Raw genomic sequence first — 57,671 nt, 5'->3', positions numbered from 1 at the left:
TCGCTGGTGGTGGATCAACCGATTGTGGAGTTTGAGAAATGAGCCAGCGTCCGTTCAAGGTGCTGAGCATCCAGCAAATTGCCATCGGTGGCCCCGACAAGACCCGCTTGCAAAAGCTGTGGGTGGACATGTTGGGGCTGGAAGTCACCGGCACGTTCAAGAGCGAACGCGAGAACGTGGACGAGGACATCTGCGCGATGGGCACGGGCCCGTTCAAGGTCGAGGTGGACTTGATGCAGCCGCTGGATCCGGACAAAAAACCCGCTGTCCACGCCACGCCGCTCAACCACGTGGGGCTGTGGATCGACGACCTGCCGCAGGCCGTGGAGTGGCTCACCGCCCAAGGGGTGCGCTTTGCGCCGGGCGGTATCCGTAAGGGCGCAGCGGGTTTTGACATCTGCTTTTTGCACCCCAAGGCCAGCGACGAGTTTCCGATCGCCGGTGAGGGCGTGTTGATTGAGTTGGTGCAGGCACCGCCCGAGGTGGTGCAGGCATTTGCTACATTGGCGGGATGAGTTCCAGCCCCGTCAGTTCCAACGCCGAATGGCAACGCCGCACGCTGGCCAGCGTGTGGCACCCGTGTACCCAGATGCAGCGTGCCGAGGTGGTGCCGCCCTTGCCGATTGCCCGCGCCAGTGGCCCGTGGCTGTTCGACCAAGACGGACAACGCTACTTCGATGCCAACAGCAGCTGGTGGGTCAACCTGTTTGGCCACGCCGATGAGCGCATCAACACCGCGCTCAAGGCGCAGTTGGACACGCTGCCGCACGTGATGCTGGCCGGGTGTACCCACGCCCCGGCGGTGGAATTGGCCGAACGCCTGTCGGCACGTACAGGTGGCGTGCTGGGGCACGCTTTTTACGCCAGTGATGGCGCTTCGGCGGTGGAAATTGCGCTGAAGATGAGTTTCCATTACTGGCGCAACGTGGGGCAGGGCGACAAGCGCGGGTTTGTCTGCCTGCGTCAGGGCTACCACGGCGAGACGCTGGGCGCATTGGCCGTGACCGACGTGGCCGTGTTCCGCGATGCTTACGACCCGCTGTTGATGCGGTCGCACCAGGTTGCCAGCCCCGATGCACGCCAAGCCCAGCCCGGCGAGGATGCTGCCGCCGTAGCGCAACGCGCTGCTGCCGAGCTGGAGGCTGTGTTGCAACAGCGCCAAGGCCAGATCGCCGCCGTCATCATTGAGCCGCTGGTGCAGTGCGCGGCGGGCATGGCCATGCACGATGCGTCTTACGTCCGGCAAGTGCGTGCGCTGTGCGACCGTTACCAGGTGCATTTGATTGCCGATGAGATTGCGGTCGGTTGTGGTCGCACCGGCACCTTTTTTGCCTGCGAGCAGGCAGGCATCTGGCCCGATTTTGTGTGCCTGTCCAAGGGCATCACGGGCGGTTATTTGCCGTTGTCGCTGGTGTTGACGCGCGATGCGGTGTACCGCGCTTTCCTCTCCGACGATGTGGCGCGCGGTTTTCTGCATTCCCACTCCTACACCGGCAACGCGCTGGCATGCCGGGCGGCGCTGGCCGTCTTGGATCGTTTTGAGCAAGACGACGTGCTGGCGCACAACGCCCAGCAAGCCTTGACGTTGGACGCTGCATTGCAGCCCCTGCACAAAGACCCACGCATCGAACACTGGCGGCGTTGTGGCATGATTTGGGCCTTCGATGTGCGGCCCGAACACGCCCAAGGGCGTTTTGCCGAACGTTTCCACCAGATTGCACGGCGGTACGAGTTGCTGATCCGCCCCATAGGCCGCACCGTGTACCTGATGCCCCCTTACCTGTTGAATGAAGCCCTGTCGCAGTGGCTGGCACAGCGCCTGATGGCGGTGCTGGACGAGGCGACGGCTTGTCTCGATGCTGATTCGCCATCTCCACCGCCAACTGCTTGAACTGGACGCTGCCGGGTTGCGCCGCCGACCCCGCACGGTAGCCAGTCCCTGCGCGCCGCAGGTCACGCAGGCATCAGGCCAGGCGTTGCTGGCCTTTTGCAGCAACGACTATTTGGGTTTGGCCCACCATCCCACGTTGGTCGCGGCTTCGAGCGAGGGCGCGCAACGCTGGGGGGTGGGCAGTGGGGCCTCGCACCTGGTCAGTGGCCATACCCAAGCCCATGCCGAGTTGGAGGATGATCTGGCGCGCTGGTTCGCACCGCACATTCCGGGCGCGCGCGCACTGGTGCTGGGCAGCGGTTACGCCGCCAATTTGGCACTGATGACCGCTTTGGCCGATGGCCAGACCACGATTTTTTCCGACAAGCTCAACCACGCATCTTTGATCGACGGCAGCTTGTTGGCACCGGCGGCCAAGCGGTTGCGCTACCCACATGGCGCGCTGGATGTGCTGGAGCGCCAATTGCGCGCCTGTGACACGCCCATCAAGCTCATCGTTACCGATGCGGTGTTCAGCATGGACGGGGATGTGGCCGATGTGCCCGCCTTGCTGGCGCTGGCCGAGGCCCACGACGCTTGGCTGGTGCTGGACGACGCGCACGGCCTCGGGGTGCTGGGCGCGCACGGCCACGGCACCCTGGAGCATTTCGGCTTGTGCAGCGAGCGCCTGATTGTGATGGGCACGCTGGGCAAGGCCGCAGGGGTGGCCGGGGCCTTTGTGGCCGCTCACCCCACCATCATTGCGTGGCTGGTGCAGCGCGCCCGCAGCTACATCTATACCACCGCCATGCCCGCCGTGCAGGCCCACACGCTGCGCGCCAGTCTGGCCCTGATCGAAAGCCCGGAGGGCGATGTGCGGCGCGCCCACCTGCGCAATCTGCTGGCCCAATGGCGGGCTGGGGTGCAACCTGTGCTGGCCCAGCGGCCCGATTGGTCACTGCCGGATTCGTACACCGCCATCCAGCCGCTGGTGGTGGGGGGCAACGAGACCGCTTTGCGCCTGTCGGCTGCGTTGGAGGCGCAAGGGCTGTGGGTGCCCGCCATCCGTCCGCCCACCGTGCCGGTGGGCACAGCGCGTTTGCGCATCACCTTCAGCGCCGCGCACAGCATGGCCGATGTGGCGCAGTTGCTGCACGCTTTGGCCGATGTGGCACAACATCTGGAGCCCGCATGAGCGGTATCAACGGTATTTTTGTGACCGGCACCGACACCGAAGTCGGCAAAACCCACATCAGCGCGGGCTTGTTGCACTGGCTGTGCCAGCGCGGTGTACGGGCCGCAGGCTACAAGCCAGTGGCGGCGGGCATGGAACCCAACGCCGAGGGGGTCTGGATCAACGAGGACGTGGCATTGTTGCAGCGCCACAGCCCGGTGCCGGTGTCGATGGCGCAGGTGGGGCCGTGCCAGTTGCGTACCGCCTGTGCTCCGCACATTGCCGCTGCGCTGGAGCAGCGTCCCATCGACCGCGCCGCTTTGCTCCAAGGAGCGCAGGCCTTGGCCGCTCAGGCCGATGTGCTGGTGGTGGAAGGAGCCGGCGGCCTGTGCATTCCGCTGGGGCCGGACTGGGACAGCGCCGATCTGATGGCTGATCTTGCCTTGCCGGTGGTGCTGGTGGTCGGGTTGCGCCTGGGGTGCTTGAACCACGCCATCTTGACCGCTGAAGCTGTGGCCGCGCGCGGTTTGCGTCTGGTGGGCTGGGTGGGCAACACCATAGATCCGGCCATGCCGCATCTGTCCGACAATGTGCGCACCCTGACGCACGAACTGCAACGCCGCCACCAGGTACCGTGCTGGGGCATTGTGCCGCACCTGAGCCCGCCCGATGCCGCCAGCATCGCCCGATTTTTCCAGGCCGATGTGTTGCAAGCCCATTTTGGGCCACTGCACGCGCAGGCCGTTTCCTCCGTCTGAACTTCAAGACACCATGACCACTGTCGCTTCTGTTCCCCTGAGTTCCCTGCGCCGCCCGGTGCCCGCTGCGGCAGCGCCCGATGCCCGCTGGAGCGTGGCCGATGTGGCCGCCTTGTTCGAGCTGCCGTTCATGGATTTGCTGTTCCGCGCCCAGCAGGTACACCGTGAGCATTTCAACCCCAACGAGGTGCAGCTCTCCACCCTGTTGTCCATCAAGACTGGCGGTTGCGCCGAAGACTGCGGCTACTGCCCGCAATCGTCGCACTTTGACGCGGGCGTGGAAGCCAGCAAACTGATGCCGTTGGACGAAGTGTTGCAAGCCGCCCAAGCCGCCAAAGACCAGGGTGCCACACGCTTTTGCATGGGCGCGGCGTGGCGCAGCCCCAAGGAGCGCGACATGGAGCGCGTGACCGAAATGGTGCAAGGTGTGCGCGCCTTGGGCCTGGAAACCTGCATGACGCTGGGCATGCTCGATGCCGACCAGGCGCACCAGCTCAAAGACGCTGGGTTGAATTACTACAACCACAACCTTGACAGCGCCCCCGACTTTTACGGCAGCATCATCAGCACCCGCAGCTACCAAGACCGTCTTGATACCCTGAACAATGTGCGCGATGCGGGCATCAACGTCTGCTGCGGCGGCATTGTGGGCTTGGGTGAAACACGGGAACAGCGTGCCGGTCTGATCGCGCAGTTGGCCAACTTGGATCCGTACCCCGAATCGGTGCCAATCAACAACCTGGTGGCCGTGCCCGGCACCCCGCTGGAAAACGCCGAACCTATCGACCCGTTCGAGTTCGTGCGCACCATTGCGGTGGCGCGCATCACCATGCCCACCACCATGGTGCGCCTGTCGGCGGGCCGTGAGCAGATGGACGACGCGCTGCAGGCTTTGTGCTTTGCCGCCGGTGCCAACTCCATCTTCTATGGCGACCGCCTGTTGACCACCACCAACCCGCAGGCCGAACGCGACCGCCGCCTGTTCGAGCGCCTGGGCCTGCACACCCAGGGCGAGCGCCCGGCGGTGCGTGCCGATGCGCCGTCGTCGTGCTGCACCCCGCGCCATGACGCCTGAGTTCCTGGACGACCCTTACCCCACCTACCGCACCTGGCGCGAGGCGGGGCCCATCCACTGGCGCGACGACTTTTTTGGCGGCGCGTGGGTGCTGACCCGCCACGCCGACGTGGAGGCTGCGTTGCGCGATCCGCGTCTGTCGGCCCAGCGCACGGGCGGCTGGGTGATGGACACCACCGACAACGCCGAGGAACGCCGCACATTGGCCCCGCTGCAACGCCTGTTTGCGCGCGCCATGCTGTTCCGCGATCCGCCCGACCACCAGCGGCTGCGCCAAGTGCTGCAACCGGCGTTTCGGCCTGAGCGGCTGGCCGCGTTGCAGCCCGAAGTGGCGCTGATGGTGGAACGCCTGATCGATGCGGTGCCGATTGAGGGCGAATTCGACTTCATGGCCCACATGGCCCGCGCTTTGCCCGCGCAGGTGGTGGCGCGGTTGATGGGGCTGGATGCCGATTTGCAGGACGATTTTTTGCTGTGGTGCGAAGATTTGGCCGCTTTCATCGGCGCGGCCCAGCCCACGCTGGAGCAAGCCCGCACCGCCCAGCGCAGCCTGCTGGACATGGCCGCGTACTTTGAGCGTGACCTGTTGCCCCGCCGTTTGCGCGAGCCTGCCGACGACTGGGTAACGCTGCTGGCGCAAGCCCAAGCCGATGGCCGCATTGAAGCCGGGGCGGAGCTGGTGGCCCAATGCGCCATGTTGCTGTTTGCCGGTTACGAGACCACGCGCAACCTGCTGGGCAACGGCATGTTGAGCTTGCTCAAGCACCCCGACCAGTGGCAGCGTCTGTGCGAGCAACCCGATCTGGCCGCTCCAGCGGTGCGCGAACTGTTGCGCTTTGACAGCCCGGTGCAATGGACGGGGCGGCGTGCGGCCACTGACGTGGAACTGGCGGGCCAGCCGGTGCGTCGGGGTCAACTGGTGCTGGCGCTGATCGGATCGGCCAACCGCGACCCTGAGCGCCACCCCGACCCGGACACGCTGGACATCACGCGCAGCAACGTGGGCGCGCTGTCGTTTGGCAGTGGCCCGCACGTGTGCATTGGTGCTGCGTTGACCCAGTTGGAGGCCCAAGCGGTGTTCAAGGCGTTGGCCCAGCGTTGCGCCCATTGGCAACTGGCGGCTGCGCCACAGCGCAACGGCAACCCTGTGTACCGGGGGCTGCACGCTTTGCGCTTACGCGCTTGAGCTGGGGCTTGCCGTTGTGGCGGCTTGCCGTTGCTGGCGTGAACGCGCCAGCGCGGCTTCAATCAGCACGCGTTTCTTGTCCAGCACCACCGGGTCGGTGATCTTGGAGTGCTCGGCCAGATGGGCCAGTTTGTCTTCGGCCTTGCGTTCTTGGCGCGCTTGGTGTTCCACCGCTTCGCGTTGCAGACGCTGTTGTCGCCACGTGTAGCGTGCGCGGGCGGTGTCGGCTTGTTGCATCGACCACGCTTCCCAGCCGGTTTGGGTGCCGCTCGCGTTCTCCAGCTGGATGCAATCGACCGGGCACACCGGAATGCACAGTTCGCAGCCGGTGCAATACGGCTCGATGACGGTGTGCATGCGTTTGTGGGTGCCCACAATCGCGTCGGTGGGGCAGGCTTTGATGCACAGGGTGCAACCGATGCACCAATCCTCATCAATGACGGCCAGTGTGCGCGGCGCTTCTTGCCCGTGTTCGGGGTTGAGGGCTTGCAGGGGTTGGCCCGTCAGCGCGGCCAGCTTGCGCACGCCTTGCGCACCGCCCGGTGGGCACTGGTTGATGGCGGCCTCGCCGTGGGCGATGGCCTGCGCGTAGGCCGCGCAGTCCGGGTAGCCGCAGCGGGTGCATTGGGTTTGCGGCAGCGCAGCGTTGAGCTGCGCCGCCAGTCCGGTGAGGGAGGAAGCCTCCGGCACAGCACCTGCCATGGGCTTCAGCGGCGGCCCGGGCGACCGGCGTAGCCCTTGCCGCTGGCCGCCGTGCGGCGTGCCGGGGCGGTGCCAGCGGCAGGCTTGGCCGGTGCCGCCGCAGCAGCGAGTGCCGCGGCCGTGGCCTCAGCGGCTTGTGGTGCTGTGGCTTGCGCTTCGGTGCTGGCGCCGCTGGCTTCTTGCGTTACCGCAGCCGTTTCGGCCACAGTTTCTGCCTCAGCGGCTGCTGTCGGGCTGGTGACGGCGGCCTCCGGTTCTGCGGCGGCCACGCTTTCCGGTGCTGCTGTGGTCTCTTGTGCGGCCAGCGGGGCCGGGGCAATCACGGCTTCCGTCATCGCTTCGGCCACGGCCGGGGTGGCGACGGGTGTGGTGACAGCGGCTGCAGTCGGCTGGGCGGTGCCGTTGTGGCTCCAGATGAAGGCCTTGACCGCCGGGTACACCATCTCGCGCCAGCGGCGGCCGCTGAAGATGCCGTAGTGGCCCGCGCCTTCGGCCTTGTAGTGCTGGCGGCGCGCCTCGGGGATGCCGGTGCACATGTCGTGTGCGGCGGCGGTCTGGCCTGCGCCCGAGATGTCGTCCAGTTCCCCTTCCACCGTCAGCAGCGCGGTGGTGGTGATGTCGGCCGGACGCACGCGCTCCAGCTCGCCGTCGGGGCTGCGCACGTCCCAGGTGCCCTTGACCAGCTTGAACTCCTGGAACACGGTCTGGATGGTCTCCAGGTAGTAGTGCGCGTCCATGTCCAGCACCGCGTTGTACTCGTCGTAGAACTGGCGGTGGCTGTCGGCGCTTTCGTTGTCGCCCTTGATGAGGTCGCGAAAGTAGTCGTAGTGGCTGTTGGCGTGGCGGTCGGGGTTCATGGCCACAAAGCCCGCGTATTGCAAGAAGCCGGGGTACACGCGGCGGCCCGCACCGGGGAAGTTGCTCGGCACGCGGTAGATCACGTTGTTCTCGAGCCACTCGAAGCTGCGGTGTACCGCCAGCGTGTTGACGGCGGTGGGCGAGCGGCTGGCGTCGATCGGGCCGCCCATCATGGTCATGGACAGCGGGGTTTTCTCGCCGCGCGTGGCCATCAGCGACACGGCGGCCATCACCGGCACGGTGGGTTGGCACACGCTGATGACATGGCAGTTGCCGTAACGTTCTTGCAGGTAGCGCACGAAGTCCTGCACGTAGTTGACGTAGTCGTCGAGGTGGAAGTCGCCCTCGGACTGCGGCACCAGGCGCGCGTTGCGCCAGTCGGTGATGTAAACCTTGTGGTCGCGCAGCATGGTGCGCACGGTGTCGCGCAGCAGCGTGGCGTAGTGGCCCGACAGCGGTGCTACGATCAGCACCACGGGCTGGCCCTTGAGCTGGGTCAGGGTGGCCGGGTCATCGGTGAAGCGCTTGAAGCGGCGCAGCTCGCAGAACGGCTTGTTGATCTCGACGCGCTCGTAGATGGCCACGTCCACGCCGTTCACCGTCACGGTGCGGATGTCGAAGGCGGGTTTTTCGTAATCCTTGCCCAGGCGGTGCAGCAGGTCGTAGCCGGCGGCAATGCGTTGCGCCCAGGGGTTCTGGCCCAGCGGCGACAGCGGGTTGCTGTACAGCTTGGAGACGGCTTGCGCCAGGTCAGAGAACGGCTCCATCAACGAGCGTTGGGTTTCGTAGATCTGGTAGAGCATGTTTTTCTCTCATTCAATATTATGTTGCAGTGCAGCAATATAGCAGGTTTGGCGCGCCGACACCGTATTTCCAGTCGATGTCGGGCCATAAAAAAAGCCGGACGAGCCGGCTTTTGGACATCAGCTGCGGTGCAGCCAATGGCGTCACAGCACGGCGGCGATGGCCTTGCAGACGTAGTCGATGTTCTTGCTGTTGAGCGCGGCCACGCACATGCGGCCGGTGTCGGTGCCGTACACGCCAAATTCGCTGCGCAGGCGCACCATCTGATCCTTGGTCAGGCCCGAGTAGCTGAACATGCCGATCTGGGTGGTGATGAAGGACATGTCGCGCGCCACGCCAGCGGCCTTGAGGCCATCCACCAGCTTCTGGCGCATTTCCTTGATGCGCACGCGCATGCCGCCCAGTTCCTGCTCCCACAGGGCGCGCAGTTCTGGGTTGCTCAGCACAGCGGCCACCACAGCACCACCGTGGGTGGGCGGGTTGGAGTAGTTGGTGCGGATGACGATCTTGAGCTGGCTCAGCACGCGGGCGGCTTCTTCTTTGTTGTCGCACAGCACGCTCAGGGCACCCACGCGCTCGCCGTACAGGCTGAAGCTCTTGGAGAAGCTGGTGGACACAAAGAAGGTCAGGCCAGCGGCCACGAACTTGCCGATCACGGCACCGTCTTCGGCAATGCCAAAGCCAAAGCCCTGGTAGGCCATGTCGAGGAACGGGGTCAGGCCCTTGGCCTGGATCACGGCGATCACCTGATCCCACTGTGCGGGGGTCAAGTCGTAGCCGGTCGGGTTGTGGCAGCAGGCGTGCAGCACGATGATGGTGCCCGCTTCGGCGGCGTTGAGGCTGGCCAGCATGCCTTCAAAGTTGACACCGCGTTTTTCAGCGTCGTAGTAGGCGTAGGTGTCCACTTCAAAACCAGCGTTGGCAAACAGCGCGCGGTGGTTTTCCCAGCTCGGGTCGGAGATCAGCACCTTGGCGTTGGGGCTGAGTTTCTTCAGGAAGTCGGCACCAATTTTGAGGCCACCGGTGCCGCCAATGGCTTGCACGGTGGCCACACGGCCACTCTGCACCGGCTCGCTGTCGGCACCGAACACCAGCGCCTTGACACCGTTGTCGTAGGCCGCAATGCCGTCGATGGGCAGGTAGCCGCGTGCGGTGGGCTTTTCCATCAGCGTGGCTTCGGCTTGCTGCACGCATTGCAGCAGCGGCAGCTTGCCGTTGTCGTCGTAGTACACGCCCACGCCCAGGTTGACCTTGTTGGGGTTGGTGTCGGCGGCAAATTGCTCGTTCAGGCCCAGAATCGGGTCGCGGGGGGCCATTTCAACGGCGGAAAACAGAGACATGGAGGTACCTGTGAGTGTGTGAAAGAAGCGGGGTTGCAATTTTAACGGTGCAGCGCGGTGTCAGGCACCGGCCACGGGCAGGATGCGCGCCAGCAGCGCACCTTGGTACTGTTCGGGCAGCGGGATACGCACCTTGAGCGGGCTGCCTGGTGCCACGGTGACGGCTTCGCCATCGAGTTTTTGCATCTGTTCCAGCGTGATGATTTGGTTGCCGCTGGGGTGGATGACTTGAAGCTGGTCGCCAACCGAGAACTTGTTTTTGACTTCCACCTCTGCCCAGCCGTCTTGGATGGCGTGTACGTCGCCCACGTAGTGGCTGTGGCCCACCAATGAATGGCCGGTTTCGTAGTTTTGGTAGTCCTGGCTGGGGCGGCGTTCCAGAAAGCCACTGGTGTAGCCTCGGTTGGCCAGCCCTTCCAGCTCGGTGATGAGCCGGGGGTTGAACGGGCGGCCCGCTACTGCGTCGTCAATGGCCTGGCGGTAGATTTGCGCCGTGCGCGCCACGTAGTACAGGCTCTTGGTGCGGCCCTCGATCTTGAGCGAATCGACACCAATTTCGGCCAGACGTTGCACGTGCTCAATGGCGCGCAAGTCTTTGCTGTTCATGATGTAGGTGCCGTGCTCGTCTTCCATGATGGGCATGAGCTGCCCCGGTCGGCCCGCTTCTTCGATCAGGTACACCTGATCGGCCTTAGGGTGGCGCTGGCCGCCGCCGCAGGCGGCAAAGGATTGTTCGGCTTCCTCTTGCGCCTGGTTGAAGTTGAAGCCTTGCTCCATTGCCACAGGAATGGCTTCGCCGGTGTTGGGGTCGGTGGCGGTGGGTTGGGTTTTGTAGTCCCAACGGCAGGCGTTGGTGCAGGTGCCTTGGTTGGGGTCGCGGCGGTTGAAGTAGCCGCTCAACAGGCAGCGCCCCGAGTACGCAATGCACAGCGCCCCGTGGACGAACACTTCCAGCTCCATGTCGGGGCATTCTTGGCGGATTTTCTCGATTTCGTCCAGGCTCAGTTCGCGGCTCAAAATGATGCGGGTCACGCCCACCTTTTGCCAGAACTTGACCGCTGCCCAGTTGACGGTGTTGGCCTGCACCGAGAGGTGGATGGCCACTTCGGGGTATTTCTCGCGCACCATCATGATGAGGCCGGGGTCGGCCATGATGAGCGCGTCGGGCTTCATGGCGATGACGGGTTCGATGTCGCGCAGGTAGGTGCGCACCTTGTCGTTGTGCGGCAGCAGGTTGCTCGTGACGAAGAATTTTTTGCCCCGCGCGTGGGCTTCGTTGATGCCGATTTCAATCTGTTCGAGCCGGAATTCGTTGTTGCGGGCGCGCAAGGAGTAGCGGGGCTGGCCGGCGTAAATCGCATCGGCACCAAAGTCGTAAGCGGCGCGCATTTTGTCCAGCGAGCCAGCGGGTAACAGCAGTTCAGGGGCTTTGAGGGTCGTCATGCGCCGATTGTCCGGCAAGTGGGCCAAACGGTGGCAGTGCGGGGGCAAATCTTCAGGCTGGTGCGTAGCGCAGCAGCATCTGGTACAGCTTTTCCGGGTGGATGGGTTTGCTCAGGTGCTCGTTCATGCCCAAGGCTTTGCAGCGTTCGGCTTCTTCCACCATGGCGTGTGCGGTCAGGGCGACGATGGGCAGTTGCTCAAACTGCGGTTGGGTGCGCAGGCGCTGGGTGGCGGTGTAGCCGTCCATCACGGGCATTTGCATGTCCATCAGCACCAGGTGGTAGTGGTCGGGCGCGTGGGCGTGCAGTTTGTCCAACGCCTGCTGGCCGTCGGCGGCCACATCGACCTGTATTTTTTTGGCTTCCAGCAGTTTGCGTGCCAGCAGTTGGTTGACCATGTTGTCCTCCACCAGCAGCACGCGCATGCCGGCCAGCCGGGCGGTGTCGTCGGACGTGGGGGATGCGGCAGGCGTGGGTACCGGGGTCGGCTGGCGGTTTTTGAAGATGGAGCGGATGTGCTCGGGCAGCACGGGTTTGGTCAATACGCGCTGCACGCCCAAGCCCTCGGCCATGTGTTGCAGGCCGGCCATGTCGTGCGCCGACACAATCACCACCGACGTGGCCGCCAGTTGCGGCAAGCGGCGGATGTCGCGCACAAACGCCTCGCCATCGGTGCCGGGCATCACCCAGTCCACAAACAGCAGGTCAAAGCGCGCACCACTGTGCAGGGTTTGCAGCGCCGCTTGGGCCGATGTGACCCATTGCACCTGCAATCCCATGCTGCCCAGCATGCCCGCCAGCACGCGGGCCGCGTCTTCGTTGTCGTCCACCACCAAGCAAGTGGACGAGGCCACAGGCTGCGGCAGGCCTGGCGCGCCGCTGTGGGTGCCGGCGCTGGGGGGGCACTGGCTCAAAGTCCAGCTCGAACGTGAAGCGTGTGCCTTTGCCCACTTCGCTGTGGACATCGATGTGGCCGCCCATCATGCCCACCAGCCGTTTGGTGATGGCCAGGCCCAGCCCGGTGCCGCCAAAGCGGCGTGTGGTGGAGCCATCGGCTTGCGTAAACTCTTGGAACAGTCCGGCCATTTGTTCGGCGCTCATGCCGATGCCGGAATCCTCGACCGTAAAGGCGATGCCCACGGGGTTTGCGCCGGGTGTGGTGGTGCTGCGCACCGACACCACCACGCCCCCCGTGGTGGTGAACTTGACGGCGTTGCTCAACAGGTTGATGAGGATTTGTTCCAGCCGCAGGCCGTCGCCCAAAAACACCGCTTGTTCGTTGACCAATTGGGCATCGGGCATGTCCAACAGCAGCTCCAGCCCTTTGTCGGCGGCTTGCTTGCGCACCATCACCAGCGAGTTGGACAGCACGTCTTCCAGCCGGAACGGCACGCGCTCCAGCTCCAGTTTGCCCGCCTCAATCTTGGAGAAGTCCAGAATGTCGTTGATGATGCGCAGCAGCGAGTTGCCCGCCGAGTGGATGCGTTTGACGTATTCGCACTGTTCCTCGTTGAGCGGGGTTTGCAGCGCGAGGTAGCTCATGCCAATGATGGCGTTCATGGGCGTGCGGATTTCGTGGCTCATGTTGGCCAAAAACATGCTCTTGGCGTTGTTGGCTTCCACCAGCGAGGTGTGGGCCTTGCGCAAGTCCTCAATGCCCGCGTTGATGCCGGATTGCAGTTCGCGCAAACTGCCCAAGTAGGTGCCGCTCATCCGTGCCGAAAAATCCCCTTGTGCCACGTCGGTCACGGCTTGATTGGCATCGTCCAACGCAGCACGCAGGCTGCACAACAGGTTGTTGAAGCTGTGTTGCAGCTCGCCAATTTCGTCGGCTTGTCCCACTTCCACCGGCACATCAAAGCGTTGCAAGCTGGTGGCCAGCCGGATGCTGGTCAGCATGGATTGCAGCGGCACCATGATGAGCCGTTTCACGTCCCACAAAATGATGGCCGCCATCAGCAGTATCAGGCAGGCGCTGCCCAGCATCATGAGCCAGATTTTGGCTTCGTACTTGGCAATCACGGCGTTGGTGGGCCCGGCATCCACCAGCAAAATGTTTTTACCAATGGTGGTGCCGCTCTCGTCGTGGATATCGCGCACGGTGACCAGCCGCTGCCCCAGCAGCACGGGTTGCGAGAGTTGGGCGATGGTGTTCCAGTGTTGGCGCACAAAGGCCACGTCGGCGGCCTCGAACCATTCGGCGTGTGCCAGCAGTTGGCCATCCTGAATGCGGGGGTTGCGCTGGAAGACGGCGGGCAACGCACCTTGTGTGCGCGCGCGCAGCCGCGCTTCGTCAATCACCATCACCCAGCCCACCGATTGCCGCTGGAGGTCTTGCACCACCGAGCGCACGCCTTGCGTGACCGAGATCAAACCCAGCAATTGGCCTTGGTGCAGCACGGGTGCAAAGCCCACAATGCCCGCGCCCGCGTTGCCCACCCCAAAGTGGGCGTGGGCGGTGCGCGTTTGGGCCACAATGGGGCCCAGCGGGTGGGGCGCTTTGGCCCCAAAAAAAGCAGGGTCCCAAGAGCGGGCCACGATCTCAAAATCGGCGTTGATGACTTGGGCGCGCACGTGTTTGTACGACGTGACTTCGGCAAAATCTTTTTGCAAATCTGTGACGACTTCCAACAGCGGCGCGCGGTTGCGCGTGAGCAAACCTTGTTGAATCCGACGGTCGCGTGCCAGTGCGGTGCTGGTGGCCACCACCGCAGATTCTTTGGTGGCCAACTGTTGGTCTAGGCTCTTGAACGCGGCGCTGGCGGCCTGTTCGGTGGCGTTTTGGGCTTCGAGCCGAATCACCACCAGGTACACGCCCAAGGCAATCAGCCCCACGCAGCCCAGCGCAACAAAGGTGGCACGAAGAAAAAGGGTTCTAAAAAGACTGCGGTGTTGCTGTGGCATGTCGGGTCGCCAGATTTTTCTGTTCTAAATCACCGAATCTGGCATTCTATGCCACCACTTGGCCGTTTTCGCGCACAAAAAAGCCCACTTGAACCAAGTGGGCTGAAGAAATGGCGGTTTTTTGTGGTGCCGGAAAGAGGAATCGAACCCCCGACCTTCTCATTACGAATGAGCTGCTCTACCGACTGAGCTATTCCGGCACGCATTCAGCGTGGTGCTGAAAACAGCCCTTGATTATACCGAGGTTTTGTCGGCTTCCAGGTGGTAGGCGGTGACGCGCTCGACCTCGTTCTTGGAGCCCAGCACCACGCTGACGCGCTGGTGCAGTTCGGTGGGCGCGATGTCGAGGATGCGTTGGCGGCCATTGGTGGCTGCGCCGCCCGCTTGTTCCACCAGCCAGCCCATCGGGTTGGCTTCGTACATCAGGCGCAGTTTGCCGGGCTTGTGGGGTTCGCGCTTGTCCCACGGGTACATGAAGATGCCACCGCGCATGAGGATGCGATGCACGTCGGCCACCATGCTGGCGATCCAGCGCATGTTGAAGTCCTTGCCGCGCACGCCTTCTTTGCCTTGCAGGCATTCGTCCACGTAGCGCTTGACCGGGGTATCCCAGTGGCGCATGTTGCTCATGTTGATGGCAAATTCCTTGGTGTCGGCCGGGATTTGCACGTTTTCTTGCGTCAGCAGCCACACACCTTGTTCGCGGTCGAGCGTGAACATGACCACACCGCGCCCCACGGTCAGGGCCAGCGTGGTTTGCGGGCCGTAGATGCAGTAGCCCGCCGCCACTTGTTGCGCGCCCGGTTGCAGGAAGTCCTGCTCGCTGACGGGTTCGATGACGTTGGGGTCGTCGTTGGGCTTTTTGAGCACGCTGAAGATGGTGCCAATGCTGACGTTGACATCGATGTTGCTGGAGCCGTCCAGCGGATCGAACAGCAGCAGGTATTCGCCTTGCGGGTAGCGGTGGGGGATGGGGTGGATGGTGTCCATTTCCTCGCTGGCCATGGCGGCGAGGTGGCCACCCCATTCGTTGGCATCGATCAGCACCTCGTTGGCGATGATGTCGAGTTTTTTCTGGACTTCGCCTTGCACGTTTTCGGTGTCGGCGCTGCCCAGCACTTCGCCCAGTGCGCCTTTGTTGACGCTGATAGCGATGTGTTGGCAAGCGCGGGCCACGGTTTCGAGCAGCAGGCGCAGTTCGGCGGGCAGGGCACCTTGGGTGCGCTGCTGTTCGATCAGGTAACGGGTCAGGGTAATGGACATGGTGGTCTGTCTCAATAAAGGGTCAGTCGGCCAGCGCGCGCGTCACGACTTCGCGCACGTCGTTGCTCAGGTCGGGTTGGGCGGCCACGTGTTCAATGGCAGCACACGCGGCGCTGCGGTACGGCTCGGCCAGTTGCCGCCAGCGGTCCAGCGCGCGCGCCAGACGGGCGGCCACTTGGGGGTTGAAGGCGTTGATGGCCAGCACGTGGTCGCGCCAGAAGGTGTAACCGGCCCCGTCGGCGCGGTGGAATGCGCCGGGGTTGGCGTTGCAGTAGCTGAAGATCAAGCTGCGTGCGCGGTTGGGGTTTTTGATGTGGAAGTCGGGGTGCGTCAGCAGTTGCTGCACCATGGGCAGGATATGGCCGCCGTGGTCGGGTGCGCCGGCTTGCAGCGCAAACCATTTGTCCAGCACGAGTTCTTCGCGCTGGAAGCGGGCGTGGAAGCGTTCCAGTGCCGCAGTGGCCAGTTCGTGTCCGCTGCTCACCAGCGCGCTCAACGACTGGAAGCGGTCGGTCATGTTGCCCGCGTCTTTGACGCGTTGGTAGGCTTTGCCGGGCCAGACCGGATCGCCGCTGTGGCGTGCCGCCAGACACAGCATGTGCAAGGCCAGCCCCACCAGCGCGCGGCGGCCACTGGAGACGGGATCGGGCCGGTAAGCGCCGTTGTCGTGGTGGCTCTCGAAGGTGTGTGCCCAGTCGGTCTGCAAGGCGGTGGCCAGTTGCAGGCGCATGGCTTCGCGCACGGCGTGGATGCGTTGCGGATCGACCATGTCGAGTTGTTCGGCGATGTAGGTCTCGCTGGGCAGGGTCAGCACCAGTTCCTTGAACGCGGCATCGAGTTGCGGTGCTTGCAGCACAGCGCGCATGGCATCCATGTAGGCGCTGTCCAGCGGTTCGGTCGGCACGTCGCCGTCGGCTTGGATGGCGGCCAGTGCCAGACGCAGGGCCAGGCGTTGTCCGGCTTCCCAACGGTTGAAGGCATCGCTGTCGTGGGCCAGCAGGGTCAGCAGTTCGGCATCGGTGTAGGCGTGTTGCAGGACGACCGGGGCGCTGAAGCCGCGCAGGATCGAGGGCACCGGCGCGCTGGGCACGTGTTCAAACACCACGCTGGCGCTGGTGTCGCTGAGTACCACGGTGCGGGCAGTGCCGGGGATGTCTTGGCCTTGTGCGTCCAGCAGGCCCACGGCCACGGGGATGACAAATGGGGCCTTGACCGGCTGGCCGGGGCTGGGTGGGCAGCTTTGGCTCAAAGTCAGGGTGTAGGTCTGTGCGTCGGCATCGTACTCGCCTTGGCTGTGCAGGCGTGGGGTGCCGGCTTGGCTGTACCAGTGTTTGAACTGGGGCAGCAGCAGCGCGAGGTGGCTGTCGGGGTTGGCATCGGCAATGGCTTGGGCAAAGTCGTCGCAGGTCACGGCCTGGCCGTCGTGGCGCTCAAAGTACAGCCGCATGCCACGCGCAAAACCGTCGCGGCCGACCAGGGTTTGCATCATGCGCACCACTTCGGCGCCTTTTTCGTACACCGTGAGGGTGTAGAAGTTGTTGATTTCCTGGTACTGGTCGGGGCGAATGGGGTGGGCCATTGGGCCCGCGTCTTCGGCAAACTGGGCGGTGCGCAGCAACCGCACGTCCTCGATGCGCTTGACGGCGCGTGCCGATGCGCTGGCCACCATGTCCATGCTGAATTCCTGGTCGCGGAACACGGTCAGGCCTTCTTTCAGGCTCAATTGGAACCAGTCGCGGCAGGTGACGCGGTTGCCCGTCCAGTTGTGGAAGTACTCGTGTCCGACCACGCTTTCGACGTTGGCGTAGTCCACGTCGGTGGCGGTGGCGGGGTTGGCCAGCACGAACTTGGTGTTGAAGATGTTGAGGCCTTTGTTTTCCATCGCGCCCATGTTGAAGTCGCTGGTGGCGACGATCATGAAGCGTTCCAGGTCCAGCGGCAGGCCAAAGCGGGCTTCGTCCCACGCAATCGAGGCCATGAGCGAGTTCATGGCGTGTTCGGTCTTGTCCAGATCACCGGCGCGCACGTAGATTTGCAGCGTATGTTCCTGGCCGTTGCGGGCGATGATTTTTTGTTCGCGGCGCACCAGTTGGCCCGCCACCAGCGCAAACAGGTAGCAGGGTTTCTTGTGCGGATCGACCCACTTGGCGTAGTGGCGTGGGCCGTTGGGGCCGTCTTCGAGCGCACCTTCTTCCACCAAGTTGCCATTGGAGAGCAGCACCGGGTAGGTGGCTTTGTCGGCCCGCAGCGTCACGGTGTAGCTGGCCATCACGTCGGGGCGATCCAGAAAGTAGGTGATGCGGCGGAAACCTTCGGCTTCGCATTGCGTGAAGAAGGTGCCTTGGCTCACGTACAGGCCCATCAGTTGGGTGTTGCTGGCCGGGGCGCAGGTGGTGAAGATTTCAAGGTCGAACGGCTCGGTGCCTTCGGGCAGGTTTTCCAGCACCAGTTGCTGGCCGTCCAGCTTGAAGCTGGTGCCTGCGCCGTTGACCAGCACGCGGGCCAAATTCAGGTCTTCGCCGTCCAGGCGCAGGGCTTGCGCGGGCACGTCGGGGTTGCGGCGCACGCGCATCTGGTTGAGCACGCGGGTTTTGGCCGGATCGAGATCGAACGTGAGGGCCACCGAGTCGATCAGGAAAGCGGGCGCGGCGTAGTCTTCGCGCCGGATGAGGGTGGGCGCGCCTTCATGCAGAGAGTTCATCATGGGAAGGTGTCCGTTCAGGGGTGGAAGGTCGGAGCAGAGGAGGGGGCGGCCAGGTCAGCGCCGTGCTGGCCTGGGCCGCCCGCAGGCGGCGCAGCGGGTGCGTCAGACGCCCTGCTTGAGCGAGGCTTCGATGAAGGCGTCCAGGTCGCCGTCGAGCACTTTTTGCGTGGCGGAAATTTCAACGCCAGTGCGCAAGTCCTTGATGCGGCTGTTGTCCAGCACGTAGGAGCGGATCTGGTGGCCCCAGCCGACGTCGGTCTTGGTGTCTTCGAGCTTTTGCTGCTCTTCCATGCGCTTGCGCATTTCATGGTCGTACAGGCGCGAGCGCAGGCGCTGCCAGGCCAGGTCGCGGTTGCTGTGCTGGCTGCGGCTGTCCTGGCACTGCACCACGATATTGGTCGGGATGTGCGTCAGGCGCACGGCGGAGTCGGTCTTGTTGATGTGCTGACCACCGGCACCGCTGGCGCGGTAGGTGTCCACCCGCACGTCGGCGGGGTTGATGTTGATCTCGACCGAATCGTCGATTTCGGGGTACACGAACACCGACGCAAACGAGGTGTGGCGCCCGCCCGAGGAGTCGAACGGCGACTTGCGCACCAGACGGTGCACGCCGGTCTCGGTGCGCAGCAGGCCAAAGGCGTACTCGCCCTCGATCTTGATGGTGGCGCTCTTGATGCCGGCGGTGTCGCCGTCGGTCAGGTCTTCCACTGTGGCGGTGAAGCCCTTGCGTTCGGCGTAGCGCGTGTACTGGCGCAGCAGCATGCTGGCCCAGTCGCAGGCCTCGGTGCCACCCGCGCCGGCCTGGATGTCCAGGAAGCAGTTGAGCGGGTCGGCGGGCTGGTTGAACATGCGGCGGAATTCGAGCTTTTCCACGTCGGCGGCCAGGTTGTCGCCTTCGCCTTCAATGGTGAGCAGGCCGGCGTCGTCGCCGTCTTCCTTGCTCATCTCGAACAGCTCGGTGTTGTCGGCCAGTTCGCTGCTGAGGCGGTCGAGCACCAGCACCACGTCTTCCAGCAGCTTCTTTTCCTTGCCCAGGTCTTGTGCGCGTTTGGGGTTGTCCCAGACGGTGGGGTCTTCCAATGCCGCGTTGACTTCGCTCAGTTTGAGGGCTTTGGCATCGTAGTCAAAGATACCTCCGTAACTCGGCCACCCGCGCGGTCAGGTCGGTCAGGCGGTTGGAGATGGCGTTGAGGCGTTCGGCTTCCATGTTCTTGAATCTTTCGGTGTAGGTTGTCAGGCAGATGTCGGAATTCTGAGGGGGGATTTTCGCATGTTGCGCTGGAATTGCCTCAGCGTGAGTGTTCGGCCTCCCAGCCCTTGCAGGCCAGCCCGACCATGCGCGGAATCAGGTAGCGGCCAGCTTCGTAGTACGACACCATGCGCCGCGTGATGCCCAGGGCAGCGGCGGCGTCGCTCAGTGACAGGCCGTTGCGTTTGCGCCAGCGTGTGAATTCGCTCACGGGGGTGGCATCGCCCGCTTGTTCACGCGCCATGCGCCACAGGGTGTCGGTACCGATTTCGATGCCGCTGGGCCACAGCAGCGACCACCCGTCCTCACCCACTTGCACGGCGGCAAAGGTGGGGGCGTTGTCCAGCGGTTCCAGCCCGGCCAGATCGGCCATGAGGGCCGACAAGTCCACCTGGTCGGTTTTGCCGTTGATCCAGGTGATGGCCACGATCTGATCAACCGTGTGGGCTACCGCGCTGATGTTGGGGTCTTTCACGGCTGCAGGTGGGCCTCGATCAGCGTGGCCACGGCAGCGGGTTGGTCGTGGTGCAGCATGTGGCCCGCGTCGGGCACCACGGCGGTGCGGCAGTTGGGCACGGTGTGCAGGCGGGTGTGGTAATCGGCCAGGGTGTATTCGCCGTGCGGGTACCAGTGGCGCAGGCTGTCGGTGTCGGCTTCGATGGCCAGCACCGGGGCGGTGATGTGCTGGTACAGGGCCAGGGTCTCGTCGGCGCGGTAGAGGTGGGCGCTGCGGGTCTTGTGGGCCGGGTCGCCCAGAATGTGCCATTGGCCGCTGGCGTCGGGGGCGGCCCAGTGCTGGGCCAGCCAGGCGGCGCGGTCGGGGTGCAGGCGCGGGTTGGTTTTCATCAGGCGGCGGGCCACGCCGTCGGCATCGGGGTAGGGGCGCAGGGTTTTGCCACCTTGATGCAGGGTTTTGAGGTCGTCGAGCCAACGCGTGTATTGCCGGGGCGCTTGTACGGGACGGGTGGCAGGCAGGCCAAAGCCTTCCAAATTGACGGCGCGGCGCACGCGCTGGGGCCGAATGCCGGCGTAGGCCATCACGACGTTGCCGCCCATGCTGTGTCCGACCAGATCGAACGGCGCGTCGGCATTGCGTCCCAGTTGGGCGTTGAGGTGATCCAGCACAAAATCCAAGTCGGCCAAGTAGTCGGCAAACAGGTAGTGGTCGCCGTGGCCCCAGGGTTGGGGGCCGTGCGGGTCGGTATTCTGTGGGCGGGTCAGGCCAAAGCCGCGCCAGTCGGGGGCGATGATGTGGCGCGGCTGCACCAGCGCATCCACCACAAACTGGAACGAGGCGGACACATCCATCCAACCGTGCAGCATCAGCAGCGGCAGGGCATCAGGTTGTGGCGTGCCCCAGTGGCGCAGGTGGTAGCGGTGGTGGCGAATGGGTGCCCATTCGCTGCGGGAAGGAAGGCGGGGGCAATACATGGCGGACAGGGTGAGGTTGGACGGGGCACAGCGGTGGCTGGCGCTTAAACTTGCCGCATTTTGCAGAAAACCCACGACAGGAGCCGTTGTGAACATGAAAACCGTGACCTTGGGCCAGAGCACGCTGGCCGTGACCCCCATTTGCCTGGGCACCATGACGTTTGGCGAACAGGTGGCGCAGGCCGATGCCCACGCCATCCTCGACCGCGCGGTGGAGCGCGGCGTGAATTTCATCGACACCGCCGAGATGTATTCGGTGCCCGCCCGTGCCGAGACCTACGGGGCCAGCGAAACCATCATCGGTGATTGGCTGGCCAGCCGCCCTGGATTGCGCCAAAAAGTGGTGCTGGCGACCAAGGTGGCCGGGCCGTCGCGCGGCATGCCGTGGATACGTGGTGACTTTGCCGGTTTGAGCCGGGCCGAAATTTTGTCGGCGTGCGACGGCAGTTTGCGCCGCCTGCAAACCGATGTGATCGATCTGTACCAAATCCACTGGCCAGCGCGCAATGCGCCCATGTTTGGCGACCAGTATTTCAACCCGGCCAAGGAGCGTGCCTGTGCTTCCATCCACGAACAGTTGGAGACGCTGGCCGAGCTGGTGCGCGCGGGCAAGGTGCGCGCGGTGGGGCTGTCCAACGAGACACCGTATGGTGTCCACGAGTTTGTGCGTCTGGCCGAGCAGCACGGCTTGCCGCGCGTGGTGTCGGTGCAAAACGCGTACTGCCTCATCAACCGTGCGGTGGAAAACGCGCTGGATGAAACCTTGCACCGCTTGGGCGTATCGCTGCTGGCGTATTCCCCGCTGGGGTTTGGCACTTTGACCGGTAAGTACGATGCGACGGGCATGCTACCTTCCACTGCGCCCGAGGCGGGCCGCATGGCGCTGTACGAATCCATGCGCAAGCAACGCTGGGGCCGGGTGGATGCGTTGTCGGCGGCCAAACGCTACAACGCGCTGGCCCGCCAGCACGGGCTGACCCCGACCCAGTTGGCACTGGCATTTTGTTACACCAAGTGGCAGGTGGCCAGCACCATCATCGGCGTGACCACCGTGGCGCAACTCGATGAATGTCTGGACGCTTGGGGTACCACGTTGTCGCCCGAACTGTTGCAAGCCATCGACGACATCCGCTGGCAAATGCGCGATCCGGCGCTGTGAACAGGACACATTTATGAGCGATTATTTGCCTGTGCTGGCCGCCGTGGTGGCGTACTTGATTGGTTCGCTGTCGTTTGCCGTGATCGTGAGCCGCGTGATGGGGCTGCACGACCCGCGCTCCTACGGCAGCAAGAACCCCGGTGCCACCAACGTGCTGCGTTCCGGCAACAAAAAAGCGGCGGCGGTGACGCTGCTGCTGGATGCGGTGAAGGGCTGGTTGCCCACGTGGTGGGTGGCGCACTGGGGTGCGGGCTATGGTCTGGGCGAAGGTGCGCTGGCGCTGGTGGCGCTGGCGGCATTTTTGGGCCACTTGTACCCGGTGTTTTTCCGCTTTCAGGGTGGCAAGGGCGTAGCCACGGCGGCGGGGGTGTTGATCGGCTTGCAGCCCCTGCTGGGGTTGGCCACGGCGCTGGTGTGGATCGGCATGGCCGTGGGGTTGCGTTACTCGTCGCTGGCCGCGCTGACGGCGGCGCTGTTTGCCCCCAGTTTCTTGCTGCTGGCCAACGGCAGCCTGTGGCAGGTGGCCCCCACCGTGGTGCTGGCCACGGCGGTGATGAGCTTGTTGCTGCTGTGGCGGCACCGGGGCAACATCAACCGCTTGCTGGCGGGGCAGGAGAGCAAAATCGGCAGCAAGAAGGGGTGATGTGCATATCAAGGGGGCGTTTCAGATTTGAAGCTACCCCTTCATGTTTCAGGTGAAATAAGCATTAAGGCTGCCACATGTTGGCAATGTCAATTGCTCATTCCATAAGCAAAATGGTAGCACCCACAAGCGCAAGCCCGATGACTTCGGGAAATTGAACACGGGCAACGCTTTATCGAAAAGATCAGTCTTTGGATAGATCAGCACCACATCGCCAGAACTGTCGAGGTAGTTCTGGCCATAGGCGTATAACTGGTAAAAATCAGCTTGATGAAGCCCGTACTTGTCCGAGCCTGTGGCCTGCTGGCTGTTGATTAGCTTCCACTTGGTGTCCAACACCAAGCGATTTACTTTCGATGCCTGCACCAGCAAATCGGGTTTGAGGTAGAACCAATCTTTCTCGAGATGCCTGACCAGCGACAGACTGCGAGCCTGCGTACGAAGCATGAATTCCGGCCCAAGTTGTCGGGCAATGTGCTTGGCGACGAAGGCTTCGAAGACCGCCTCCATCGGAAACAGCAAAGATGGCGCACGGTGGCCGCCTGCGCCGGTGAGTGGTGATTCATTTTCCAGAATCAATCGCGCCCACGCCAGTGCCCCGTCGTAATGGGCCATGCTGCGATCCAAACGGATTCGCTGGAAATCCAGTGCAGGATGCTGTGATGCAGACACCTCGGCAAACACAAAGCACAGCTCGCGTGCCAGTTGCTGATGAGGTTGCGAGCCGGTCCAAGCCAGCGCGCGCCGCAATGCCGCGTGCAACAGTCGGTTTTCTGGTCGGTCAGGTGAAAATTCATCGAACTCGGCAAAGAAGCGATCACGACGACACAGGTTGCGTTGCAGGTGCGTTGCCATCTGCAATTTGCCGCGCAAGGCAAACAGGTTGCCTTGCCGCGATTTGTAATCACTGCGCAGGCCGCGCTTGACGAGGTGCTCCACCGCGCGCAGAAATTCACCGATGAACACTTCGAGCAACGGCATCCGAGTTGCAACCAGTTGGGCGCTGTCGGTCTGGATATGGCGAAAACCACCCAAGCAGCGAAGCATTTTAATCAGCAGCTGACGCGCCTCAATATCCCCGCCGCCGATAGCCTTGGCGACTTTGGGTAGCACTTCGATCTGGTACCCATCCGGTGCCCGGATCACCCCCACGAAACTGGTCACCTGTACGGCCCGCCGACCTTGCCGTTGAGACAGTCTCAGCCATGCGGTTCCGCCTGCTTCGGCCAATTTCAGGGCCTGCGATTCCAGCCAAGCAAACACCGGCGGCGGCACCGAACGCAGACCTACGGCATCGGGTACGCCGGCAGCATCAGAAGTCAGCGCATCAAATTCGTAGACCGTGGTGCCAGCCATTTGTCCACCTTCAAGACAGGGGCTGGTAGATGCCAATGTACGCGTCAGGGTTGGTAAACGCTGGCGGCTGCGGTTGATAGCGGCGTTTGGTGGCGTAGCTGTCTAGGCTGTGGTTGTTGCCGAACAAGTCACTCAAGTTCTGTTCGTGGGCCTCGCTTTCTGTAATGAACTGGGCTGGCTCGGGTTTCTGGTTGTCGCCCAGCATCAGCCGAATTTTGTGCCAATCTTCAAAGAAGTATTCCTCCAGCAAGGGCATGATGCGATTGCGGAAGATGTCGGCCAATTTTTCAAAACGGACATTGCCATCAGCTATATTTGCCAACAGCTTGAAATAAGCATGGCCAATGCAGTGGTCGCGGTCGTACAAGGCTTCGATGCGTTCGTTGATGCGTTCCAGCATCCGCCGCACATCAATCGCACCGTTCGCCGTGGTGACCACCAAGCCTGCCAGTGGTGCGCTGTGTGGATCAGCCGCATCTTTCTCGGCGCGGATGTCGGGCAGCAGCGGTACAAAGTCGAAGCGGCGGCGCAAGGCGGTATCCAGCAAAGCCAGCGAGCGGTCTGCCGTGTTCATTGTGCCGATGATGTCCACGTTGGCTGGTACTGAAAACTTCTCCCCCGAATAGGCCAGTGTCAGCTCGACAGGTGGCCTGCTGCCATCGAGTGGATCGCGTTTGTCTGGTTCGATCAGTGTGATCAGTTCACCAAAAATCTTGCTGATATTGCCTCGGTTGATTTCGTCGATCACCATCGCGAAGCGTTGGTTGGGAGCCTGTCTGGCCTTGCGACACAACTCCTTGAATGCGCCGGGGCGAATTTCGTACGCCACTTCGCCCGCGTCGGCGGCATCATTTAAAACTGGGCGCAATCCCTCAACAAATTCTTCGTAGCCGTAGGATTGATGGAAGGTCACGAAGCTGTAGCACTGCACGGTGGCTGTACCGTGTTGGCCAGCTTTAAGTTGATCGACCAGTGAGATCAAGTCTGCACAAGCATCAGGCCACTCACCAGCGAATTGCCAAAATGAGTCAGCTGTTTTGTCAAATATAGCTGGCCCCATGCGGAGTTTTGTATTGACAGTGACGGATGAGTCAATCGTATGGTGCTGTAGCGTACCCCATAAGGTTTGTTTGATTCCTTGACTTCGGTTTTTGGCATTTGCGATAGCACGGACAAAAGGGTGCTCTGCAATGTCGGCTACTTTGGCTTTGCCATCGAGGTCATACAACGCAGCAGCAACACCTTCCCACCACTTCAAAACTGCGATTTTTTCAGCAATTATCTGGCTGCGCCATTCTTCCGCAGAGATGGACATAGCCTGCAACTCGTAATCGCGCTTGAGCAGTTGCATCAGTGTGTAGGTTTTCCCGGTGCCGGGTGGGCCGTAGTAGATGCGGTTGAAGCAGGTGCTTGTGGACATATTGTGGGTCTCAATCGTTGTAAGCGACGGTGGTTGTTCGACCTCCTCCAGATTCACTGCTTTCCACACCTCTTCCCCGAACTCCAGAATGCCGAGTTCAAGCGAACGTTTGGCCAACGTCGCTTTTTGTAAACTGGCCATGCTCTGTTTTACGGTACTACCAACGCACGCTGCAAGCCACTTACTTTTGAAAATGTTTACGATTGTTGGGTTTGTGCGGTCTTGGTAGTGGAAGGCAATTTTCCATTTGAAGACCTCGCCTAGACCTGATAGTGATTCAATATTATCAATCTTACCTTTAGCTGCCCATTGCGCGACTTGAACTATAGAGCAGCGTACCTGCTCAAAGGCTACTTCTGCCGTTTCGCCCAGCGATGTAAGCCAGCCGTGGGTGGGCGAGTAGGAGCGGGTGTTATCGTTTTCTCTGTGTTCAGTGTTCCTCCGGGAATAAACGCCGAACTTGAACGATGATCCGCCCCAGATGCTGCCCATCTTGTCAAGACGCGATTCGATCCAGTAGGTGAAGCTGTCTTGTGACCCCGCGAGGCTGTATTCATCCAACGTCATTGATTCCAAGCGGGAGACAGGCCACTTCGATAGAAACTTATCCCACAAGGCGTACTGTTCTTGAAAATTGACCATAGTTACTGCTTTTTCATGAAGTTTTGAACGCTTGTGGGAGCGTGCGGGGTCACTCAGTCAGGTTCAGTCGCGGAAGTTGTCGTAGCCCAGTGGCAGCTCGCTCATCTCTTTGCGGATGAGGGCCATCGCGGCTTGCAGGTCGTCGCGCTTGGCACCGGTAACGCGCACTTTGCCGTCTTGGATGGCGGCTTGCACTTTCATTTTGCTGGCCTTGATGGCTTGCTGGATTTTTTTGCCGTCTTCGGTGCTGATGCCGTTGCGCACCTTGAGCACTTGCTTGACCTTGTCACCGCCGATTTTTTCGACCTTGCCCGCGTCCAGGAAGCGCACATCGACCTTGCGTTTGGTGAGCTTGTTGCGCAGGATGTCGTCGATTTGCTGCAACTGGAAGTCGCTGTCGCCGATCAGGGTGATGTCCTTGTCCTTGAGTTCCAAGGTGGCGCTGGTGCCTTTGAAGTCGAAGCGGGTGCCGATTTCTTTGAGGGTTTGTTCGACGGCGTTCTTGACTTCGACCATGTCGGCTTCGAGGGTGGTGTCAAAGGAAGGCATACGTTGATCCTTGAGAAAGTTGGATAGGGTGGTAAAAGGGGTGGGGCGGTGCCTGTGTGTGGCCCCGCTGCACGGCGTGCAGGCCTGAAAGCGGCGCTGGCGGTGCGACAATGCGCTGATGTTAGTCGAGAAAAACGTGGCGTTGCAGCCCTTCAATACTTTTGGCATCGCAGCCCGCGCCGCGCGGTTGGCGCGCATCCGTTCTGAGCTTGAGCTGGAAGCCCTGATCCGCCACCCGGACTGGCGCGCGGACGATGTGCTGGTGCTGGGGGGTGGGAGCAATCTGGTGCTGACCGGCGATGTCAAGCGCCTGGTGCTCAAGGTGGAGATACTGGGCCGCCGTTTGGTGCAGGAAACCGATAAGGGTTACTTGGTGGAAGCCGGTGCGGGCGAAAGCTGGCACCAGTTTGTGGCTTGGACGCTGACGCAAGGCTGGCCGGGGCTGGAGAACATGGCGCTGATTCCGGGCACGGTGGGCGCGTCGCCCGTGCAGAACATCGGCGCTTACGGCGTGGAGCTGCAAGACCGTTTCCATTCGCTGGACGCGATGGATCTGGAAACGGGGGCCCCCTTCAGTTTGGAGGCGGCGCAGTGCGGTTTTGGCTACCGCGATTCGGTGTTCAAGCACGTGCCGCCCGCTGGTGGTGGTTATGGGTTGGCGGGGCGGGCACTCATCACGCGGGTGCGCTTCTGGTTGCCCAAGCCGTGGCGGCCAGTGCTGGGGTATTTGGACTTGGAGCGCAAGATGGCCGAAACCGGTATCAGCGTGCCCACCGCGCAGCAGGTGTTTGACTGGATCTGTGCCATTCGGCGTGCCAAGTTGCCCGACCCGGCCCAGATCGGCAATGCGGGCAGTTTTTTCAAGAATCCGACCGTCACGCCCGAGCAGTGCGCCGACATCATAGGCCGCGACCCCAAGGTGGTGCATTACCCCATGCCCGATGGCAGCATCAAGCTGGCCGCCGGTTGGCTGATTGATGCCTGTGGCTGGAAAGGCAAAACCGTGGGCCATGCCGGTGTGTACGACAAACAGGCTTTGGTGTTGGTGAACCGGGGCGATGCCGAGCACCCCTGCACGGGCGGTGAGGTGATGACGTTGGCCCGTGCGATCCAGACCAGTGTGTACGAGCGGTTCGGTATTCGGCTGGAACCTGAACCCGTGGTGGTGTGAGCATGGCCACTCGTCGCTTGTTTGATACCCGTTCTGCGGCGCCACGCCGCTGGTGGTTGCGGCTGGCCTGGGCCGTGCTGGTGGTGGCGTTATTGCTGGTGCTGGGCCCGCGCAACCGCTTTGGCCCCGAGGCCCCGGCCCCGCGCGCCGCGCCGCCCGCCAACCTGCTGGAGCTGGACGCCTGGCTGGCGCACAGCGAGGCGGCGTACCCCGACATCCGGCCCGGCACCGCCAAGGGCGTGGTCTGGCACGGTGCGGTGGGGCAGCGCACGCCGTGGGCGGTGGTGTATTTGCACGGGTTCTCGGCCTCGCGGCTGGAGCTGTCGCCATTGCCGGATCTGGTGGCACGCCACCTTGGGGCCAACCAGTTCTACACCCGTTTGGTGGGCAATGGCCGCACGGGCGAAGCGATGGGGGAGGCCACCGTGCAGGACTGGCTGGCCGATGCGGTGGAGGCGGTGCGCATTGGCCGCCAACTGGGCGACAAGGTGTTGGTCATTGGTACGTCCACCGGCGGCACGCTGGGCACTTGGCTGGCCATGCGGCCCGAAGGCGATGGCGTGAGCGCCTATGTGCTGGTGTCACCCAACTTTGGGCCGAAGGACAAACGCTCCGAACTCATCAACGGCCCGTGGGGCCAGCAGCTGGCGCTGGCGCTGGAGGGCGAGATGCGCGGTGAAGTGTCCACCGACCCCCAGGAGGCGCAGGGCTGGACGGGGCGTTACGCCACCCGTGCGCTGTTCCCCATGATGGCGCTGGTCGAGCGTGTGCGAGAGAGCGACCTGTCGCGCTTCAAGACCCCGGTGCTGGTGCTGTACTCGCAGCGTGACCAGACCGTGGATCCCGCTGAAATTGAGGTGGCGTTTGCGCGCATCGGCAGCCCGAATAAGACGCTGGAGGCTGTCACGTACAGCGAATCGGTGGGCCAGCACATTTTGGCAGGCGACATCCGTGCCCCCAAGGCGACCGCGCCGATGGCCGAACGCATCAACCGCTGGCTGGACGCATTGCCACCAGCAGCATTCTGAACCGGCGCGGCTGGCGTTATAGTGGCTGGTCTCCAGCCCTGAAAGGCCCCCGCCGTGTCCTTGCCCGCCGATAGTGTTGTTACCGATGACTTTCAGTCGCCCGCGCCCCTCACGCCGGGCTTGATCACCCTGCACGGCAACCGGCTGGATTGGCTGGCCCACGCCGTGATGCAGTGGCTGGCCCAGCACCCGCTGGCCCCGCTGGAGCAAGAGGTGGTGCTGGTGCAAAGCAACGGCATTGCCGAGTGGTTCAAGATGGAAATGGCCGCCACCACGGGCGTGTGTGCGGCCACGCGGGTGGAGCTGCCCAGCCGCTTTTTGTGGCGCACCTACCGCCAGGTGCTGGGCGCGGCGGCGGTGCCGCGCGATTCGCCGCTGGACAAGATCCCCATGACGTGGCGGCTGATGAAAGTGCTGCCCGGCCTGCTGGAGCTGCCCGACTTTGCGCCCGTGCGCGGCTACCTCAAGCCCGAGGAGCCTGAGCGCCACTTGCAGCTGGCCGTCCGGCTGGCCGACTTGTTCGACCAGTACCAGAACTACCGCGCCGACTGGTTGCAGGCCTGGCACCAAGGGCGCGACGTGCTGATCGGCCACAACGGCGTGGAAGCGCCGGTGCCCGCCGAGCAACGCTGGCAGCCGCTGCTGTGGCGTGCCGTGCTGGCCACGCTGGAGCCCGGGCGCGAGCAAGCGATCCGGCCCTATTTGCACCAGAAAGTGCTGCAGCGCCTGCAACAGCCGGATGCGGATTACACCGGCCGCGTGGCGCGCCGGGTGGTGGTGTTTGGCATGAGCCACATGCCGTGGTCTACGTTGCAAGTGCTGGCGGCGTTGAGCCGCTACACCCAGGTGCTGCTGGCGGTGCCCAACCCGTGCCGCTACTACTGGGGCGACATCATGGATGGGCGCGAGCTGTTTCGCAGTCAGCGTCAGCGCCAGACCCCGCGCGCGGGCCAGGCGCTGGCGGCGGTGCCGTTGCAGGACATGCACCACCACGCCCACCCGCTGCTGGCGGCCTGGGGGCGGCAGGGGCGCGATTTCATCCGGCTGTTGGATGAGTTCGACGATGCCGCGCAAACGCGCAAAGATTTTCCGGCCCTCAAGATCGACCTGTTTGACGAGGACGACAGCGACGACGCGACACCGATGCTGTTGCAGGTGCAGCGCCTCATCCGCGATTTGGAACCCTTGCCCTTGCCGGGCGATGCCGCCGTTGTGCCACGGCCCTTGCCCGTTCACGACCGTTCCATCACCTTCCACGTGGCGCACAGCCGCGTGCGGGAGCTGGAAATCCTGCACGACCAGCTGCTGCACTTGCTGGATCCGGCCCATGCCCCAGCCGGTGTGTCGCCTTTGCAACCGCGTGATGTGGTGGTGATGGTGCCCGACATCGAGCAGATGGCGCCCGCCATCCGCGCCGTGTTCGACCAGCATAAGCGCAACGACCCGCGCCATATTCCCTACGACATTGCCGACGTGAGCGCCAAATCCAGCAGCCCGCTGATTCTGGCGCTGGAGTGGTTGCTGAAGCTGCCGCGCCAACGCTGTGGCATGAGCGAGCTGGTGGACGTGCTGGAAGTGCCCGCCGTGGCCGCACGTTTTGGCATCGACAACGCCGATCTGCCCACGCTGACGCAGTGGATGGAGGGTGCGGGCATCCGCTGGGGCTTGAACGAAGCGCACCGTCAGGCGCTGGGGCTGGGCGCATGCGGCGACCAAAACAGCGCCTGGTTCGGCCTGCAACGCATGTTGCTGGGCTATGCGGTGGGCGATGCGGCGCTGGACTTGAACACCACCGGCACGCCGTGGCAACACATTGCCCCGTACGCCGAAGTGGGCGGGCTGGACGCCGAGCTGGCGGGCGGCCTGGCCCACCTGTTGCGCACGCTGATGGACTGGGTGGCGCAAACCGCCCGCACCGCCACGCCCCTGCTGTGGGCCGAACGTGCGCGCACGTTGCTGGACGCGCTGTTTCTGGCCACCGACGACACCGACCGCGCCGTGCTGGGCCTGCTGGAGGACGGCTTGGCCACGTGGCTGCAAGCCTGCGAACAGGCCCGCTTTGACGAACCATTGCCGTTGGCCGATTTTGCCCAAGCGTGGCTGGAGGCGATTGAAGTGCCGTCGCTGGAGCACAAGTTCCGCGCAGGCGGGGTCACCTTTTGCACCCTGATGCCGATGCGTGCGGTACCGTTCGAGGTGGTGTGCCTGCTGGGCATGAACGACGGCGACTACCCGCGCCGCACCCTGTACAGCGATTTCGATTTGATGCGCCAGAAGGGGCAGTACCGCCCCGGCGACCGTTCGCGCCAGTACGACGACCGCCAGCTCATGCTGGAGGCCTTGCTGTCGGCGCGGCGCGCGCTTTACATCGGCTGGAGCGGGCGCAGCGTGCGCGACAACACCGAACAGCCGCCGTCGGTGCTGGTGTCGCAACTGCGCGATTACTTGGGCGCGCTGTGGGGCGAGGACGCGATCCAGCAACGCACCACGGAGCACCCGCTGCAACCTTTCAGCCGACGTTACTTTGAGCATGACTCCGCGCTGGCCACCTACGCGCACGAATGGCGCAATCTGCACAGTACCGCTGGCGATACAGGCGATGAAGGCGAAACCCCCGCCACGCTGATGCCGCAACCCGTGCCGCCGCTGCCTGCGTTCGTGCCCGACCCCGAGGTGCCGCTGACCTTCCAGCGCCTGGACTGGTTTCTGCGCAACCCGGTGAAGGCGTTCTTCCGCGACCGCTTTGCCATCGCGTTTGAGCGGGACGAGGAACCCGACGCCGACGTGGAGCCGTTCCAGATCGACGGCCTGGAGCGGTACCAGCTGCTGCAGCAACAAACCGGCGCCTGGCCGGCGGGCCTGGATGCGTCGGGCCTGAAGGCGCACGTGCAACGCGCGCTGGAGCGCCAGCGCCTGGCCGGGGCGTTGCCGGTCAAAGCGTTGGGCGAGTGCGAGCAGGCCGAACTGGGCACCGTGCTGGACGCCATGGCCGAGGCCTGGCACCAGGCCCAGTGCGATTACCCCCGGCCTGCGCCGCGTTTGGCGGTGCGCTACCAGTATCAGGACGTGGTGCTGGAGGACTGGGTGGACGGGCTGCACCTTTCCGATGCTGGCGCCGACACCCCGGTCTGGCTGGTGTTGCAGGCCAGCAAGTGGCTGGACAAGAAGGGCGAGCCACGCCCCGACAAGCTGCTGCCGCTGTGGCTGCGCTTGCTGGGCGCGGCGGCGCTGGGCCAGCCCGTGGGTGCGCGCGCCGTGGGGCAGGACGCGTGGCTCGATATCCGCCCCATGCCCATCGACACCGCCCAGGCCCAGCTGGGCATGGTGCTGGAGGCCTGGCGGGCAGGCATGCAGCGGCCGCTGCCCGTGCCCCTGAAAACCGCGCTGGCGCTGGCGCCCGACCCCGGCAGCCCCACCAAGGCACGCACCGCTTACGAAGGCGACAGCTTCGGCGCGGGCCTCCAGCCCGAAGGGGCCGAGCCCTGCCTGGCGCGCCAGTACCCCGACTTTTTTGCCTTGGCGCATGATGGCCAGCTGGCCGACTGGGCGAAGCGGCTCTACGTCCCGCTGCTGGACTGGGCCAAGAGCCACGTCACGCCCCACGCTTATTGAAGAAAGCCGCCGCCATGACCACCAGCCCGCTCCCGCTGCCGTCCTTGCAACCGCTGCAGCCCCTGACGTTCCCGCTGCACGGCAGCCGCCTGATCGAGGCCAGCGCTGGCACCGGCAAGACCTGGACGATTGCCGCGCTGTACGTGCGCCTGGTGCTGGGCCACGCCCGGCCTGACGCCGACGGCCCCGACCGTGCCGAGACCACCGCGTCCACTGAAGCTGGAGCCGTGCTGCGCCAGCCGCTCAAGCCGTCGGAAATTTTGGTGATGACGTTCACCCGCGCCGCCACGCGCGAGCTCTCCGACCGCATCCGCAGCCGCCTGCTGCAGGCAGCGCGCCACTTCCGGGCCGGGGCTGCCCCCGACGGCGACCCCGATGATTTTCTGGACAAGTTGCTGGCCGACTACCCCGACCCGGCCCAGCGCCAGAACGCCGCCTGGCTGCTGGCCACCGCCGCCGACAACATGGACGACGCGGCCATCTTCACCATCGACGCCTGGTGCCAGCGCATGCTGCGCGAGCACGCGTTCGACAGCGGCAGCGTGTTCGACGAAACCTTGGTGGCCGATGAGCACGCCATCTTCACCACCGCCGTGCAGGACTACTGGCGCCGCGAGTGCTACCCGCTCTCGGGGGCGCAGCTGGAATCCGTGTTGCAGCTGTGGCCCGGCGTGGGCGCGCTGCAGGCCGACATGGCCGCCTTGCTGGCCCACCAGGCGCACTGGCCACCGTCCGCCACCAGTGGCAGCCTGGCCGAGGTGCTGGAAAAATCCACCGCTGGCCTCGCCGAATTGCTGTCCAACAAGGCCCGGCGCGTGCGGGCCATGCGTCGGTGGCTGCTGGATGAGCAACTCGCGAACAACGCCAAGCACTGGAATGGCCGCTCCCTCAGCGTCAAGATCGCCGCGCGCTGGTTCGAGGCGTTGACGCAATGGGCGCAGCTCGATCTGCCGCTGCTGTTGCCCGACATCGGCAAAGGGACGGTGAACCTGACGCCCGACGGCTTGCTGGATTTGCGCAAAGCCGCTGCCCCCGCCATGGGCCACAGCGCCATCCCGCCCGACTTCGGCTGGTTCGAGCAGGTGGTGGCGTGCTACCAGGCCGCCCCCTGGCTGCAGGCGCTGCGCCTGCACGCGGCGCGCTGGGTGCAGCAGCGCATGCAGCAGCTCAAGCGCCAGGCGGGCGAATTCGGTTTTGCCGACCTGCTGCAGCGCCTGCGCGACGCGCTGCACGGCGACAACGCCGCACGCCTGCGCCAGCGCATCCTGGCGCAATACCCGGCGGCGCTGATTGATGAATTTCAGGATACCTCGGCGCTGCAGTACGGGCTGTTCGATGCCATCTACCGCGTGGCTGACAACGTGCCCCAGCACGCACTGCTGCTGATTGGCGACCCCAAGCAGTCGATCTACCGCTTCCGGGGCGCCGACATCTACAGCTACCTGCGCGCGCGCTGCGCCACCGCCGGGCGCCATTACGTGCTGGAGACCAATTACCGCTCCACCCAGGCGGTGGTGCAGGCGGTCAACACCCTGTTCGGGTACGCAGAAAAAGCGCACCCGCAGGCGGCGTTCCGGTTCCGCCCACCGGGGGCGCCAGAGGGCACCAACCCGCTGCCGTTCTGGCCGGTGCAGGCCAAGGGCCGATCGGAGCAGTTTGTCAGCCGGGGCGCTGCCGTGCCCGCCCTCACACTGGTACACGACTGGGCCGAGCCACGTGCGGGCGATGCCGTGCGCGCGCGCTTTGCCGAGCACTGCGCCGAGCAGGTGGTGGCCTGGCTCAACGACCCTGGCACCGGCCTGGAAGAGAAGGGCGAGCCGTTCAGGCGGTTGTGCCCGCGCGATCTGGCCATCCTGGTGCGCACAGGCAAGGAGGCGGCGGCGGTGCGCCGCGCCCTGCAGCGGCGCCGCGTGGCGTCGGTGTACCTGTCCGACCGCGAATCGGTGTTCCACAGCCCGGAGGCGCACGACCTGTGGCACTGGCTGCGCGGGGTGGCCACGCCGCAGGATGCGGTGCTGGTGCGCGCCGCGCTGGCCACGGCCACCATTGGCCTGACGCTGGAGGAATTGGCGTGGCTGTCGTCCAACGACGAAGCCTTCGACGCCCACTGCGAGCAGATGCGCCAGTTGCGCCAGATCTGGCAGACCCAGGGCGTGCTGACCATGTTGCGCCAGGCGCTGCACCGCTTCGGATGGGCGGCGCGCTGGCTGGCCCGCCCCGACGGCCAGGGCGAGCGCCGCCTGACCAACTTCCTGCACCTGGCCGAACTGCTGCAGGCCGCCAGCGCCGAGCTCGAAGGCGAACACGCCCTGATCCGCTGGTTGCAGCTCAAGAGCGCCGAAGCCGCGCAAGACAGCGACGAGCAGGTGGTGCGGCTCGAAAGCGACGCCGATCTGGTCAAGATCGTCACCATCCACAAAAGCAAGGGGCTGGAATACCCCGTGGTGCTGCTGCCGTTTGCCACCCTGTCGCGCCCCGTGGACAAGAAAACCGCCCGCGTGCTGGCGCTGCCCGACGGCGACGGCCAGCCGGTGCTGCGGTTCAACGTCCAGGAAGACGACATCGACCAGGCCGACACCGAACGCCTGCGCGAGGATCTGCGCCTGCTCTACGTGGCCCTGACGCGCGCGCGCCACGCGGTGTGGGTCGGGTTTGCGTCGGTCAAGGTGGGCAACGGCCAAGAGTGCCAGGCCCACCGCAGCGCGCTGGGCTACCTGGTGGGCGGTGGCGTGGCGCACCCGCACACGGCGTGGGCGCCGTTGTGGAAGCACCTGGAACAACAATCCGGCGCCACCATCGCGCTGTCGGCGGCAGTGGGCGGCACCATCCCCTGCACCGGCTTGCAGCGCCCCGACGCCCGGCCCGACCTGTGCGACGCCCCGGCCTACCGCGCCGACTTTGACCGCGACTGGAGCGTGGCCAGCTACTCGCGCCTGACGCGCGCCGCACAAGACGCCAGCGCCCGCCCGCTGGCACTGGCCCGCCGCGCCGAGGACGAATGGCTGCCCCCCGCGCCCGGCCAGGCTGAGCCGTCCGGCCAGATCGACCCCGAAGCGCTGGATGCCATCGCCGCTGCCGCTGATGCCTTGTGGCCCCCTCTGGCCCACGCCGCGCGTCCACCGCTGGCAACGCTGCCCATCCAGCACCGCCTGGCTGCCGGGCGCCTGAGCGGCAACTTCGTGCACGACCAGCTGGAATGGCTGCTGACCGAGCTGATGACGCCGCGCCAGCCCGCCGCCGATACGGCCCCCGCCTGGCCCCAGTGGCTGCAACAACGCTGCGAGCGCGCCGGCTACACCGAACAGGCGAGCGAACTGGTGGCCTGGCTGCAGCAGGTGGTCGGCACGCCGCTGCCGCAGCTGGGCGCACCGCTGGCCCAGATTCGCCATGGCTTGCCGGAAATGGAATTCTGGCTGCCCGCACACGCCCTGCACACCCAGCGCCTGGACGAGCTGTGCCGCCAGCACATCTTTGCCGGTTTGCCGCGCCCGGCGCTGCAAAAAACCCAGCTGCACGGCATGGTGATGGGCTTTGCCGACCTGGTGTTCCAGCACGGCGGGCGCTACTGGGTGCTGGACTACAAGTCCAGCCGCCTGGGTCTGGACGACGCCGCCTACACCCTGGACGCCATGCGGCACGACATGGTGCTGCGCCGCTACGACGTGCAGGCCCTGCTGTACCAGTTCGCCCTGCACCGCCTGCTGGCGCAGCGCCTGGGCGCGGCCTACGATCCCGCGCAACACCTGGGCGGCGCGCTGTACCTGTTCGTGCGCGGCATCGCCCGCCCCGGCACGCACGGCCTGTGCTGGGTGTCGCCGTCGCTGGCTGCGCTGCAAGGGTTGCAGGCCATGCTGGCGCCCGCCCCCCACGATGAACCCGAGGCCACCGGAGCGCCCGCATGACCCTGCCATCCCCCTTGCTGCCCCCCACGCCGCCGGACGCTGTCGCCAGCGCCACCGAGCCCTCCCAAGCCCTGCTCGATACGCTCTATGGCTGGTCGCGCCAGCACGGCCTGCGCCAGCTCGACAGCGCCTTGCCCCGCTTCCTGCTCCAGCTCGATCCGCAAGCCGCGCCCGTGGTGCTGCTGGCGGCGGCCCTGCTGAGCCAGATGGAAGGGCGCGGCCACACCTGTGTGCCCCTGGCCACCCTGCGCCAGCCCTGGCGGCCTGAAATCGACTGGCCCCTCGATGTGCGCGCCGACCTGCAAGAATTGTGGTCGCTGTGGTGGCCCCGCACAGCACTGCAGCCGTTGTTCCCCGTAGAGGAGAGCGTCCACGCCCACACCGCTGCCGACCTGGCCCAGCTGCGCACCAGCCCGCTGGTGCGTTGCGTCTGGCCCGGATTGCACCAGCCCGACCACGGCCAGCCGCTGGTGCTGGGCGGCACGCCCGCGCAGCCGCTGCTGTACCTGCGCCGCTACTGGGTCTACGAGCAACAGGTGGCGCACGCCATCGCCCAGCGCTTGCAAGTCCCGCCGTCTGGGGCGGCCAGTGCCGATGCGGTCTGTGCGGTTGACACCGCCCGCGCCCGCGCCTGGCTCGACCGTCTGTTCCCCGCGCCCGTGCCTGGTACCTCGCCCAATGCTGGCTCCGATGATGCCGAACCCGACTGGCAGAAAGTGGCCTGCGCCGTGGCCTTGCGCGCACCGCTGACCGTCATCACCGGCGGCCCCGGCACCGGCAAGACCTACACCGCCGCGCGCCTGCTGGCGCTGCTGCTGGCCATGGATCCGCATCCGCAACGCCTGCGTGTGGCGCTGGCCGCGCCCACCGGCAAGGCGGCCGCGCGCCTGAGCCAGTCCATCCAGGGCTCGCTGGTGCAGCTGCAAGACGCGCTCAACAGCGTCGGCACGGGCGCCGATGGCACCACCCACAGCCCCGAGGCCGCGCCCGACCTGGCCGCGCTCACCACCCGCATCGGCAAGGCCAAGACCGTGCACGCCCTGCTGGGCGCCAGCCAGCGCACGCGCCAGTTCCGCCACCACGCCGCCAACCCGCTGGACGTGGACGTGCTCATCGTCGATGAAACCTCCATGATCCACCTGGAGATGATGGCCGCGCTGCTGCAGGCCCTGCCCGCCACCGCGCGCCTGATCGTGCTGGGCGACAAGGATCAGCTGGCCTCGGTGGAAGCCGGTGCGGTGCTGGGCGATTTGTGTACCCACGCGCAAGCGGGCCACTACAGTGCCGACACCGTGGCCTACGTCCATGCCGTCACCGGCCAGCGCCTGCCCACGCCCTACCACCACCCCGGTGCCAGCCCGGCCCCGGCGCTGGCCCAGCAGACCGTGATGCTGCGCCGCAGCCGCCGCTTTGTGGGCGCCATTGGCACGCTGGCGCAGGCGGTCAACACCGGCGGCGTCACGCCCGCGCTGCTGCAGCGCGCCATCGGCCAGTCCGCCGACGTCAGCACCGTCTGGCTGGCGCCGCAGCACGGGCCACAGGCGCCGCTGTGCGTAGCCGCGCTGGCGGCGGGCCAGCCGGGCGCCCACCCCCACGCGCCACAGGGCTACCGCACCTACCTGGAGCTGGCCGCCAGCCCGCCCGCCGGGGTGGGGCAGGACGCGGCGCTGCACCACCAGTGGGTGCTGGACGTGCTCAAGAGCTTCGACCGCTTCCGCATCCTGTGCGCCGTCCACGACGGCGAATGCGGTGACCGCGCACTCAACCTGCGCGTGCAACAGGCCCTGCAACAGGCCAGGCTGCTGCAATCCAGTGGCGAATGGTTTGTGGGCCGTCCGGTGATGGTGACGCGCAACGACGCCGCGCTGGGCGTGTTCAACGGCGACGTGGGCGTGGTGCTGCCTGCGTTCAGCCAGCCCAAGCTGCTGCGGGCGTATTTCCTGGATGGCGACACCGCGCGCTCGGTGGCGGTGAGCCGGCTGGCGCACGCCGAGACGGCGTTTGCCATGACAGTACACAAGAGCCAGGGCTCCGAATTCGAGCACACCGTGCTGGTGTTGCCCGACAGTGTGGGCCAGGTGGTGAGCCGCCAGTTGGTGTACACCGGCATCACCCGCGCGCGCAAGCACTTCTCGCTGGTGCAGGCGCGGGGCGATGCTTTGCTCAAGGCGGTGGCGGCGCCCGCCTACCGCGCCAGCGGTCTGGCGGGGGTGCTGGCGCAGCTGGGCGCTTGAGGCTTTTTCAAAGGCTGTTCGATGAGCTGGCTCAGGCGGCCAGGGCGTCGATCTGGGCTTGCGCGGCGGCAAAGGCTTTGTCGGCACTTTCGGTGCCCATGGCCAGGCCTTCGGCGTAAATGAAGCTCACATCCGTCATGCCCAAAAAGCTCAGCACGGTTTTGAGGTAGGGCACTTGCGAGTCGGTGGCGGTGTCGCGGTACACGCCACCACGCGCCAGCGCCACGTACACCTTCTTGCCCGTGAGCAAACCCTCGGGGCCGGTGGCGGTGTAGCGGAACGTCACGCCTGCCTTGGCGATGGCGTCGATCCAGCTCTTGAACTGCACCGTCACGCCAAAGTTGTACATCGGCACGCCCAGCACGATGGCGTCGGCGCCTTGTACCTGGGCAATCAGCGCGTCGTCCAGCGCAGCGCGGGCGCACTGCTCGGCGGTGCGTTGGTCGGCGGGGGTGAACAGCGCGGCCAGCGACGCACCGTCCAGCACCGGGTGCGGCTGGGTGGCCAGGTCGCGCAGCTCCACGGCGGCGTCGGGGTGCAGCGCCTTCAGGCGTGCGGTGATGGCGTCGGCCAGGCGGGTGGAGTTGGCACCGGTGGCACGGGCGCTGGTGTTGATTTGCAGGATGTTCATGGGGGTATCTCGGTCAGGTTTCTGGGTTGAAAAGGGTTACATCACGGGCAGTTCGTTCGGGCGCAGGTCGAACAGCAGCACCTCGGCTTGCTGGCCCTGGCCGAACGTCAGCACTTGTTCGTGGCGGATGCGCGCGCCGTCGCCGGCGTGCAGGCGCTGGCCGTTGAGCTCCAGCGAGCCGCGCGCCACGTGCACGTAGGCGTAACGCTCCGGCGCCAGCGTCAAGGTCTGCGCCTCGTCGCCGTCAAACAGCCCGGCGTAGACGCGCACGTCCTGGTACACCGGCAGCGAGCCCTCGGCCTCGTCGGGCGAGATGATCAGGCGCAGGCGGCCACGCTTGTCGGCGGCGTCAAAGTGGCGCTCGTGGTAGCGCGGCGGCACGCCCTTGCGGTCGGGCACGATCCAGATTTGCAGCAGGTGTACCAGCTCGGTGGCCGAGGCGTTGAACTCGCTGTGGCGCACGCCGGTGCCCGCGCTCATCATCTGCACGTCGCCGGGGCGGATCACCGACGACTGGCCCATCGAGTCCTGGTGCGCCAGCGCGCCTTCCAGGATGTAGGTGAAAATCTCCATGTCGCGGTGCGGGTGCATGCCAAACCCGGTGCCGCCTTGGATGCGGTCGTCGTTGATGACCAGCAGATCGGAGAACCCGACCTGCTGCGGGTCAAAGTAGCCGCCAAAGCTGAAGCTGTGGCGCGCATGCAGCCAGCCAAAATGGGCCTCGCCACGTTGGGCAGAGCGTCGGATCTCGATCATGCTGGTCTCCAGTCAATCATTCTTTGATGGCTTCGAGGGCTACGTCGATGCGCACTTCGTCACCCACGTACGGGGCATACTTGCCAGCGTTGAATTCCGAACGCTTGATGACGGTGTAGGCGTTGGCACCAATCGCGTCCTTCTTCATCATCGGGTGCGGCATGGCCTGGAACGAGGTCACCGTCAGCGTCACGGGCTTGGTCACGCCCTTGATGGTGAGCTGGCCTTCGACCTTGGCGGGCTTGTCGCCTTCAAACACCACCTTGGTGGACTTGAAGGTGGCGGTCGGGAACTTGGCGGTGTTGAGGAAATCTTCGCCCTGGATGTGCTCGTTGAAGGTGTCAAAGCCGGTGTTGACCGACTTGGTGTCGATCACGATGTCCACCGCGCCGGTTTTGGCGGCTTTGTCGAACACCACCTTGCCCGTGGTCTTGCTGAAGCTCGACAGCTGGGTCGAGTAGCCAAAGTGGCTGTACGAGAAGCGCGGGAAGGTGTGGCTGCCATCCAGCACAAACGTTTCGGGGGCGGCCAGGGCCGGGGCGGCAGCGGCGGCGGACAGGGCCAAAGCGGCGGCGATGCGGGTCAGTGCTTGCATGGGATGAGTCTCCAAAAAAAGAACAGAAGAAAAAAACTGAACGGAAGTGGCGTTTACTTGCCGGTGGCACTCAGGCGGAACTTGACTTGCACCTCGTTGGCCACGATGTCAAACTTGGCCCAACTGCCTTCGCCAATGGCAAAGTCGGCACGCTTGAGCGTGAAACCGCCGTCGAACACGCCCGTGTTGCCTTGGGGTGTGAAGGTGGCGGGCACCACCACATCTTGCGTCTTGCCCTTGATGGTGAGCTTGCCCGCCACTTCGTAGCGGTTGCCACCCAGCGCCTTGACCGTGCCCGACACAAAACGTGCTGTCGGGAAGGCCGGTGTATTGAACCACGGCTTGTCCGCCACTTCTTGGTTGCCCTCGGGCGCGCCCACGTCGATGCTGCCCAGATCGATGTCCAGATTGGCCTTGGCTGCGGTGGGTTTGGCCGGATCAAAGCTGAGTTGGCTGTTGAATCTCTTGAACTTGCCCTCGACGGCCACGCCCATTTGTTTGTACACAAACTGGATCGTGCTCTGTTGCGGTTGCACCGCGTTGTATTCGATGGCGTGGGCCGATGCCATGCCCAGCAAGGCGATGGCGCTGGTTTGCAGCAGGCGGGAGGCAAATAAGGTCAACATGGTTTCAGTGTCCTTGGGTGGAGTGCGGCAACATGCGGGTCAGAATGTCGTCGCGGTCGATAAAGTGGTGTTTCAGCGCGGCCCCAATGTGGCTGGCCAGCACGGCCACAAAGCCCCAGTTGAGCCAAGCGTGCAGCATGGCGAGCGTTTTGCCCAGTTCAGCGTCGGCGGCCACCAGGTCGGGCAGCGGCAGCACGCCAAACCATACCGTCTGGAAGCCCTTGGCCGAACTCATCAGCCAGCCCGACAGCGGAATGGCCAGCATCAGCCCGTACAGCACCGCATGTCCGGCGTGCGCCAACCATTGTTGCCACAGCGGCATCTGTGTGGGCAGGGCGGGGGGCTGGTGTGTCAAACGCCACGCCAGCCGCACCACGGCCAGCACCAGCACCGTGATGCCAGCCCACTTGTGCCATGAGTAGTACTGCAACTTGGCGGGCGAGAACGGCAAATCGGCCATGTAAAACCCCAGCGCAAACACCGCCACCATCAACAACCCCACCAGCCAGTGCAGGGCTTTAGCGGTGGTGGTGTACGTGCTGTGGGTGTGTGGCATCTGTCGGGCTCGCAATGGCGGGGTGAATCAATGCCGTGCAGTGTAGGCGCGTCTTTGGGTTGAAAAAAGGCCATAATCTGCAAATGTTTATTGCTTATAAAGCAACAGTACAGCGGGAACTTTGCCTTTATGGACCGACTCCATGCCATGCAATTGTTCACCCGTGTGGTGGACTTGGGCAGCTTTGCCGCTGCTGCACAACAACTCAACCTTGCGCCGTCGGCGGTCACGCGCCAAATTGCAGCACTGGAAGCGCACCTGGGGGTCAAACTGATGACGCGCAGCACCCGGCGCTTGAACCTCACCTCGGCGGGGGCGGCTTACTTGGAAAAATGCCGCCAAATCCTGAACTTGGTCGATGCCGCCGAATCCTCGATTGCCGAAGCGCACATGGCCCCCCGGGGGCACATCCGCATCAGCGTGCCACTGAGTTTTGGCATCAAGAAACTGGCCCCTTTGCTGATTGAGTTTGGCCAGCGGTACACCGAAGTCAGCCTGGAGATGGACTACAGCGACCGCCGCGTACACCTGATTGAAGAAGGCATAGACCTGTCGGTGCGCATCACCCGCCGCTTGGCCGCCACCGACGTGGTACGCAAAATCGGCAGCAGCACGCTGCACTTGGTGGCCACCCCGGCGTACCTGCAACGCCACGGCACCCCGCAACACCCACAAGAACTGACGCAACACGCTTGCTTGGTCTACGCCACTGGCGGCCAGCAAGAGGTGTGGCAATTCCACACCGATGGCCATCTGACCAAAGTACCCGTTGAGGCCCACCTGACCGCCAACAACGGCGAAGTGCTGGCCGAGGCCGCTGCCCAAGGCTTGGGCATCGCGTACCTGCCCGACTTCATCGCCGCGCCCTTCATGGCCGCAGGACGTTTGCAGCCCCTGCTGCTCGATCACCCCATTCCACCGCTGGGCATTTACGTCATGTTGCCCGGCAACCGCCAAGTGCCCCACCGCGTGCGCGTACTGGTGGATTTTTTGGCGGAGCGGTTGGACGTGTCATCAGCCAAACAGCTCGCTGTGTGAGCCCAGCAGCAACGGAGGAGCGGTCAATCGTCCGCATGCAAGTCCGCCATCAGATCGTCCACATTGGCGAACTTCTTGCCTTGGCCCGCTTCCAGCTCGGTGATGGCTTGCTGGGTGGTGGCGTTGGGCACCTTGACCTCAAATGGCAAGCGGTGTTCATCGGCAATGCGCAGCATCAGCATGCGGATCGCATCCGAGACCGACAGCCCCATGGCCTGAGGGGCACTGGCGGCACGCTCTTTGGTGTCGGTGTCCAATGCGACGGTTATGCAAGGTGGCATCGTGTAACACGCAAATGTGACTTCCATTTCTTTGTTTTTTCTTAATTTTGTCGTTATAAAATGCCAGGAACAATGAAATTTAAAGGAAGAAGCAACCTTGCCAAAACCCGTACCCAGCACAGACCTCAAGACCATTCTGCACTCCAAACGTGCCAATTTGTACTATCTGGAGCACTGCCGTGTGCTGGTCAAAGGCGGGCGCGTCGAGTATGTGACCGAGCAGGGCCAAAAATCCCTGTACTGGAACATCCCGATTGCCAACACCACCACGGTGCTGCTGGGCACCGGCACTTCCATCACCCAAGCCGCCGTGCGCGAATTGGCCCGAGCTGGGGTGATGCTGGGCTTTTGTGGTGGCGGTGGCACCCCTCTGTTCGCGGGTACTGAGGCCACGTTGGATGTGGCTTGGATACCACCCCAAAGCGAATACCGACCTACCGAATACCTCCAGCAGTGGGTACGTTTCTGGTTCGACGATGCCTTGCGTCTGGACACAGCCAAAAGATTCCAGCAAACGCGCCTGCAACGGTTGCGCCAACACTGGTTTGGCAGCAAAAGCCTGAAGGAGCAAGGCTTCAGTCCCGATCTGCCAGCACTGGATGCCCTGTTGGCCAGCACAGTACCGGCCATTCACAACGCGCCAGACCACACGACGCTGATGACCACAGAAGCGCGCCTCACCAAACAGCTGTACCGTCTGGCCAGTCAGGCCACCCAGTACGGTGAATTTACCCGCGCCAAACGGGGTGAAGGCATGGATGCCGCCAACCAGTTCCTCGATCATGGCAACTACTTGGCCTACGGCTTGGCCGCCACCGCCACTTGGGTGCTGGGCTTGCCGCACAGTCTGGCGGTTTTGCACGGCAAAACCCGGCGTGGTGGGCTGGTGTTCGATGTGGCCGATCTGGTCAAAGATGCCCTCATATTGCCGCAGGCGTTTGTGTCCGCCATGCGTGGCCACAGCGAACAGGAATTCCGTCACGCCTGCATTGAGGCACTGGCCCGCAGTGAGGCGCTGGATTTCATGATCGAGACCCTCAAAGCCACGGCCCAGACTTTCCATAATGCCGCTCTTGAGCGTGCCTCGCATACCGAAGGCGGTAGACCATGAACGTCCTGCTGATCTCCGAGTGCGACAAACGCGCTTTGACCGAAACCCGCCGCATTCTGGACCAGTTTGCAGAACGCCGTGGCGAGCGCACTTGGCAAACCCCCATCACGCAGGACGGACTTGATACCCTGCGCCGCCTGCTGCGTCAAACCGCACGCAAAAACACCGCCGTAGCGTGCCACTGGATTCGTGGCCTCGATCATTCCGAACTGTTGTGGGTGGTGGGCGACAAAAGCCGTTTCAACGCCCGTGGGGCGGTGCCCACCAACACCACCCGGCGCAACGTATTGCGTACCCACGATGAAAACGACTGGCACAGCGGAGAAGACATTCACCTGCTGTCGGCATTGGCCGCTTTGCTGCACGATCTGGGCAAAGCTTGTGCCGCCTTCCAGAAGCGGTTGATGGCGGGCGATGTCAAGCAACGCAACTTGTACCGGCACGAGTGGGTGTCGTTGCGTTTGTTCCAAGCGTTTGTGGGTTCGGACGATGATGCTACCTGGCTGGCGCGTTTGGCCAGTCCAACGCCTGACGACTGGACTACGTGGACGGATGCCAGCGCCGGACGGTTGCAACGCGATGGCTTGGATCCTGCTTCAGTCTGTGCGCCACCTTTCAAGGCACTGGCCCATGCGCCGCTGGCGCAAGCGGTGGGCTGGCTCATCGTCACACACCACCGGCTGCCGGTCTTGCCCGACCAGGACGACCAAGGTCAACAGAATTGGCTGGGCAGCCCGTGCAGAAATTTTGATGCAGACCGTCTGCAATCCGCACTGCTGAAAATGCAGGCCAGTTGGAATGAAAAGGTGGGCTCGGCCGCTGCCGCAGAAGTGGCCCCTTATTGGCAGTTTCCATCGGGCTTGCCCGTGACGTTACCGCACTGGCAGGCTCAGGCCCGGCGTTTGGCGTTGCGGCTGCAAACCCTGTTAACACGCCCCAATCGTGTCGCAGGTTTTGCGTGGCTGAACGAGTCTTACGTCATGCACCTCAGCCGGTTGAGCCTGATGTTGGCCGACCACCATTATTCCAGCTTGAGCGTGGAGCATGGGCGCAAAGCCGCTGGCCGTGTGGATGTGCCAGCGGGTTGTGCCCTGTGGGCCAACACCCGGTTTGATGCCAGTGGTCGGCGCGTTCACAACCAGCCGCTGGATGAACATTTGCTGGGTGTGGCACAAGGCAGTCAACGCATTGCCCACGCCTTGCCGAGTTTGGTACACAGTTTGCCGGGGCTGGTTGGCCACAAACCATTGCGCCAGCGCACCCAACATCAGGATTTTGCCTGGCAAAACAAGGCCACCGACTTGGCCACCCGTTGGCGGGAGCCAGCCCAAGAGAGCGGCGCTTTCATCGTCAACATGGCCAGTACCGGCTGCGGCAAAACGTTGGCCAACGCCCGGTTGATGAACGCACTGGCCGATCCGGTACGCGGTTTGCGCTGTGCATTTGCCATGGGCCTGCGCACGCTGACTTTGCAAACGGGGCGCGCTTTTCAACAACTGCTGACGCTGGACGATGAGCAACTGGCCATCCGCGTGGGGGGCAGTGCCAGTCGGGTGCTGTTCGAGCACTTTGAAGCACGCGCCGAGGTCGCTGGATCGGCATCTCGTCAGGCCTTGTTGCTGGAGCACGATGAAGAAGGCTCCATTGAATTTGCAGGCGATGCCGGTTTGGACAAACGCCACCCCGTGCTGGCACGCACCTTGCACGATCCGAACGTCAAAAAATTGCTGGCTGCACCGCTGCTGGTGTGTACCATTGACCACCTGACACCCGCCACCGAAAGCTGGCGTGGTGGCCATCAAATCGCCCCCATGTTGCGCTTGCTCACCAGCGATTTGGTGCTGGACGAGCCCGACGATTTTGATGTGGCCGACTTGCCTGCCCTGACCCGTTTGGTGCATTGGGCGGGTTTGCTGGGTAGTCGGGTGCTGCTGTCGTCGGCCACCTTGGCCCCTGCCTTGGTGCAAGGGTTGTTTCAGGCCTACCGCGCGGGGCGCATGGCGTACCAGCGCCACCGGGGCAACAGACCGTCCGACGCGCCAACTGCGCCTGCCATCGTTTGCTTGTGGGCAGATGAGTTCAGCCAGACGGCCAGCGCCTGCACCACCCCTGAAGCGTTTGAACAGGTACACCAGCAATTTGCCGCCCAGCGTTGCGCCAGTCTGGCCAGATTGGCGGAACAAGAGCCTCGTCGGCGTTGTGCGCTGGTGGCTACCAAGACGTTGGAAGGTATAGGACACAACAGTGCCAAGCTGCATGAAGCGTTCGCGCTGCTGTTGCGCGATCATGCGCTCAAGCTGCACCAGTTGCACGCTAGCCCCGATCTTCAACAACCAGCCCGACGCGTCAGCTTCGGGTTGATGCGCATGGCCAACATCGAACCCTTAGTTCATGTGGCGCTGGCGCTGTTTCGGCTGGGGGCACCGCCGGGCGTACAGATCCACCTGTGCGTGTACCACTCGCAGTTTCCGCTGTTGTTGCGTTCCAGCATTGAACGTCGGCTCGATGCCGCACTCAACCGCCGCCAGCCCGATGCGGTGTTTGCCTTGCCCGACATCCGCCATCGACTCAACGGCCATCCGCACGCCACCGACCACTTGTTCATTGTGCTGGGTTCACCCGTGACGGAAGTCGGGCGTGACCACGATTACGATTGGGCGATTGTGGAGCCTTCCTCCATGCGTTCGCTCATCCAGCTGGTGGGCCGGGTGCGTCGCCACCGCCCAGGGGCGTGTACCGCGCCCAATGTGCTGATGTTAGATCATAACTTGCGGCACTTTACCCGCAGCAGCCCTGACGAGCTCGTCTATTGGCGGCCCGGCTTTGAAACACCCACCACCCGATTGGCGGACGATGCGTTGAGCCAAGCGTTGCGGCGCGAGAAATTTGGCGTGATTGATGCCCGCCCGCGCATTGTCGAGGCCAGCACACCCAACCCCAGCCGGTACTGGGTCGATCTGGAACACTTCCGTATTCGGCGCGCCATGCTCCCACCTGCGGCCGTCGCCGACGGCAACCCCGTGCCATCGGGTGAAGCGGCTTGGTGGTGGTGGCACCAGCCACCCGATGCCGCGCTGATGACCGCCATCCTGCCCCAGCACCAGCCCTTCCGGCTCGACACGCAACCCAGGGTGGATGTGTGTCTGCGTCCCAGCGACGACAACCCCGACGACATCCAACTGACCGAGGTGCTGGACAGCCGGAAAACCGGCCAGCGTTACGTACCGGTACACAAAAAGCTGACGCTGTGGCCCGATACCGCCGTCAGCGGATTTGGCATCACTCCGTGGGCGGATATGGACTATGCCGAAGCGTTGGCTCATCTGGCCGACAGCATGGACATGCCATTGCAGACCTGCGCCGAGCGTTTTGGCACCGCCAGCCTGCCCGACAGCGTTCAAGGCTGGTGGTGGCACCCGGTACTGGGTTTCGTCAAGCGCCAATGAAGAAGCCGGCCTGTGGCCGGCTTCAGGCTGCCTATGCGGCAGTAGAGGTTTCCAACTGCACAAAACGCGCAATTTTCTGAGCTGTGTCGCTACACAGTGTCAAAAGTAGTCTACACTGTCAAAAAACTGAGAGCAAAAAATTTACAAAAGCACTAAACGTGCAATGGATTAAATTTTTCTCGATTCAATTTGTTTTTGCGGGAGGCAAACCATGTCCCACTTGTCAGATAGGCCAGCCGCCATACGGCAGCACGTGTTGGCCTACCTTCAGCACCGCTTGTCCGCTGCGCTGGATGAGGTCAAAGGCAGTGATGCCGCTGCCGAAAAACGCCGCGAGGCCTTGCGCGGTACTTTTCGCTTCCCCGATCTGGTGGACGAAGGTGCCAAATACATTTGTCAGGTGCAACTGGCCACGCACTTGGTCAAAGGCATTCACCCCGATGCCAAGGTCAAATCGACCACCAATGTGTTGGCCTGGCCTGAAAACCTGACTTCCTTGTTGGAAGTGGGTACCCACGTGCTGGGGGCCCATGTCAACATAGATGCCACCGGCAACGGTGCGGTCAACAAGAAGGTGGCAGAGCTGGCGGCGTTGCTGGTGGGCGTGCAGTTCGATGGTCACTCATTGCTCCACCTACTCAAGGTGGGTGATGCCGATGTTGCGTTGGCGCTGGGGTTTGCCGTGGACGAAGCCGCACACACCACCGCCTGGTTGGCCAGCATCGACGCGCCCCTGAGTCCTGTGCCTGCCTCGCACACCAAGCTCAAGCAACTGTACTGGCTGGTGGGGGACGATCCGCTGCACGAGGCCGATTTCCATCTGCTCGCACCGTTGTACCCCACCTCGTTGGTACAACGCCTGCACCATGTCTTGCAGCAAGACCGCTTCAGCACCGCCGCCCATGCAGCCCGCCAAGCCAAGAAAGAAGGCGTTTTCCACGAACGCCCCACCCACGACTACCCCCAACTGGCCGTGCAAAAACTGGGGGGCACCAAGCCGCAAAACATCAGCCAGCTCAACAGCGAACGGCTGGGGCAAAACTTTTTGCTGGCCTCGCTGCCGCCGCAGTGGCGCAGCCAGAACGTGGCCCCTCTGTATCGCACGGACACACTGTTCCAACGCTTTGGCCGCCGCCCTGAAGTGCGCCAGACCGTCAAGACGCTGCGCGCCTTTCTGGCCAGCAACCCATCCCAAACGGTGGAGACCCGCAACACCCGCGATGCGCTGGCCAATGCACTGCTGGACGAATTTCTGCTCTTTGGGGCCGAGTTACGCGAATTGCCAGAGGGCTGGAGCGATCACGCTGAATGCCGCCTGCCCGATTGCGAAAAAGTTTGGCTCGACAGTGGTGCTTTCGCCGCCGACCCCGTCGCCCGCCCACCGCAATGGGCCGATGAATTGGCCACCCGTTACGCCCACTGGCTCAACGCTGCATTGGGTACCACCGATGCCATGAGGATGGGTGACGTTGAGCACGCCCACTGGCACCACGACTTGCGCGACGCACTGGCCGCCTACGAATGGGAACTGAACCATGCCGCATAAAACACCTTTGCACGCACCCAACATCAATGGTTTGTTGGTATTGCCCCGGTTGCGGGTGCAAAACGCCAACGCCATTTCCAGCCCGTTGACCTGGGGTTTTCCGTCCATCACGGCGTTTACCGGGTTCATGCAGGCGCTGGAGCGCAAACTTGGGGCCGACAGCACGTTGCGCTTCAAATCGATTGGGGTGGTGTGTCACGGCTTTGAACCCCAAACCACCGAGGGTGGCTTTACCCGCGCCTTTCACCTGACGCGCAACCCTTTGAACGCCGATGGCAGTTCCCCAGCGTTTGTAGAAGAAGGCCGGGTACACCTTGACATCACTTTGGTGTTGGGACTGCACATCCAGGCACTGGCCGATGCCGACGAAGCTGCACGCGGCGCACTGGCCCGGCAAGTGGCCGATGTGGTGGCGGGCATGCGCATTGCCGGAGGCAGCGTGATGCCACCCTTGTTCAAAGCTGGAGCCAGTAAAGCTCCACGCACCACCCCCAAACTGTTGCCGTGGCCCTTGCATTACCAAGCCGAGCAGCACACCAAAGCTTGGCACCGCTTGCGCCTGCAATGGTTGCCCGGTTTTGCTTTGGTGGGGCGGGACGATCTGTTGCAAGAACGTCTGGTTCAGTTGCAAGCCGATAACCCCAGCGCCACCGCTTTGGATGCCTGGCTGGATCTGGCTCGGCTCAACCACCGTGCCCAGCGCATTGCTGCACCAGACGGTAAAGACAGCGCGAAAGACCACGCCGAATGGCGCGCCGACACCAAGGCCGGTTGGCTGGTGCCTGTGCCAGTGGGCTATGCGGCACTGTCGTCCTTGCATCCACCGCACACGGTACGCAACGCGCGCGATCCCTCGGTACCGTTCCGTTTTGTGGAAAGCGTGTATTCCATTGGGCAATGGATAGGCCCGCACCGCCTGCACAACGCTGAAGACCTGCTGTGGTGGAGCGACTTTGATGCTGAGGCGGGCCTGTACCGCTGCCGCAACGCTTACCGCGCTGCTGTGGTGCAACCACCAGCCCCGGTAGCCACTGCTGATGCCGAAGACCCCGATTCCCCGTTTGCTTACGCCGATTAAACCCCCAAGGAGATTGTCATGGCCACCAAAAAAGACACCACCGCTTTAATTACCGCTTCGGTGCTGGCGTTTGAACGCAAGCTTGACCCATCGGATGCGCTGTTCCACGCCGGTTTGTGGGACGAGCGCGCCCATGCCCACACCTGGCCTGCCGTGCAAGTGGTGCCCAAGTCGGTGCGAGGTACCATCTCGAACCGGCTCAAGAGCAAAGACCTCGATCCAGCCAAGCTCGATGCCGCTATCGAAAACCCCAACCTGCAAACCGTTGATGTGGCTGCGCTGCCCGCCAGCGCCGATACCCTCAAGGTCAGCTTCACGCTGCGCGTGCTGGGCGGGGCTGGTGTGCCATCGGCCTGCAACAACGCCGACTACAAAACCAAGCTGGCCCAAACGGTTGAGAGCTACAAAACCACGCTGGGTTTTGGTGAGCTGGCCCGGCGTTACGCTTGCAACTTGGCCAATGGCCGCTTCTTGTGGCGCAACCGCATGGGTGCCGAGGCGGTGGAAGTGCAAGTGGCGCATCTGGTCGATGGCAAAGCGGCCCAAGTCTGGACGTTTGATGCCTTGCAGCTGCCGCTGCGCGAGTTTGGTACCAACGCGGGCGGTGCAGCCCTGACGGAGCTTGCCAGCTTGCTGGCCCAAGGCTTGGATGGCCAGCGCCACGTGTTGCTGCAAGTCACCGCCTTTGTGCGCCAAGGGTTTGGGCAGGAGGTGTACCCGTCGCAGGAACTGATCCTCGATCGGGGCCGAGGCGATAAAAGCAAGACCCTGTACCAAGTGGCTGGGGTGGCGGGCCTGCACTCGCAAAAAGTGGGCAATGCCCTGCGCACCATCGACACCTGGTACCCCGATGCCGAAACCCTGCAATTGGGCCCCATTGCGGTAGAGCCCTACGGTTCTGTCACCACCGAAGGCCGAGCCTATCGCCGCCCGCAGCAGAAGGCCGACTTTTACACCCTGCTGGACAACTGGGTGTTGCGCGACCAGCCGCCAGAACTCGACGGCGACCGTCACTTTGTGATGGCGACCTTGGTGCGGGGCGGCGTGTTTGGCGACGCTGGCAAGGACTGACACCATGACCAACCCTATTGTGTGCGGCCACTATGTGGACTTGATCGTGCAGCCCGACCCCGAGTTTGGCAGCGCCATGCTGATGTCGGCATTGTTTGCCAAGCTGCACCGCGCACTGGTGGCGGCTGAACAAGCGACCCACAGCGGCAGCGCAGGGGTGGGCGTGGGTTTTCCGGGGCACGATGATGGGGTGCCAACTTTGGGCACGCACTTGCGCCTGCACGGCAGCCAAGCGGCATTGGCCGCATTGATGGCCACGCCTTGGCTGCGTGGTGTGCGTGACCATCTGGCCGACCCAGCGCCGCCTGTGCGCCCAGTGCCCGACGTGGTGATAGGCTACCGCACCGTCAGGCGCGTGCAGGTGGACAGCAACCCTGAGCGTCTGCGCCGCCGTTGGTTGCGCCGTCATCCCGGCATGGACGATGCCGCCGCGTTGCAGCACATCCCTGACACGCTGGGTCAGCGGTTGCCGCTGCCATTTGTGCAACTCAACAGCCTCAGCACAGGGCAAGCGTTCCGGCTGTTTGTGGCACACGGGCCACTGCAACCGCAGGCGGATGCTGTTGAAAATGTACGGCCACACTTCAACGCTTATGGCCTAGGTGTGCAGGGTGCTACCATTCCGTGGTTCTAATCCCCTTTTTTCACACAGCCATTGCTACCTCTTTTAAAGTCAATGACTTGCAGTGGCTGTTGAAAAAAAGGTACAAGCCTGTGTTTGTAGACAAGTTCTTTAAAAATCAAGTATTTGCTGTATATTCTGTCTTGTTCACTGCCGCATAGGCAGCTCAGAAAACACTCCGCGCGTCCCGGATCTGCCGCATACAGTTCACTGCCGCATAGGCAGCTCAGAAATTGGTTACGGGCCTGCCCGGTCACGGAAAAACGTTCACTGCCGCATAGGCAGCTCAGAAAGAAAGTCGGGCGGCCAGACCATCAAACGCGCCGTTCACTGCCGCATAGGCAGCTCAGAAAATGGCGCAAGCGCAAGACATCCGCACCAGCACGTTCACTGCCGCATAGGCAGCTCAGAAACTGGTAGAGCGCACCGCCGCCGAGCTGGGCGTGTTCACTGCCGCATAGGCAGCTCAGAAATTCGCGCCCACGTAGACAGCAAACACGGCACCGTTCACTGCCGCATAGGCAGCTCAGAAAGCGCACAAATTTAGACACCACCGCGCAAGCCAGTTCACTGCCGCATAGGCAGCTCAGAAAAAGTAATCGAACGACAACAAGGACACACATGCGTTCACTGCCGCATAGGCAGCTCAGAAAGATTTTGATTCGGTATTGACTTTAGATCCATCGTTCACTGCCGCATAGGCAGCTCAGAAATTCCACGGGTAAAGCTCTTACCCCTGCCCAGCGTTCACTGCCGCATAGGCAGCTCAGAAATGTTCGGGGCCGCGGTCAACCTCCTGAATTTAGTTCACTGCCGCATAGGCAGCTCAGAAATTGCAATGCGCTGCTCTGCATTTCACTTCCTTGTTCACTGCCGCATAGGCAGCTCAGAAAATGCGGCGGGGGCCGTATCGGGCTGTACCGGCGTTCACTGCCGCATAGGCAGCTCAGAAATGGAGGGCAACATCGTGAAGTACATCACCCGCGTTCACTGCCGCATAGGCAGCTCAGAAATGGTACACCTCGGTGTGGACATCTTCCAGCGAGTTCACTGCCGCATAGGCAGCTCAGAAAGCATTCGGATTGAAGCCGCTGCTTTGGAGCGCGTTCACTGCCGCATAGGCAGCTCAGAAATTCAACGGGATGACGGGCGGCGCCGTCCGTAAGTTCACTGCCGCATAGGCAGCTCAGAAACAAACCGTGGGCCAGATCAACGCCCAGCGCGCGTTCACTGCCGCATAGGCAGCTCAGAAAATCAGCATGTGGTCAAAAGACAAAGCCACCGCGTTCACTGCCGCATAGGCAGCTCAGAAAAACGCCACCAGCGCCCACGGCGTCCAGCATGGGTTCACTGCCGCATAGGCAGCTCAGAAAAAGGACGTGGCCACGCTGGCCACCGAAGCCGACGTTCACTGCCGCATAGGCAGCTCAGAAATGTGCGCGCTGCGCCCGATTGGCGCATGGTCGGTTCACTGCCGCATAGGCAGCTCAGAAATTCGCCAGCGTGCAAGCCAGCCGCGCCACCGCGTTCACTGCCGCATAGGCAGCTCAGAAATGAATATTCCCAATTGGCAAGAATGGGATGTGGTTCACTGCCGCATAGGCAGCTCAGAAACAGTGCGTCCAGTAGTCGGCGCGGTTGTAGATGTTCACTGCCGCATAGGCAGCTCAGAAAACCGGGGCCAAGTGCCCGCGCTGGAAAGCACCGTTCACTGCCGCATAGGCAGCTCAGAAAAGGCCGGAAAAAATAACATAGCCAAAACCCAAGTTCACTGCCGCATAGGCAGCTCAGAAAGCAACGACTACTGGACACACTGGGCACCGCTGGTTCACTGCCGCATAGGCAGCTCAGAAAACGATGTAAGCGCCGGTCGGCTGCTTACCATCGTTCACTGCCGCATAGGCAGCTCAGAAAATCATGCTGTTCTGGCCGGGGGATTCTTTTGTGTTCACTGCCGCATAGGCAGCTCAGAAAGCCGTGGGCCGGTCGAATATCGGCATAGTCGCGTTCACTGCCGCATAGGCAGCTCAGAAAGTGGGCCAGTCAAAACCCGGCCAAGCCCGCGCGTTCACTGCCGCATAGGCAGCTCAGAAAACCCCGTCAGGCGCTCAAATTTCGCCGCATCCGTTCACTGCCGCATAGGCAGCTCAGAAAGCACTGCCCATGCCTTGCAGACGCAGCCCCACGTTCACTGCCGCATAGGCAGCTCAAAAAATCAACGCAAAATCCACAGCAGCCCGCTCAACGTAAAAAACGAGACAAGCGTTGTCGCCAGTAGCGCCGCCGAGCTGATGCCCTCATGGCCGTGACGCTGCGCCAGAATCGTGTAAATGCCAAAAATAGGCATCGCGCAACTCAGCAGCAGTGCGGTGTGCAGCACCGGATTGGTCATCGGGATGGCGAAATACAGCACGCCCAGCACTACGATCGGGTGCAGCACCAGTTTGCCCACGCTAATTTGCACGACCACGCTGGCCATGCCTTGCAGCCGCAGGCCGACCAGACTACCGCCGATAACCAGCAGCGACAGCGCGCCGCTGGCCTGCGCGAACAGGTTGACCGTGCGCGACAGCGGCTCTGGCAGCCGAATTTCGAGCAACGAGGCCGTAAACCCGGCCACGATGGCGATGATCATCGGGTTGCGCGTCAAGCCCTTCAATGTCTGCTTCAAGGCCTGGCACCAGTTGCCTTTGCCGTCGGTGTCAAGGTCGGCCAGCGCCAGCAACATCGGGATCAGCAGCAGGTTTTCGACGATCATGTTCAGCGCCAAACAGACACCGGCGGTCGAACCGCCCAGCGTCAGCAGCAGCACCGGGTAGCCCACAAAGCCGCTGTTGGGGCAGGTCATGCCCATCGTCATCACGCTGCTCAGGCTCATGGAGCGGCGTTGCACCACGCGCGTCCAGGCAAAGCCGGCCGCAATCATCACCAGCCCGGTCAGGGCGTAGGCGGCCATGTAGCGCAGGTTCAGGATCTCGGCCACGCTGCGCTGCGACAGCGCGTTGAACAGCAGTGCGGGCAGCGCCAGCTGGATCACGAACTTGCCGAACACGCGCATGTCGGCGGGCGCAAACATGCCCGTGCGCGTGATGCCAAAGCCAATGGCAATGACGAGGTAAATCGGGATGGTGATGGCCAGGATATCGAGCATGGAAGGCGCCGGGTAGAAAGCAGCAGGGCAAGAAAAAAGCCTGTCAATTGCTTGACAGGCTTTTTTCTTTTGTTGGTCGGCGTGGCGGGATTCGAACTCGCGACCCCTTGCACCCCATGCAAGTGCGCTACCAGGCTGCGCTACACGCCGTAAGCCTTGAATTATAGGGCCTGTTTTGGGCCTTTTACGGCAGGGGGGGTAAAAGTTTGCGAATTTCCTGCAATTCCTGCGCCACCCAGGCCCAGTCGGGGGTGGCGGCGGGCTGGCGGGGCACCGCGCTGGCGCTGGTGGGCGCAGGCGTGGTGGTGTCGCTGGGCGTGGTGATTGTGGTGGTGGCTGCGCTGATTACAGGTGCGGGCGTGGGCGGCGCTTTCGGGGCCGAGGTGGGTGCTGGTGGGGTGGCCGCTGGTGCGTGCTCGGCGGGGGCGTCTGCCACATCCGGTGCTGCCTCCAGCAGCTCGCGGGCGCTGGGCAGGCTGTGGCCTTGCACGTGGATCAGGGTGTGCAGGCGGCGCACCAGCAGCACGTCCTCGGGGCTGTAGTAGCGGCGGTTGCGGCGGCGCTTGAGCGGGCGCAGCTGGGCAAACGCCTGCTCCCACTGGCGCAGTACGTGGGGTTGCACGCCACACAGCGCGCTCACCTCGGGGCCACTGAAGTAGCGTTTGGCGGGCAGCGGCAGGGCGTGTCGGGCGGGGGCGGGGGTGCTCATTGGGGTTGTTGGGCGGATTGGGCTTGTTGCAGCAGGGCTTCGAGCTTGATCGCATCGGCGCAGAAGGCGCGTATGCCCTCGGCCAGTTTTTCGGTGGCCATGGCGTCGTCGTTCAGCGCCAGGCGGAAGCTGGCTTCGTCGTATTGCACCGGCGGCAAGTCCAGCTGGCGCGCGGCGTCGGCATCGAGTGCGCGCGGCAGCGGGGCCTCGCTGGCGGCCAGTTGGGCCAGCAGTTCGGGGCTGATGGTGAGCAAGTCGCACCCGGCCAGCGCCACAATCTGCCCGACGTTGCGAAAACTCGCGCCCATGACCTCGATGGCGATGCCAAAGCGTTTGTAGTGGTTGAAGATGCGGCGCACCGACTGTACGCCGGGGTCGTTGGTGCCGGACTGGGCGGCTTCGTCCCACTGCGCGCCCGCTTGCTTTTTGTACCAGTCGTAAATGCGGCCCACAAACGGCGAGATGAGTTGCACCTTGGCTTGGCCGCAGGCCACAGCTTGGCAAAACGAGAACAGCAGCGTCAGGTTGGTGTGGATGCCGCGTTGTTCCAGTTGGGCGGCGGCTTGGATGCCTTCCCATGTGGCGGCGATTTTGATGAGCACGCGGTCGATGTGGATGCCTTCGGCTTGGTACAGCTCGATCAGGCGTTCGGCGCGCGCCACGGTGGCGGCGGTATCGAAGCTCAGGCGTGCATCGACTTCGGTGGAGACGCGCCCCGGCACCGTGGCCAGGATCTCGCAGCCAAAGCGCACCAGCAGCCGGTCCACCACCTCGTCCAGTGCGCGGTCGCCAAAGCGGCGCACGGTGTCGTGCAGCAGCGGGGCGTATTCGGGCTTTTGCACCGATTTGAGAATCAGCGACGGGTTGGTGGTGGCATCGCGCGGCTGGAACTGGGCCAGTTGCAAAAAGTCGCCGGTATCGGCCACCACCGTGGTGTATTGCTTGAGGGCGTCGAGTTGGTTCATGGATGTTGTCTCACTTGCTTGCGGTTGTTATGGGGTTGGCGGGGTGGCGGCATCGGCTTGTTTGGCGGCTTTCAGGCGCAGGCGCACGTGCAGCGCACAGGCGGTAAACAGCAGCACGCACAGCAGCACTTCGGCGCTGGCCAGCCAGGCGCTCAGGCCGCTTTCGCTGGTGGCGCGCACAATGCCTTCGGTGAAGTACAGCCACACCATCAGGCTGAGCCAGCGGTAGGTGTACATGCGGTGCTTGAGCAGCCCCGCCAGCGGCAAGGTCAGCGGCAGCACTTTCAGCGCCCACCACGAGCCACCGGGGCGCAGTGGGGCCAACCACAGTTCCCACGCCAGGCCCAGCGCCACCAGCGCCAGCAGGCTGCCCACAGCCAGCGCGCGTGTGGCGGCCACGGCGGCGCTGGGCGGCACCGGAGGCAGGTCGGCGGGGTGGTTAGGGGTGGCGGCAGAGGGCAGGGGGGTGTCGGCGGTCATCAATCTGTGCGGGAAACCCCGGCATTCATGCCGGGGAGGGATAGCACGGCTTGCACAGCAAGCCCCTGTTTCCGCTCCTTTTTAGGTTGGCTATCTTCTGGGTGGATGGGGTGGTTTTCGTGTAAATTGCACACATGGACATCAAGCGCGCATACCGCTTTAGGTTTTACCCAACGCCCGAGCAAGAGGTCATCCTCGCCCAGACGTTTGGTTGCGTGCGCTTTGTCTACAACCACATGCTGCGCCTGCGCGGCGAGGCGTGGGAACAGCGGCAGGAACGGATGGGCTACCACGACACGTCTGCCGCGTTGACGTTGCTCAAAAAGCAGCCTGAATACGCGTGGCTCAACGACGTGTCCAGCGTGCCGTTGCAGCAGGCGCTGCGGCATTTGCAAACAGCATTCGGCAACTTCTTTGCCAAACGTGGGCGTTACCCACAGTTCAAGCGCAAGGGCGGCCACCAGTCGGCGGAATACACCGCCAGCGCGTTCCGCTGGGATGGAGAGTCGCTGAAGTTGGCGAAGATGGAAGCA

Annotated in this window: 46 protein-coding genes, 2 tRNA genes and 1 CRISPR repeat array (1 of these 49 running past the window's edge); of the genes, 22 read left to right on the top strand and 26 right to left on the bottom strand. The window is 63.6% G+C overall.

The features are described 5' to 3' along the window. The 7 genes in view from accC to CON76_RS01160 are tightly spaced (at most 13 nt apart) and all read left to right on the top strand, a layout consistent with a single transcriptional unit that may run on beyond the window. Positions 1-42, top strand: partial view of an acetyl-CoA carboxylase biotin carboxylase subunit gene (gene accC / locus CON76_RS01190; RefSeq protein ID WP_101101281.1) — the 3' end only. It extends 2,007 nt beyond the left edge of the window; the window shows 42 of its 2,049 coding nt (coding positions 2,008-2,049); its start codon lies off the left edge, out of view; it ends in the stop codon at positions 40-42. After that, entirely contained in the window at positions 39-515 is a 477-nt protein-coding gene (locus CON76_RS01185) for a VOC family protein (protein ID WP_101101279.1), read from the top strand. The genes accC and CON76_RS01185 overlap by 4 nt, the downstream gene beginning before the upstream one ends. After that, positions 512-1,891 (top strand): adenosylmethionine--8-amino-7-oxononanoate transaminase, encoded by a 1,380-nt coding sequence (bioA, locus tag CON76_RS01180; RefSeq protein ID WP_101101277.1) that lies wholly within the window; start codon positions 512-514, stop codon positions 1,889-1,891. The genes CON76_RS01185 and bioA overlap by 4 nt, the downstream gene beginning before the upstream one ends. Next, positions 1,857-3,065, top strand: a complete 1,209-nt coding sequence (bioF, locus tag CON76_RS01175) for an 8-amino-7-oxononanoate synthase (RefSeq protein ID WP_101101275.1) — start codon at positions 1,857-1,859, stop codon at positions 3,063-3,065. Before bioA ends, bioF begins: the two co-directional genes overlap by 35 nt. Beyond that, positions 3,062-3,802 (top strand): dethiobiotin synthase, encoded by a 741-nt coding sequence (gene bioD, locus CON76_RS01170; protein WP_101101273.1) that lies wholly within the window; start codon positions 3,062-3,064, stop codon positions 3,800-3,802. Before bioF ends, bioD begins: the two co-directional genes overlap by 4 nt. 13 nt (positions 3,803-3,815) lie before the next feature. Further along, positions 3,816-4,877 carry a biotin synthase BioB gene (gene bioB / locus CON76_RS01165; protein ID WP_101101271.1) on the top strand — a complete coding sequence of 354 codons (1,062 nt, stop codon included), beginning with the start codon at positions 3,816-3,818 and terminating at the stop codon, positions 4,875-4,877. Next, the gene (locus tag CON76_RS01160; protein ID WP_240592703.1) at positions 4,867-6,063 is read left to right on the top strand and encodes a cytochrome P450; all 1,197 of its coding nucleotides are present in this window, start codon (positions 4,867-4,869) and stop codon (positions 6,061-6,063) included. Before bioB ends, CON76_RS01160 begins: the two co-directional genes overlap by 11 nt. Here the strand turns inward: CON76_RS01160 and rsxB are convergent. From rsxB to CON76_RS01100, 12 genes are all read right to left on the bottom strand, one after another. Continuing rightward, positions 6,052-6,765 carry an electron transport complex subunit RsxB gene (gene rsxB / locus CON76_RS01155; protein ID WP_101101267.1) on the bottom strand — a complete coding sequence of 238 codons (714 nt, stop codon included), beginning with the start codon at positions 6,763-6,765 and terminating at the stop codon, positions 6,052-6,054. The genes CON76_RS01160 and rsxB overlap by 12 nt on opposite strands. 5 nt (positions 6,766-6,770) lie before the next feature. Then, on the bottom strand, positions 6,771-8,426 hold the full coding sequence (locus CON76_RS01150; RefSeq protein ID WP_101101265.1) for a polyhydroxyalkanoate depolymerase: 1,656 nt from the start codon (positions 8,424-8,426) through the stop codon (positions 6,771-6,773). 144 nt (positions 8,427-8,570) lie between these two features. After that, positions 8,571-9,767 (bottom strand): amino acid aminotransferase, encoded by a 1,197-nt coding sequence (locus CON76_RS01145; protein WP_101101263.1) that lies wholly within the window; start codon positions 9,765-9,767, stop codon positions 8,571-8,573. Positions 9,768-9,827: 60 nt separating this feature from the next. Continuing rightward, a complete protein-coding gene (gene trhP, locus CON76_RS01140) occupies positions 9,828-11,210 on the bottom strand; it encodes a prephenate-dependent tRNA uridine(34) hydroxylase TrhP (protein WP_420812874.1) in 1,383 nt (460 codons plus the stop codon). Positions 11,211-11,262: 52 nt separating this feature from the next. After that, positions 11,263-11,988 (bottom strand): response regulator, encoded by a 726-nt coding sequence (locus CON76_RS01135; protein ID WP_240592705.1) that lies wholly within the window; start codon positions 11,986-11,988, stop codon positions 11,263-11,265. Beyond that, complete coding sequence (locus CON76_RS13380) at positions 11,915-14,113, bottom strand: ATP-binding protein (protein WP_101101259.1); 2,199 nt, start codon at positions 14,111-14,113, stop codon at positions 11,915-11,917. Before CON76_RS13380 ends, CON76_RS01135 begins: the two co-directional genes overlap by 74 nt. Before the next feature lie 124 nt (positions 14,114-14,237). After that, a tRNA-Thr gene (locus tag CON76_RS01125) sits at positions 14,238-14,313 on the bottom strand. 34 nt (positions 14,314-14,347) lie between these two features. Beyond that, positions 14,348-15,376 carry a class 1 fructose-bisphosphatase gene (locus CON76_RS01120; RefSeq protein WP_101101257.1) on the bottom strand — a complete coding sequence of 343 codons (1,029 nt, stop codon included), beginning with the start codon at positions 15,374-15,376 and terminating at the stop codon, positions 14,348-14,350. A gap of 22 nt (positions 15,377-15,398) precedes the next feature. Then, on the bottom strand, positions 15,399-18,080 hold the full coding sequence (gene pepN, locus CON76_RS01115; protein WP_420812873.1) for an aminopeptidase N: 2,682 nt from the start codon (positions 18,078-18,080) through the stop codon (positions 15,399-15,401). A 102-nt stretch (positions 18,081-18,182) separates the two neighbouring features. After that, positions 18,183-19,287 (bottom strand): peptide chain release factor 2 gene (prfB, locus tag CON76_RS01110; RefSeq protein ID WP_101101255.1). Its coding sequence is split into 2 segments (ribosomal slippage): positions 18,183-19,205 and positions 19,207-19,287, totalling 1,104 coding nucleotides; the frame shifts between segments, so codons are not numbered across the junction. Positions 19,288-19,369: 82 nt separating this feature from the next. Then, positions 19,370-19,804: a helix-turn-helix domain-containing protein gene (locus CON76_RS12985; RefSeq protein WP_169928946.1), complete on the bottom strand. Its 435-nt coding sequence runs from the start codon at positions 19,802-19,804 to the stop codon at positions 19,370-19,372. Further along, the gene (locus CON76_RS01100) at positions 19,801-20,760 is read right to left on the bottom strand and encodes an alpha/beta fold hydrolase (protein WP_101101317.1); all 960 of its coding nucleotides are present in this window, start codon (positions 20,758-20,760) and stop codon (positions 19,801-19,803) included. The genes CON76_RS12985 and CON76_RS01100 overlap by 4 nt, the downstream gene beginning before the upstream one ends. A gap of 94 nt (positions 20,761-20,854) precedes the next feature. Between CON76_RS01100 and CON76_RS01095 the strand changes: the two genes are divergently transcribed. After that, the gene (locus CON76_RS01095) at positions 20,855-21,919 is read left to right on the top strand and encodes an aldo/keto reductase (RefSeq protein WP_101101251.1); all 1,065 of its coding nucleotides are present in this window, start codon (positions 20,855-20,857) and stop codon (positions 21,917-21,919) included. 13 nt (positions 21,920-21,932) lie between these two features. Next, positions 21,933-22,562 carry a glycerol-3-phosphate 1-O-acyltransferase PlsY gene (plsY, locus tag CON76_RS01090; protein WP_101101249.1) on the top strand — a complete coding sequence of 210 codons (630 nt, stop codon included), beginning with the start codon at positions 21,933-21,935 and terminating at the stop codon, positions 22,560-22,562. Between the two features lie 48 nt (positions 22,563-22,610). On the opposite strand, the gene CON76_RS01085 is transcribed toward plsY, so the two are convergent. The 3 genes from CON76_RS01085 to CON76_RS01075 all read right to left on the bottom strand — a co-directional run bounded on the left by CON76_RS01085 (position 22,611) and on the right by CON76_RS01075 (position 26,529). Next, complete coding sequence (locus tag CON76_RS01085) at positions 22,611-23,918, bottom strand: McrC family protein (RefSeq protein WP_101101247.1); 1,308 nt, start codon at positions 23,916-23,918, stop codon at positions 22,611-22,613. 10 nt (positions 23,919-23,928) lie between these two features. Continuing rightward, positions 23,929-25,980, bottom strand: coding sequence for an McrB family protein (locus CON76_RS01080; RefSeq protein WP_101101245.1), 2,052 nt, complete (start codon positions 25,978-25,980; stop codon positions 23,929-23,931). Between the two features lie 63 nt (positions 25,981-26,043). Further along, entirely contained in the window at positions 26,044-26,529 is a 486-nt protein-coding gene (locus tag CON76_RS01075; RefSeq protein ID WP_101101243.1) for a YajQ family cyclic di-GMP-binding protein, read from the bottom strand. 118 nt (positions 26,530-26,647) lie between these two features. On the opposite strand from CON76_RS01075, the gene murB reads away from it, so the two are divergent. The 5 genes from murB to recD are packed head-to-tail and all read left to right on the top strand — an operon-like array spanning position 26,648 to position 38,476. After that, positions 26,648-27,700 (top strand): UDP-N-acetylmuramate dehydrogenase, encoded by a 1,053-nt coding sequence (gene murB / locus CON76_RS01070; RefSeq protein WP_101101242.1) that lies wholly within the window; start codon positions 26,648-26,650, stop codon positions 27,698-27,700. A gap of 2 nt (positions 27,701-27,702) precedes the next feature. Beyond that, a complete protein-coding gene (locus CON76_RS01065) occupies positions 27,703-28,728 on the top strand; it encodes an alpha/beta hydrolase (RefSeq protein WP_101101240.1) in 1,026 nt (341 codons plus the stop codon). 54 nt (positions 28,729-28,782) lie between these two features. After that, the gene (gene recC, locus CON76_RS01060; RefSeq protein ID WP_240592702.1) at positions 28,783-32,340 is read left to right on the top strand and encodes an exodeoxyribonuclease V subunit gamma; all 3,558 of its coding nucleotides are present in this window, start codon (positions 28,783-28,785) and stop codon (positions 32,338-32,340) included. A 14-nt stretch (positions 32,341-32,354) separates the two neighbouring features. Then, positions 32,355-36,242 (top strand): exodeoxyribonuclease V subunit beta, encoded by a 3,888-nt coding sequence (gene recB, locus CON76_RS01055; RefSeq protein ID WP_101101238.1) that lies wholly within the window; start codon positions 32,355-32,357, stop codon positions 36,240-36,242. Then, positions 36,239-38,476, top strand: coding sequence for an exodeoxyribonuclease V subunit alpha (gene recD, locus CON76_RS01050; protein WP_101101236.1), 2,238 nt, complete (start codon positions 36,239-36,241; stop codon positions 38,474-38,476). The genes recB and recD overlap by 4 nt, the downstream gene beginning before the upstream one ends. Before the next feature lie 31 nt (positions 38,477-38,507). Here recD and CON76_RS01045 read toward each other — a convergent pair whose 3' ends face one another. Genes CON76_RS01045 through CON76_RS01025 form a run of 5 tightly spaced genes read right to left on the bottom strand, consistent with a single transcriptional unit; the run spans position 38,508 to position 41,640 of the window. Beyond that, on the bottom strand, positions 38,508-39,107 hold the full coding sequence (locus tag CON76_RS01045) for an FMN-dependent NADH-azoreductase (RefSeq protein WP_101101234.1): 600 nt from the start codon (positions 39,105-39,107) through the stop codon (positions 38,508-38,510). 36 nt (positions 39,108-39,143) lie between these two features. Next, complete coding sequence (locus tag CON76_RS01040; protein WP_101101232.1) at positions 39,144-39,863, bottom strand: pirin family protein; 720 nt, start codon at positions 39,861-39,863, stop codon at positions 39,144-39,146. 16 nt (positions 39,864-39,879) lie between these two features. Next, positions 39,880-40,458, bottom strand: coding sequence for a YceI family protein (locus CON76_RS01035; protein ID WP_101101230.1), 579 nt, complete (start codon positions 40,456-40,458; stop codon positions 39,880-39,882). Positions 40,459-40,511: 53 nt separating this feature from the next. Beyond that, positions 40,512-41,084: a YceI family protein gene (locus CON76_RS01030; RefSeq protein ID WP_205758151.1), complete on the bottom strand. Its 573-nt coding sequence runs from the start codon at positions 41,082-41,084 to the stop codon at positions 40,512-40,514. A 4-nt stretch (positions 41,085-41,088) separates the two neighbouring features. Then, on the bottom strand, positions 41,089-41,640 hold the full coding sequence (locus tag CON76_RS01025; RefSeq protein ID WP_101101228.1) for a cytochrome b: 552 nt from the start codon (positions 41,638-41,640) through the stop codon (positions 41,089-41,091). Between the two features lie 147 nt (positions 41,641-41,787). Between CON76_RS01025 and CON76_RS01020 the strand changes: the two genes are divergently transcribed. Next, positions 41,788-42,678, top strand: coding sequence for a LysR family transcriptional regulator (locus CON76_RS01020; RefSeq protein ID WP_240592701.1), 891 nt, complete (start codon positions 41,788-41,790; stop codon positions 42,676-42,678). A gap of 23 nt (positions 42,679-42,701) precedes the next feature. On the opposite strand, the gene CON76_RS01015 is transcribed toward CON76_RS01020, so the two are convergent. Continuing rightward, positions 42,702-42,935: a type II toxin-antitoxin system RelB/DinJ family antitoxin gene (locus CON76_RS01015; RefSeq protein WP_420812871.1), complete on the bottom strand. Its 234-nt coding sequence runs from the start codon at positions 42,933-42,935 to the stop codon at positions 42,702-42,704. Between the two features lie 121 nt (positions 42,936-43,056). Here CON76_RS01015 and cas1f point away from each other — a divergent pair, with 121 nt between their 5' ends. From cas1f to cas6f, 6 genes are all read left to right on the top strand, one after another. Continuing rightward, positions 43,057-44,070, top strand: a complete 1,014-nt coding sequence (cas1f, locus tag CON76_RS01010; protein WP_101101224.1) for a type I-F CRISPR-associated endonuclease Cas1f — start codon at positions 43,057-43,059, stop codon at positions 44,068-44,070. After that, complete coding sequence (cas3f, locus tag CON76_RS01005) at positions 44,067-47,516, top strand: type I-F CRISPR-associated helicase Cas3f (protein ID WP_101101222.1); 3,450 nt, start codon at positions 44,067-44,069, stop codon at positions 47,514-47,516. The genes cas1f and cas3f overlap by 4 nt, the downstream gene beginning before the upstream one ends. Positions 47,517-47,727: 211 nt before the next feature. Beyond that, positions 47,728-49,062: a type I-F CRISPR-associated protein Csy1 gene (csy1, locus tag CON76_RS01000; RefSeq protein ID WP_101101221.1), complete on the top strand. Its 1,335-nt coding sequence runs from the start codon at positions 47,728-47,730 to the stop codon at positions 49,060-49,062. Then, positions 49,052-50,140 (top strand): type I-F CRISPR-associated protein Csy2, encoded by a 1,089-nt coding sequence (gene csy2, locus CON76_RS00995; RefSeq protein WP_101101219.1) that lies wholly within the window; start codon positions 49,052-49,054, stop codon positions 50,138-50,140. The genes csy1 and csy2 overlap by 11 nt, the downstream gene beginning before the upstream one ends. 18 nt (positions 50,141-50,158) lie before the next feature. Next, complete coding sequence (gene csy3, locus CON76_RS00990) at positions 50,159-51,211, top strand: type I-F CRISPR-associated protein Csy3 (protein WP_101101217.1); 1,053 nt, start codon at positions 50,159-50,161, stop codon at positions 51,209-51,211. Between the two features lie 4 nt (positions 51,212-51,215). Further along, entirely contained in the window at positions 51,216-51,845 is a 630-nt protein-coding gene (gene cas6f, locus CON76_RS00985) for a type I-F CRISPR-associated endoribonuclease Cas6/Csy4 (RefSeq protein ID WP_101101215.1), read from the top strand. 133 nt (positions 51,846-51,978) lie between these two features. After that, positions 51,979-54,047: a CRISPR direct-repeat array (repeat unit 28 nt; unit sequence GTTCACTGCCGCATAGGCAGCTCAGAAA). Between the two features lies 1 nt (position 54,048). Here cas6f and CON76_RS00980 read toward each other — a convergent pair. The 5 genes from CON76_RS00980 to CON76_RS00960 all read right to left on the bottom strand — a co-directional run bounded on the left by CON76_RS00980 (position 54,049) and on the right by CON76_RS00960 (position 57,138). Then, positions 54,049-54,984, bottom strand: a complete 936-nt coding sequence (locus CON76_RS00980; protein ID WP_101101213.1) for an AEC family transporter — start codon at positions 54,982-54,984, stop codon at positions 54,049-54,051. Between the two features lie 73 nt (positions 54,985-55,057). Continuing rightward, positions 55,058-55,134 (bottom strand) — tRNA-Pro (locus CON76_RS00975). A gap of 34 nt (positions 55,135-55,168) precedes the next feature. After that, on the bottom strand, positions 55,169-55,693 hold the full coding sequence (locus tag CON76_RS00970; RefSeq protein ID WP_101101211.1) for a MerR family transcriptional regulator: 525 nt from the start codon (positions 55,691-55,693) through the stop codon (positions 55,169-55,171). Then, complete coding sequence (tal, locus tag CON76_RS00965) at positions 55,690-56,658, bottom strand: transaldolase (RefSeq protein ID WP_101101209.1); 969 nt, start codon at positions 56,656-56,658, stop codon at positions 55,690-55,692. Before tal ends, CON76_RS00970 begins: the two co-directional genes overlap by 4 nt. 27 nt (positions 56,659-56,685) lie before the next feature. Beyond that, positions 56,686-57,138: a DUF2069 domain-containing protein gene (locus CON76_RS00960; protein WP_101101208.1), complete on the bottom strand. Its 453-nt coding sequence runs from the start codon at positions 57,136-57,138 to the stop codon at positions 56,686-56,688. Between the two features lie 134 nt (positions 57,139-57,272). On the opposite strand from CON76_RS00960, the gene CON76_RS00955 reads away from it, so the two are divergent. Then, the coding region (locus tag CON76_RS00955) for an RNA-guided endonuclease InsQ/TnpB family protein (protein ID WP_145995288.1) at positions 57,273-57,671 on the top strand (399 nt) is incomplete at its 3' end.

The organism is Macromonas bipunctata, assembly GCF_002837135.1.
Taxonomy (GTDB): domain Bacteria; phylum Pseudomonadota; class Gammaproteobacteria; order Burkholderiales; family Burkholderiaceae_C; genus Macromonas_A; species Macromonas_A bipunctata.
This window is presented reverse-complemented; position numbering and strand designations above follow the sequence as displayed.

Bases quoted from the DNA above. Each gene is read 5' to 3' on its own strand.
- CON76_RS01185 (WP_101101279.1), top strand. From the start codon at position 39: ATGAGCCAGCGTCCGTTCAAGGTGCTGAGCATCCAGCAAATTGCCATC.
- bioA (WP_101101277.1), top strand. From the start codon at position 512: ATGAGTTCCAGCCCCGTCAGTTCCAACGCCGAATGGCAACGCCGCACG.
- bioF (WP_101101275.1), top strand. From the start codon at position 1,857: ATGCTGATTCGCCATCTCCACCGCCAACTGCTTGAACTGGACGCTGCC.
- bioD (WP_101101273.1), top strand. From the start codon at position 3,062: ATGAGCGGTATCAACGGTATTTTTGTGACCGGCACCGACACCGAAGTC.
- bioB (WP_101101271.1), top strand. From the start codon at position 3,816: ATGACCACTGTCGCTTCTGTTCCCCTGAGTTCCCTGCGCCGCCCGGTG.
- CON76_RS01160 (WP_240592703.1), top strand. From the start codon at position 4,867: ATGACGCCTGAGTTCCTGGACGACCCTTACCCCACCTACCGCACCTGG.
- rsxB (WP_101101267.1), bottom strand. From the start codon at position 6,765: ATGGCAGGTGCTGTGCCGGAGGCTTCCTCCCTCACCGGACTGGCGGCG.
- CON76_RS01150 (WP_101101265.1), bottom strand. From the start codon at position 8,426: ATGCTCTACCAGATCTACGAAACCCAACGCTCGTTGATGGAGCCGTTC.
- CON76_RS01145 (WP_101101263.1), bottom strand. From the start codon at position 9,767: ATGTCTCTGTTTTCCGCCGTTGAAATGGCCCCCCGCGACCCGATTCTG.
- trhP (WP_420812874.1), bottom strand. From the start codon at position 11,210: ATGACGACCCTCAAAGCCCCTGAACTGCTGTTACCCGCTGGCTCGCTG.
- CON76_RS01135 (WP_240592705.1), bottom strand. From the start codon at position 11,988: ATGGGATTGCAGGTGCAATGGGTCACATCGGCCCAAGCGGCGCTGCAA.
- CON76_RS13380 (WP_101101259.1), bottom strand. From the start codon at position 14,113: ATGCCACAGCAACACCGCAGTCTTTTTAGAACCCTTTTTCTTCGTGCC.
- CON76_RS01120 (WP_101101257.1), bottom strand. From the start codon at position 15,376: ATGTCCATTACCCTGACCCGTTACCTGATCGAACAGCAGCGCACCCAA.
- pepN (WP_420812873.1), bottom strand. From the start codon at position 18,080: ATGATGAACTCTCTGCATGAAGGCGCGCCCACCCTCATCCGGCGCGAA.
- CON76_RS01100 (WP_101101317.1), bottom strand. From the start codon at position 20,760: ATGTATTGCCCCCGCCTTCCTTCCCGCAGCGAATGGGCACCCATTCGC.
- CON76_RS01095 (WP_101101251.1), top strand. From the start codon at position 20,855: ATGAAAACCGTGACCTTGGGCCAGAGCACGCTGGCCGTGACCCCCATT.
- plsY (WP_101101249.1), top strand. From the start codon at position 21,933: ATGAGCGATTATTTGCCTGTGCTGGCCGCCGTGGTGGCGTACTTGATT.
- CON76_RS01085 (WP_101101247.1), bottom strand. From the start codon at position 23,918: ATGGCTGGCACCACGGTCTACGAATTTGATGCGCTGACTTCTGATGCT.
- CON76_RS01080 (WP_101101245.1), bottom strand. From the start codon at position 25,980: ATGGTCAATTTTCAAGAACAGTACGCCTTGTGGGATAAGTTTCTATCG.
- CON76_RS01075 (WP_101101243.1), bottom strand. From the start codon at position 26,529: ATGCCTTCCTTTGACACCACCCTCGAAGCCGACATGGTCGAAGTCAAG.
- murB (WP_101101242.1), top strand. From the start codon at position 26,648: ATGTTAGTCGAGAAAAACGTGGCGTTGCAGCCCTTCAATACTTTTGGC.
- CON76_RS01065 (WP_101101240.1), top strand. From the start codon at position 27,703: ATGGCCACTCGTCGCTTGTTTGATACCCGTTCTGCGGCGCCACGCCGC.
- recB (WP_101101238.1), top strand. From the start codon at position 32,355: ATGACCACCAGCCCGCTCCCGCTGCCGTCCTTGCAACCGCTGCAGCCC.
- recD (WP_101101236.1), top strand. From the start codon at position 36,239: ATGACCCTGCCATCCCCCTTGCTGCCCCCCACGCCGCCGGACGCTGTC.
- CON76_RS01045 (WP_101101234.1), bottom strand. From the start codon at position 39,107: ATGAACATCCTGCAAATCAACACCAGCGCCCGTGCCACCGGTGCCAAC.
- CON76_RS01040 (WP_101101232.1), bottom strand. From the start codon at position 39,863: ATGATCGAGATCCGACGCTCTGCCCAACGTGGCGAGGCCCATTTTGGC.
- CON76_RS01035 (WP_101101230.1), bottom strand. From the start codon at position 40,458: ATGCAAGCACTGACCCGCATCGCCGCCGCTTTGGCCCTGTCCGCCGCC.
- CON76_RS01030 (WP_205758151.1), bottom strand. From the start codon at position 41,084: ATGTTGACCTTATTTGCCTCCCGCCTGCTGCAAACCAGCGCCATCGCC.
- CON76_RS01025 (WP_101101228.1), bottom strand. From the start codon at position 41,640: ATGCCACACACCCACAGCACGTACACCACCACCGCTAAAGCCCTGCAC.
- CON76_RS01020 (WP_240592701.1), top strand. From the start codon at position 41,788: ATGCAATTGTTCACCCGTGTGGTGGACTTGGGCAGCTTTGCCGCTGCT.
- cas3f (WP_101101222.1), top strand. From the start codon at position 44,067: ATGAACGTCCTGCTGATCTCCGAGTGCGACAAACGCGCTTTGACCGAA.
- csy1 (WP_101101221.1), top strand. From the start codon at position 47,728: ATGTCCCACTTGTCAGATAGGCCAGCCGCCATACGGCAGCACGTGTTG.
- csy2 (WP_101101219.1), top strand. From the start codon at position 49,052: ATGCCGCATAAAACACCTTTGCACGCACCCAACATCAATGGTTTGTTG.
- csy3 (WP_101101217.1), top strand. From the start codon at position 50,159: ATGGCCACCAAAAAAGACACCACCGCTTTAATTACCGCTTCGGTGCTG.
- cas6f (WP_101101215.1), top strand. From the start codon at position 51,216: ATGACCAACCCTATTGTGTGCGGCCACTATGTGGACTTGATCGTGCAG.
- CON76_RS00980 (WP_101101213.1), bottom strand. From the start codon at position 54,984: ATGCTCGATATCCTGGCCATCACCATCCCGATTTACCTCGTCATTGCC.
- CON76_RS00970 (WP_101101211.1), bottom strand. From the start codon at position 55,693: ATGAGCACCCCCGCCCCCGCCCGACACGCCCTGCCGCTGCCCGCCAAA.
- tal (WP_101101209.1), bottom strand. From the start codon at position 56,658: ATGAACCAACTCGACGCCCTCAAGCAATACACCACGGTGGTGGCCGAT.
- CON76_RS00960 (WP_101101208.1), bottom strand. From the start codon at position 57,138: ATGACCGCCGACACCCCCCTGCCCTCTGCCGCCACCCCTAACCACCCC.